This window comes from Citrobacter braakii (genome assembly GCF_002075345.1).
GTDB classification, from domain to species: Bacteria; Pseudomonadota; Gammaproteobacteria; order Enterobacterales; family Enterobacteriaceae; genus Citrobacter; species Citrobacter braakii.
Genome location: NZ_NAEW01000021.1, coordinates 1 through 48,207, shown reverse-complemented (window position 1 = coordinate 48,207; position 48,207 = coordinate 1). Strand labels below are relative to the sequence as shown.

At 50.9% G+C, this 48,207-nt stretch carries 42 protein-coding genes; 24 read left to right on the top strand and 18 right to left on the bottom strand.

What is annotated here, in order from left to right:
- Positions 1 to 132: 132 nt before the first annotated feature.
- On the top strand, positions 133 to 1,038 hold the full coding sequence (locus BZK42_RS24465; RefSeq protein WP_046274545.1) for an OmpG family monomeric porin: 906 nt from the start codon (positions 133 to 135) through the stop codon (positions 1,036 to 1,038).
- Between the two features lie 29 nt (positions 1,039 to 1,067).
- Here BZK42_RS24465 and BZK42_RS24460 read toward each other — a convergent pair whose 3' ends face one another.
- On the bottom strand, positions 1,068 to 2,078 hold the full coding sequence (locus BZK42_RS24460) for a LacI family DNA-binding transcriptional regulator (protein WP_016153217.1): 1,011 nt from the start codon (positions 2,076 to 2,078) through the stop codon (positions 1,068 to 1,070).
- A gap of 228 nt (positions 2,079 to 2,306) precedes the next feature.
- On the opposite strand from BZK42_RS24460, the gene pspE reads away from it, so the two are divergent.
- The 4 genes from pspE to tyrR all read left to right on the top strand — a co-directional run bounded on the left by pspE (position 2,307) and on the right by tyrR (position 6,914).
- Entirely contained in the window at positions 2,307 to 2,624 is a 318-nt protein-coding gene (pspE, locus tag BZK42_RS24455; protein WP_016153216.1) for a thiosulfate sulfurtransferase PspE, read from the top strand.
- A 142-nt stretch (positions 2,625 to 2,766) separates the two neighbouring features.
- Complete coding sequence (locus tag BZK42_RS24450; protein ID WP_080860675.1) at positions 2,767 to 4,164, top strand: YcjX family GTP-binding protein; 1,398 nt, start codon at positions 2,767 to 2,769, stop codon at positions 4,162 to 4,164.
- On the top strand, positions 4,161 to 5,222 hold the full coding sequence (locus BZK42_RS24445; RefSeq protein WP_080860672.1) for a YcjF family protein: 1,062 nt from the start codon (positions 4,161 to 4,163) through the stop codon (positions 5,220 to 5,222). The genes BZK42_RS24450 and BZK42_RS24445 overlap by 4 nt, the downstream gene beginning before the upstream one ends.
- Positions 5,223 to 5,369: 147 nt before the next feature.
- Positions 5,370 to 6,914, top strand: a complete 1,545-nt coding sequence (tyrR, locus tag BZK42_RS24440) for a transcriptional regulator TyrR (RefSeq protein WP_016153213.1) — start codon at positions 5,370 to 5,372, stop codon at positions 6,912 to 6,914.
- A gap of 715 nt (positions 6,915 to 7,629) precedes the next feature.
- Here the strand turns inward: tyrR and tpx are convergent.
- Positions 7,630 to 8,136 carry a thiol peroxidase gene (tpx, locus tag BZK42_RS24425; protein WP_016153212.1) on the bottom strand — a complete coding sequence of 169 codons (507 nt, stop codon included), beginning with the start codon at positions 8,134 to 8,136 and terminating at the stop codon, positions 7,630 to 7,632.
- Between the two features lie 115 nt (positions 8,137 to 8,251).
- Here tpx and ycjG point away from each other — a divergent pair, with 115 nt between their 5' ends.
- Positions 8,252 to 9,217: an L-Ala-D/L-Glu epimerase gene (gene ycjG, locus BZK42_RS24420; RefSeq protein WP_016153211.1), complete on the top strand. Its 966-nt coding sequence runs from the start codon at positions 8,252 to 8,254 to the stop codon at positions 9,215 to 9,217.
- Here the strand turns inward: ycjG and mpaA are convergent.
- Positions 9,192 to 9,920 (bottom strand): murein tripeptide amidase MpaA, encoded by a 729-nt coding sequence (mpaA, locus tag BZK42_RS24415; protein ID WP_080860670.1) that lies wholly within the window; start codon positions 9,918 to 9,920, stop codon positions 9,192 to 9,194. The genes ycjG and mpaA overlap by 26 nt on opposite strands.
- A gap of 184 nt (positions 9,921 to 10,104) precedes the next feature.
- Here mpaA and mppA point away from each other — a divergent pair, with 184 nt between their 5' ends.
- Entirely contained in the window at positions 10,105 to 11,718 is a 1,614-nt protein-coding gene (gene mppA / locus BZK42_RS24410) for a murein tripeptide ABC transporter substrate-binding protein MppA (protein ID WP_016153209.1), read from the top strand.
- A 107-nt stretch (positions 11,719 to 11,825) separates the two neighbouring features.
- Here mppA and BZK42_RS24405 read toward each other — a convergent pair whose 3' ends face one another.
- A complete protein-coding gene (locus BZK42_RS24405) occupies positions 11,826 to 12,596 on the bottom strand; it encodes a DeoR/GlpR family DNA-binding transcription regulator (RefSeq protein WP_049040728.1) in 771 nt (256 codons plus the stop codon).
- 117 nt (positions 12,597 to 12,713) lie between these two features.
- Between BZK42_RS24405 and BZK42_RS24400 the strand changes: the two genes are divergently transcribed.
- Both BZK42_RS24400 and BZK42_RS24395 read left to right on the top strand, forming a co-directional pair.
- A complete protein-coding gene (locus BZK42_RS24400) occupies positions 12,714 to 13,097 on the top strand; it encodes a VOC family protein (protein WP_080860668.1) in 384 nt (127 codons plus the stop codon).
- 215 nt (positions 13,098 to 13,312) lie between these two features.
- Positions 13,313 to 13,720, top strand: coding sequence for a cupin domain-containing protein (locus tag BZK42_RS24395; RefSeq protein WP_172864449.1), 408 nt, complete (start codon positions 13,313 to 13,315; stop codon positions 13,718 to 13,720).
- A gap of 202 nt (positions 13,721 to 13,922) precedes the next feature.
- Here BZK42_RS24395 and BZK42_RS24390 read toward each other — a convergent pair whose 3' ends face one another.
- Positions 13,923 to 14,954 (bottom strand): mechanosensitive ion channel family protein, encoded by a 1,032-nt coding sequence (locus tag BZK42_RS24390; protein WP_080860666.1) that lies wholly within the window; start codon positions 14,952 to 14,954, stop codon positions 13,923 to 13,925.
- A 243-nt stretch (positions 14,955 to 15,197) separates the two neighbouring features.
- Here BZK42_RS24390 and BZK42_RS24385 point away from each other — a divergent pair, with 243 nt between their 5' ends.
- Positions 15,198 to 15,458: a DUF2534 family protein gene (locus tag BZK42_RS24385; RefSeq protein WP_003020403.1), complete on the top strand. Its 261-nt coding sequence runs from the start codon at positions 15,198 to 15,200 to the stop codon at positions 15,456 to 15,458.
- Between the two features lie 48 nt (positions 15,459 to 15,506).
- Here BZK42_RS24385 and uspE read toward each other — a convergent pair whose 3' ends face one another.
- The 3 genes from uspE to ogt all read right to left on the bottom strand — a co-directional run bounded on the left by uspE (position 15,507) and on the right by ogt (position 18,071).
- Positions 15,507 to 16,457, bottom strand: coding sequence for a universal stress protein UspE (gene uspE / locus BZK42_RS24380; protein ID WP_016153204.1), 951 nt, complete (start codon positions 16,455 to 16,457; stop codon positions 15,507 to 15,509).
- A 151-nt stretch (positions 16,458 to 16,608) separates the two neighbouring features.
- Positions 16,609 to 17,361, bottom strand: a complete 753-nt coding sequence (fnr, locus tag BZK42_RS24375; RefSeq protein WP_003020397.1) for a fumarate/nitrate reduction transcriptional regulator Fnr — start codon at positions 17,359 to 17,361, stop codon at positions 16,609 to 16,611.
- A gap of 194 nt (positions 17,362 to 17,555) precedes the next feature.
- Positions 17,556 to 18,071, bottom strand: a complete 516-nt coding sequence (ogt, locus tag BZK42_RS24370; protein ID WP_016153203.1) for a methylated-DNA--[protein]-cysteine S-methyltransferase — start codon at positions 18,069 to 18,071, stop codon at positions 17,556 to 17,558.
- Positions 18,072 to 18,284: 213 nt separating this feature from the next.
- Here ogt and smrA point away from each other — a divergent pair, with 213 nt between their 5' ends.
- On the top strand, positions 18,285 to 18,848 hold the full coding sequence (smrA, locus tag BZK42_RS24365; protein ID WP_016153202.1) for a DNA endonuclease SmrA: 564 nt from the start codon (positions 18,285 to 18,287) through the stop codon (positions 18,846 to 18,848).
- A 12-nt stretch (positions 18,849 to 18,860) separates the two neighbouring features.
- Here smrA and BZK42_RS24360 read toward each other — a convergent pair whose 3' ends face one another.
- Positions 18,861 to 20,093: a GGDEF domain-containing protein gene (locus BZK42_RS24360; protein WP_016156622.1), complete on the bottom strand. Its 1,233-nt coding sequence runs from the start codon at positions 20,091 to 20,093 to the stop codon at positions 18,861 to 18,863.
- A 67-nt stretch (positions 20,094 to 20,160) separates the two neighbouring features.
- Complete coding sequence (locus tag BZK42_RS24355; RefSeq protein WP_080860663.1) at positions 20,161 to 22,275, bottom strand: putative bifunctional diguanylate cyclase/phosphodiesterase; 2,115 nt, start codon at positions 22,273 to 22,275, stop codon at positions 20,161 to 20,163.
- A 410-nt stretch (positions 22,276 to 22,685) separates the two neighbouring features.
- Here BZK42_RS24355 and BZK42_RS24350 point away from each other — a divergent pair, with 410 nt between their 5' ends.
- From BZK42_RS24350 to dbpA, 4 genes are all read left to right on the top strand, one after another.
- Positions 22,686 to 23,795 (top strand): methyl-accepting chemotaxis protein, encoded by a 1,110-nt coding sequence (locus BZK42_RS24350; RefSeq protein ID WP_046274554.1) that lies wholly within the window; start codon positions 22,686 to 22,688, stop codon positions 23,793 to 23,795.
- A 156-nt stretch (positions 23,796 to 23,951) separates the two neighbouring features.
- The gene (zntB, locus tag BZK42_RS24345; protein ID WP_080860661.1) at positions 23,952 to 24,935 is read left to right on the top strand and encodes a zinc transporter ZntB; all 984 of its coding nucleotides are present in this window, start codon (positions 23,952 to 23,954) and stop codon (positions 24,933 to 24,935) included.
- Positions 24,936 to 25,210: 275 nt separating this feature from the next.
- The gene (gene ynaL, locus BZK42_RS28785; RefSeq protein ID WP_016153197.1) at positions 25,211 to 25,378 is read left to right on the top strand and encodes a proline-rich small protein YnaL; all 168 of its coding nucleotides are present in this window, start codon (positions 25,211 to 25,213) and stop codon (positions 25,376 to 25,378) included.
- Between the two features lie 28 nt (positions 25,379 to 25,406).
- The gene (gene dbpA / locus BZK42_RS24340; RefSeq protein WP_080860657.1) at positions 25,407 to 26,780 is read left to right on the top strand and encodes an ATP-dependent RNA helicase DbpA; all 1,374 of its coding nucleotides are present in this window, start codon (positions 25,407 to 25,409) and stop codon (positions 26,778 to 26,780) included.
- Between the two features lie 49 nt (positions 26,781 to 26,829).
- Here the strand turns inward: dbpA and ttcA are convergent, their stop codons facing one another.
- From ttcA to nifJ, 5 genes are all read right to left on the bottom strand, one after another.
- Positions 26,830 to 27,765 (bottom strand): tRNA 2-thiocytidine(32) synthetase TtcA, encoded by a 936-nt coding sequence (gene ttcA, locus BZK42_RS24335; RefSeq protein ID WP_016156617.1) that lies wholly within the window; start codon positions 27,763 to 27,765, stop codon positions 26,830 to 26,832.
- A gap of 197 nt (positions 27,766 to 27,962) precedes the next feature.
- Positions 27,963 to 28,397, bottom strand: a complete 435-nt coding sequence (uspF, locus tag BZK42_RS24330; RefSeq protein ID WP_016153190.1) for a universal stress protein UspF — start codon at positions 28,395 to 28,397, stop codon at positions 27,963 to 27,965.
- 81 nt (positions 28,398 to 28,478) lie between these two features.
- Positions 28,479 to 28,691, bottom strand: a complete 213-nt coding sequence (locus BZK42_RS24325; protein WP_016153189.1) for a KTSC domain-containing protein — start codon at positions 28,689 to 28,691, stop codon at positions 28,479 to 28,481.
- Between the two features lie 145 nt (positions 28,692 to 28,836).
- Positions 28,837 to 29,970: a porin OmpC gene (gene ompC, locus BZK42_RS24320; RefSeq protein WP_065554417.1), complete on the bottom strand. Its 1,134-nt coding sequence runs from the start codon at positions 29,968 to 29,970 to the stop codon at positions 28,837 to 28,839.
- Between the two features lie 368 nt (positions 29,971 to 30,338).
- Positions 30,339 to 33,863, bottom strand: a complete 3,525-nt coding sequence (gene nifJ / locus BZK42_RS24315) for a pyruvate:ferredoxin (flavodoxin) oxidoreductase (protein WP_080860655.1) — start codon at positions 33,861 to 33,863, stop codon at positions 30,339 to 30,341.
- A 274-nt stretch (positions 33,864 to 34,137) separates the two neighbouring features.
- Here nifJ and BZK42_RS24305 point away from each other — a divergent pair, with 274 nt between their 5' ends.
- A complete protein-coding gene (locus tag BZK42_RS24305; RefSeq protein WP_065554419.1) occupies positions 34,138 to 34,404 on the top strand; it encodes a putative hemolysin in 267 nt (88 codons plus the stop codon).
- 13 nt (positions 34,405 to 34,417) lie between these two features.
- Here BZK42_RS24305 and hslJ read toward each other — a convergent pair whose 3' ends face one another.
- Both hslJ and BZK42_RS24295 read right to left on the bottom strand, forming a co-directional pair.
- Positions 34,418 to 34,837: a heat shock protein HslJ gene (gene hslJ / locus BZK42_RS24300; protein ID WP_016153186.1), complete on the bottom strand. Its 420-nt coding sequence runs from the start codon at positions 34,835 to 34,837 to the stop codon at positions 34,418 to 34,420.
- A gap of 112 nt (positions 34,838 to 34,949) precedes the next feature.
- Positions 34,950 to 35,939, bottom strand: coding sequence for a 2-hydroxyacid dehydrogenase (locus BZK42_RS24295; RefSeq protein WP_003833196.1), 990 nt, complete (start codon positions 35,937 to 35,939; stop codon positions 34,950 to 34,952).
- 690 nt (positions 35,940 to 36,629) lie between these two features.
- Here BZK42_RS24295 and BZK42_RS24285 point away from each other — a divergent pair.
- The 4 genes from BZK42_RS24285 to BZK42_RS24270 all read left to right on the top strand — a co-directional run bounded on the left by BZK42_RS24285 (position 36,630) and on the right by BZK42_RS24270 (position 40,101).
- On the top strand, positions 36,630 to 39,269 hold the full coding sequence (locus BZK42_RS24285; RefSeq protein ID WP_080860653.1) for a YdbH family protein: 2,640 nt from the start codon (positions 36,630 to 36,632) through the stop codon (positions 39,267 to 39,269).
- The gene (locus BZK42_RS24280) at positions 39,266 to 39,457 is read left to right on the top strand and encodes a YnbE family lipoprotein (protein ID WP_016156612.1); all 192 of its coding nucleotides are present in this window, start codon (positions 39,266 to 39,268) and stop codon (positions 39,455 to 39,457) included. The genes BZK42_RS24285 and BZK42_RS24280 overlap by 4 nt, the downstream gene beginning before the upstream one ends.
- 7 nt (positions 39,458 to 39,464) lie before the next feature.
- On the top strand, positions 39,465 to 39,788 hold the full coding sequence (locus tag BZK42_RS24275; RefSeq protein WP_016156611.1) for a YdbL family probable chaperone protein: 324 nt from the start codon (positions 39,465 to 39,467) through the stop codon (positions 39,786 to 39,788).
- A gap of 127 nt (positions 39,789 to 39,915) precedes the next feature.
- The gene (locus BZK42_RS24270; protein WP_080860652.1) at positions 39,916 to 40,101 is read left to right on the top strand and encodes a hypothetical protein; all 186 of its coding nucleotides are present in this window, start codon (positions 39,916 to 39,918) and stop codon (positions 40,099 to 40,101) included.
- A gap of 43 nt (positions 40,102 to 40,144) precedes the next feature.
- Here BZK42_RS24270 and azoR read toward each other — a convergent pair whose 3' ends face one another.
- Complete coding sequence (gene azoR / locus BZK42_RS24265) at positions 40,145 to 40,750, bottom strand: FMN-dependent NADH-azoreductase (protein WP_006684422.1); 606 nt, start codon at positions 40,748 to 40,750, stop codon at positions 40,145 to 40,147.
- 201 nt (positions 40,751 to 40,951) lie between these two features.
- Here azoR and hrpA point away from each other — a divergent pair, with 201 nt between their 5' ends.
- From hrpA to cybB, 4 genes are all read left to right on the top strand, one after another.
- Positions 40,952 to 44,854, top strand: a complete 3,903-nt coding sequence (gene hrpA, locus BZK42_RS24260; protein ID WP_080860650.1) for an ATP-dependent RNA helicase HrpA — start codon at positions 40,952 to 40,954, stop codon at positions 44,852 to 44,854.
- 85 nt (positions 44,855 to 44,939) lie between these two features.
- On the top strand, positions 44,940 to 45,731 hold the full coding sequence (locus BZK42_RS24255; RefSeq protein ID WP_047417340.1) for a YdcF family protein: 792 nt from the start codon (positions 44,940 to 44,942) through the stop codon (positions 45,729 to 45,731).
- A 199-nt stretch (positions 45,732 to 45,930) separates the two neighbouring features.
- Positions 45,931 to 47,370, top strand: a complete 1,440-nt coding sequence (gene aldA, locus BZK42_RS24250; protein ID WP_080860648.1) for an aldehyde dehydrogenase — start codon at positions 45,931 to 45,933, stop codon at positions 47,368 to 47,370.
- A 149-nt stretch (positions 47,371 to 47,519) separates the two neighbouring features.
- Positions 47,520 to 48,050: a cytochrome b561 gene (cybB, locus tag BZK42_RS24245; RefSeq protein ID WP_019076843.1), complete on the top strand. Its 531-nt coding sequence runs from the start codon at positions 47,520 to 47,522 to the stop codon at positions 48,048 to 48,050.
- Positions 48,051 to 48,207: the final 157 nt, after the last annotated feature.

Sequence of the window (48,207 nt, the reverse complement as noted above, 5' to 3'; positions counted from 1 at the left end):
AGGTGCGGATACGCGGATCTTATCGAGGCCCGCAGCGCAGGCTGCAATAAGGTCGAATATAAAACTGCAACTGATCTCATTCGTTTTTTGTATTCCGGTACTTCGCAAACGGGAAGTGCTCATATAATAATAATGAAAACCCTACTGTCCGCTACTGCGCTGATTATGAGCGCAGGAATGGCCTGCGCGCAGGCTGCTGAAAATAATGACTGGCACTTTAATATTGGTGCTATGTACGAAATAGAAAACGTTGAAGGTCAGGGCGAGGATATGGATGGACTGGCTGAGCCGTCCGTCTATTTCAACGCCTCTAATGGGCCGTGGAAAATATCGCTGGCCTATTATCAGGAAGGACCGGTTGATTACAGCGATGGTAAGCGTGGTACCTGGTTTGATCGCCCAGAACTGGAAGTCCGCTATCAATTCCTGGAAAGTGAAGATGTTAATTTCGGTTTGACCGGTGGCTTCCGTAATTACGGTTATCACTATGTCAATGAACCAGGAAACGACACCGCCAATATGCAGCGCTGGAAAGTTCAGCCGGATTGGGATGTTAAACTGACCGACGACCTGCGCTTTAGCGGTTGGCTGTCGATGTATCAATTCGTTAATGATTTGAATACTACAGGCTACTCCGATAGTCGTGTCGAAAGCGAGACCGGTCTGAATTACAGGTTTAACGAAACGGTGGGCTTAACGGTCAACTATTACCTTGAGCGCGGCTTTAATCTGGCTGATTCGCGCAATAATGGTGAGTTCTCAACCCAGGAAATTCGTGCATATTTACCGTTGTCTTTAGGCAATACCACCCTGACGCCGTATACCCGTCTGGGGCTTGATCGCTGGTCAAACTGGGACTGGCGAGATGATCCGGAACGTGAAGGCCATAATTTCAATCGTCTCGGTTTACTGTATGCATATGATTTCCAGAATGGTTTATCAATGTCACTGGAGTATGCCTATGAGTGGGAAGATCACGACGAAGGCGAAAGCGACAGATTCCATTATGCTGGTATAGGCGTGAACTACGCATTCTAAAATATACTGGGGCATTTATGCCCCAGTTTTTACACCAGTGAGTCGGCCAGCGATATTTGTGTGCTCACCGTGATATTTTGTAATCCTTTCTCGCCCGCAATCAGGTTAAATAATAAATTACAGCTTTGTTCACCCAACTGCTGGGTAGGCACATCAATTCCCCCAGGAACGGGCGTGAGCATAAAAGACAACAGCTCATTACTGTAGCCCACAACGGCAAGTTGTTGTGGGATGGTTATATTTTTCTCAGCCGCCACGCGATATAAGCTCATTAATTTCAAGCTGTCGGTGGCAAATACGGCGTCGGGTAACGGCTGCTGACTCAGTAATTTTCGCGAAGCAAGCAGGGCTGTTTCATGGGTATAGCCCCCGTCAACAATCCATTCATCGCGCATTTTAATATTATGCGCCTGAAGGCTGGCTTTATATCCGTTAACGCGATCGATAGAAACATGAACATCAAGCGGCGCGTGCAAACAGGCTATATTACGGTGTCCACTCTCAATCAGCGCATCAGTTAGCGTAATGCTGTCGCGATAATTATCTGTGTCTACAGAATAGACATTGGCGTAGTCGCCTTCAACCTTTCCAATAACCACGACCGGTACGTTGTATTTATCCAGCCTCGCAAAAAAAGATTCATCGGCGGGAGAGCTCAGCATAATGATACCTTTGATCAATTTCTGCTTAATTTTGCTCTCACATTTTTGTAAATCATCTTCAGTGCTTCGCGACGTCTGTAATATGACATCAAAACCGACCTCTTCAGCCTTGGCAGTAATAGCATGCAGCACTTCAGAGAAAAACGGATTACCGGCGGTTGTTTTTGCTGAACGGGTAGATATCACCATTATTGCATCAAACCCGGAAGAGGTGAGGGCGCGAGCAAGTTTATTGGGCTGATACTGTAACTCATCAATAGCACGCAGCACTTTTTCAAGCGCTTCCGGCGAGATATTGGTTTGCTTATTAAGCACGCGCGACACCGTGGATTTTGATACGCCAGCGGCTCGTGCAATATCATAAATGGTAGGAGACATAGATCCCAAGCTCCGTCCGAGAGTCAATGGCGAACATATTATGGAGTTAATTGGCGAATGACAACAATATCGGAATGCGGGCAGAAAAATCAAAAAACTAACCGCAGTATGCGCAACCAGAGGAAGTCTCGTCCACGGGTGCAGAGGGTGATAATGCGATCGCAATATTTTCTTAAGAACTGGCGTATAGTGTGTTGGTTAAATCCAACTATCAGTCAGGAAGATATTATGTTGAAAAAAGGCGTATTAGCGTTGGCACTGGTCATCGGCATGCCGGTTTTTGCAGCCGAGCACTGGATTGATGTTCGCGTTCCTGAACAGTATCAACAGCAGCATATTCAGGGGGCGGTCAACATTCCATTAAAAGAGATGAAGGCGCGTATCGCTGCTGAAGTTCCTGATAAGACCGACACCGTGAAGCTGTACTGCAACTCCGGGCGTCAATCGGGGCAGGCGAAGGATATGTTGACGGAAATGGGCTACACGCAGGTGACCAACGAAGGTGGCATCAATCAGATAGCGCTTCCTAAAGTAGAGAATCAATAAACCGCCCGCATTCCTTCTGCTCCAGGCGGTAAGAATAATGCCGCCTGTTACAGCTCAGGTAGTTGATAAGTAAGAATTGACCCCTATCTTTACTTCCTGTTTGTTATAATTTCTTCAGTTCCTTCAGCAAAACGGGATGGCGATGAAGCGACTTAAAAATGAACTCAATTCGCTGGTTAATCGCGGCGTAGACCGTCATTTGCGCCTGGCTGTCACCGGACTTAGCCGTAGCGGTAAGACGGCGTTTATCACCGCGATGGTAAACCAGTTACTCAATATTCATGCCGGTGCGCGTCTGCCGTTGCTCAGTTGCGTGCGCGAAGAGCGTCTGCTCGGCGTTAAACGGGTTCCACAACGCGATTTTGGTATTCCGCGTTTTACCTATGATGAGGGACTGGCGCAGCTGTATGGCTCTCCGCCGACCTGGCCGACACCTACGCGCGGTGTGAGTGAAATACGGCTCGCGCTGCGCTACAAATCCAATGATTCTTTACTGCGCCACTTTAAAGACACCTCCACGCTGTACCTGGAAATCGTCGATTATCCGGGGGAGTGGCTGCTCGATTTACCGATGCTGGCCCAGGATTATCTCAGCTGGTCGCGGCAAATGACCGGATTATTACAGGGACAGCGGGGCGAATGGTCGGCAAGATGGCGGCAGTTATGCCAGGGGTTGGATCCGCTGGCGCCTGCTGATGAAAACCGTCTGGCGGAAATCGCTGCCGCCTGGACGGAGTATCTGCACCAGTGCAAGCAGCAGGGACTGCATTTTATTCAGCCGGGCCGTTTTGTTCTGCCCGGAGATATGGCGGGCGCGCCTGCGCTGCAGTTCTTCCCGTGGCCGGACGTTGATGCCTGGGGGGAATCGAAGCTGGCGCAGGCAGACAAACACACCAATGCGGGCATGTTACGCGACAGGTTTAATTATTACTGTGAAAAAGTCGTGAAGGGATTTTATAAGAATCACTTCCTGCGCTTTGACCGTCAGATTGTGCTGGTCGATTGTCTGCAACCGCTCAACAGCGGGCCACAGGCGTTTAATGACATGCGTCTGGCGCTCACCCAACTGATGCAAAGTTTCCATTATGGACAGCGCACGCTGTTTCGTCGGCTGTTTTCCCCGGTGATCGACAAACTGCTGTTTGCCGCCACCAAAGCCGACCACGTCACGGTCGATCAGCACGCCAATATGGTGTCGTTATTGCAGCAGTTGATCCAGGACGCCTGGCAAAACGCTGCGTTCGAAGGTATCAGCATGGATTGTCTGGGACTGGCATCAGTACAGGCAACCACCAGCGGCCTGATCGATGTGAAAGGCGAAAAGATCCCGGCGCTGCGTGGTCATCGTCTGAGCGATGGTGAACCGCTAACCGTTTATCCGGGGGAAGTGCCCGCGCGTTTACCTGGACAAGCATTCTGGGACAGCCAGGGCTTTCAGTTTGAATCGTTTCGCCCGCAGGTTATGGATGTTGAAAAACCCTTACCGCATATTCGTCTTGATGCCGCGATGGAGTTTTTAATAGGAGATAAATTGCGATGAGCGAGCCGTTAAAACCGCGTATCGATTTCTCAGGTCCGCTGGACGTGGAACAAAACGCGGCGTTTAAAGCGCAGCAGATGTTCAATGAAACAGAGGCGCAGACTTTTTCTCCGGCGACAGTGGAGGAACCTCTGCAAGACGAAGGTCAGGCTGAGGCCGTCATTGATGCGGCCCTACGCCCCAAACGCAGTTTGTGGCGCAAAATGGTGATGGGCGGGTTGGCGCTGTTTGGCGCGAGCGTTGTCGCTCAGGGCGTACAATGGACCATAAATGCCTGGCAAACTCAGGACTGGGTCGCGCTGGGAGGATGTGCCGCTGGCGCATTGATTATCGGCGCAGGTGTCGGATCGGTTGCGACCGAGTGGCGTCGGCTATGGCGTTTGCGCCAGCGTGCGCATGAGCGTGATGAAGCGCGAGATCTGCTCCACAGCCATGGAACCGGAAAAGGTCGTGCATTTTGTGAAAAGCTGGCGCAGCAGGCGGGTATCGATCAGTCCCATCCGGCGCTACAGCGCTGGTATGCCTCAATTCATGAAACGCAGAACGATCGCGAAGTCGTCAGCCTGTATGCCCATCTTGTGCAGCCGGTGCTGGACGCGCAGGCCCGACGTGAGATTAGCCGTTCAGCGGCGGAGTCCACGCTGATGATTGCCGTCAGTCCGCTGGCATTGGTGGATATGGCGTTTATTGCCTGGCGAAACCTGCGGCTGATTAATCGCATCGCATCGCTGTATGGCATTGAACTCGGTTATTACAGCCGCCTGCGTTTGTTCCGCCTGGTGCTGCTAAATATCGCTTTTGCCGGGGCCAGTGAGCTGGTGCGGGAAGTGGGAATGGACTGGATGTCGCAGGATTTAGCCGCCCGCTTATCGACGCGTGCCGCGCAGGGTATTGGCGCGGGGTTATTAACGGCGCGTCTGGGTATTAAAGCCATGGAACTTTGCCGACCGCTACCGTGGATCGATGACGATAAGCCACGATTGGGCGATTTTCGCCGTCAACTGATTGGTCAGGTGAAAGAAACCTTACAAAAGAACAAATCTCCGCGCGAAAGTTAGCTAAAAATTGGGCGCCAGTCGTTTAACTTTACGTCCCGGCGCCTGATTTTCCAGCGAGCTGTCAATATTTGTTGACAGAGTTCTTCCTGCAAACCCAATACTGTCTTATCATTTAATACATAATCCCTTGTCCAGGTGAAGGTTCCTATGCGTTTGGAAGTCTTTTGTGAAGACCGACTTGGTCTGACCCGCGAATTGCTCGATTTACTGGTGCTGAGAAGCATTGATTTACGCGGTATCGAGATTGACCCCATCGGGCGGATTTACCTCAATTTTGCGGAACTGGAGTTCACCAACTTCAGTAGCCTGATGGCTGAAATCCGCCGTATTTCAGGAGTTACGGATGTGCGTACCGTGCCCTGGATGCCTTCCGAACGAGAACATCTTGCGTTGAGTGCGCTGCTTGAGGCGTTACCAGAACCGGTCCTTTCTCTGGATATGAAAAGCAAAATCGAGATGGCGAACCCTGCGAGCTGTCAGCTTTTCGCGCACACTCAGGATCGGATGCGCAATCATACCGCCGCCCAGTTAATCAATGGGTTTAACTTCCAGCGCTGGCTCGAAAGCAATCCGCAGGATTCTCATAGCGAGCATGTCGTAATTAACGGACAGAACTTCCTGATGGAGATTACGCCTGTCCATTTGCAGGGTGAAAATCAGGAGCAGATGCTGACTGGTGCTGTTGTCATGCTGCGCTCCACCATCCGGATGGGGCGTCAGCTGCAAAATATGACTACGCAGGATCTGAGCGCGTTTAGCCAGATTATTGCCGTCAGCGCCAAAATGAAACACGTAGTGGAACAGGCGCGTAAGTTGGCGACACTGAGTGCGCCGCTGCTGATTACCGGTAATACCGGCACCGGCAAAGATCTCTTTGCCCATGCCTGCCACCTGGCAAGCCCGCGTGCGTCGAAGCCGTATCTGGCGCTGAACTGCGCGTCAATTCCTGAAGATGCAGTCGAAAGTGAGTTGTTTGGCCATGCCCCGGAAGGCAAAAAAGGCTTCTTTGAGCAGGCGAATGGCGGCTCGGTTCTGTTAGATGAAATTGGCGAAATGTCGCCGCGTATGCAGACCAAATTGCTGCGTTTTCTCAATGACGGCACGTTCCGCCGTGTGGGAGAAGATCACGAAGTTCATGTTGATGTCCGCGTGATTTGCGCGACGCAAAAGAACCTTGTGGAAATGGTGCAGAAAGGGCTTTTCCGTGAAGATCTCTATTATCGACTGAATGTACTGACGCTAAATCTGCCGCCGCTACGCGATTGCCCGCAGGATATTATGCCGCTTACCGAACTGTTTGTGGCGCGCTTCGCCGACGAGCAGGGCGTGCCGCGTCCGAAGTTGTCTGCCGATCTCAGCACGGTGTTAACCCGCTACGGTTGGCCGGGCAACGTGCGTCAGCTTAAAAATGCCATCTACCGGGCGCTGACCCAGCTTGAAGGCTATGAGCTGCGGCCGCAGGATATTTTACTGCCGGATTACGATGCGGCAACGGTTGCGGTCGGAGAAGAGGTGATGGAAGGATCGCTGGATGAAATTACCAGCCGCTTTGAACGCTCTGTGCTGACGCAGCTTTATATGAATTATCCCAGCACGCGCAAACTGGCCAAGCGCCTCGGCGTTTCGCACACCGCGATTGCCAACAAATTGCGTGAATACGGCCTGAGCCAGCAGAAAAAAAGCGAAGAGTAACGCGGTAAATGAAAATGCCTCCTGGCCGGAGTAATGCTTGTCAGTTAAGCATTATGGAGAACATGTGATTTCGGCTCAGGGTTCCGTTCACCTCAGTGGTATCACTTTTCTGAAGCGCAGATATCTGTGAACGTGCAAGGGAGGCTCACCGCCGCCTCCCTTGCAACCCAGGCTCCCGGCGGGAAAATCGTCGCTGTGCGATTCATTCGTCTTATGCCGTCTGCCTGTCGGGTCGGGGCCGAGCCTGCGTCCCTGCAGGCCGTCCCCTCTGCCCGCATCCCTGCGGGCAAACCCGGTCAGCCGTCAACGCCTCATCGATTTTCAGCCGGACGGGGTCATCGCTGCAACGCACTGACTTCCAGTTAACTCTGTTTTGCTATTCAGATAAAAAACGCAGGTAGTCAGGTGTGGGCTGGTCCGGCTGAAAATTGCCGACGTGTTTCCGTAAGGCCGGGAGAACCCGCAGGGATGCGGGTTCAGGGCGCGTTTTGCAGGGACGCTACCTCGCGCCCGGCCCGGTAGCCTGGAGGAATAAACGGAGGGGACCGCGGAGCGGCAATTTTCCAGCCGGGAGCCGGGATTGTTAAGGGTACGGCGATAGTACCCTTAACACGTTCACAGGTCGTATTGCCTCAGAGAAGTGACAAACATGAGGTGAACGTAGCAATACGCTGGAGGCAACAGATTCATTACCTCCGTATGTGCAAGACGTGGCTTAAGCTTTCAGTACGTCCAGCGCAGCAGTGTAGTCTGGCTCGTTGGTGATTTCATTGACCAGTTGGCTGAAAACGACGTTGTCATTTTCATCAATAACGACCACGGCACGTGCGGCCAGACCTTTCAGTGGGCCTTCAGCGATTTCTACGCCGTAGTTTTTCAGAAATTCTGCGTTGCGCAGGGTGGACAGCGTGATAACGTTGCTCAGACCTTCCGCGCCGCAAAAACGTGAATGGGCGAATGGCAGGTCGGCCGAAATGCACAGTACGACGGTATTGTCGATTTCTGTCGCCAGTTGGTTAAACTTACGTACCGATGCCGCACAAACGCCGGTATCAATGCTTGGGAAAATATTCAGCACTTTGCGCTTGCCTGCGAACTGGCCCAGCGTAACGTCAGACAGGTCTTTAGCCACAAGGGTAAAAGCCTGAGCTTTGCTTCCAGCCTGAGGAATTGAGCCGGCAACTGTAACCGGGTTGCCCTGGAAATGAACGGTTTGTGACATGGTTATCTTCCTGTTTACATATAGTTAACGTCGAGGCTAGTTTATGCCATCAGCAGTTAACACGGCAAACGCTATTTGCGGATATCCGCTTCAGGGACTGCATTAAGGAAAGCAAATGAGAACAGTTAAGGTGTATGAGGAAGCCTGGCCGCTGCACACTCCCTTTGTTATTGCCCGTGGGAGCAGAACCGAAGCGCATGTGGTGGTGGTTGAAGTGGCAGAAAACGGCGTCACGGGTATTGGCGAGTGCACACCGTATCCGCGCTATGGTGAAAGCGATGCCTCAGTGCTGGCGCAAATTATGAGCATTGCCCCACAACTGGAAAATGGACTGACGCGTGAAGAGCTGCAAAAGCTGCTGCCAGCGGGAGCCGCGCGTAATGCTGTGGACTGCGCGTTGTGGGATCTGAGTGCGCGTCAACAGCAACTGTCACTGGCAGAGTTGGTGGGAAGTGAACTGGCGGAAGTGGTGACGACGGCGCAAACCGTGGTAATTGGCACGCCGGAACAAATGGCGGTGAGTGCGGCTGCACTGTGGGAAAATGGCGCGAAACTGCTAAAAGTTAAACTGGATGCGCGCTTGATTAGCGAGCGGATGGTAGCTATTCGTGCTGCTGTGCCTGATGCCACGATTATTGTCGACGCCAATGAATCCTGGCGGGCAGAAGGTCTGGCGGCGCGCTGCCAGCTTCTGGCTGATTTAGGGGTGGCGATGCTGGAGCAGCCGCTGCCAGCGCAGGACGATGCCGCATTGGAAAATTTTGTGCATCCGCTGCCGATCTGCGCAGATGAAAGCTGCCACACCCGCAGCAGCCTGAAAGCGCTGCACGGGCGCTATGAAATGGTCAATATCAAACTGGATAAAACAGGCGGCTTGACGGAGGCGCTGGCGCTGGCAACCGAAGCCCGCGAGCAGGGATTTGCGCTAATGCTGGGCTGCATGCTGTGCACTTCCCGGGCGATTGGCGCGGCGTTACCCCTTACGCCGCAGGTTAACTTTGCCGATCTTGATGGCCCTACCTGGCTTGCCAGCGACGCCGAGCCGGCCCTGCATTTTACGACCGGGCAACTTCATCTCTAGGGTGCCAGCGCAGGAGATTGGACATGGCCAGCAGGTATTTCTCGCTCGCTTCATCTGAAGAGATGGGCGGAAATTCGGCGGTTATACAGTGTAAGTTCAGGTCTGCGCACCAGCTTCCAAATGAGCCGGGCGTTTCATAACCTACGCTGGTGACGAGAGGTAATTCAAACGACTGCGCCAGCCACGCGCCTAATTCGCTGCGCCTGGGATCTTCAATACAGGCCAGCGGATCGTGAAAAGAGACCACCCACGCAGGATGAATTCGGTGAATAAGCTGGCACAGCGCCTGGGTTTCTGGTTCTGAGCCCGGATTTTCGCCGGTCAACAACACCACATCGCGTTCTTCTGCGCTGCTGTTCCAGCGATACACCGTTTCACCCGCTTTCCAGTTGGCAGCGGGAAAGTTACGGTTTAGATCCACTCCGTTCGCATTTGCGCGCAGCCCGAGCTGGCAACCGTCAGGGTTAACCGCCAGCACCACATGGTGACGACGTAAGGAAGGATTAAGCGTACGCAATGCGCAGGAAAGGGTGACAACCGATGCGTTTTCGTCGCCGTGCGTTCCTGCCAGTATCAGACCGCTTTCACGATCGGCCGCCATTGCGGGAAACCAGATTAGCGGCGCGCCTAATAATGAACGTCCGTAATGTTCGGTTCCAGGTGGGAATGCGCCGCGCTCGGCACGGGGTCGGGTAACGGTCATAGTCATCTCTGAATGCGTGGATTGTTACTCGCAGTGTTGTGCAAAATGTATGGATAATCAAATCGTTTTCACACACTTATCTTTTCAGATGTAATATCATTTCCTTGTCGAAAGTTAATTGCATTTCCTGCTGGCGATACAAATAATTACACATTCACTTAGTAGCCGGAATTGAGGGTATTTTATGCAGCATTCTGTTTCAGTAACCTGTTGTGCGCTATTGGTAAGCAGCATTTCATTATCCTGGGCTGCTGATGTTCCCAGTGGAACGGTACTGGCAGAAAAACAAGAACTGGTGCGTCATATCAAAGACGAACCGGCGTCATTGGATCCGGCAAAGGCCGTCGGGCTTCCTGAAATTCAGGTTATTCGTGATTTGTTTGAAGGACTGGTCAACCAGAATGAGAAGGGCGAGATTGTGCCCGGTGTTGCCACTCAGTGGAAAAGCAACGATAACCGTATCTGGACGTTTACGCTGCGCGACAATGCGCAATGGGCAGATGGTACGCCGGTAACGGCGCAGGATTTTGTCTATAGCTGGCAGCGTCTGGTTGACCCGAAAACGCTGTCGCCGTTTGCCTGGTTTGCTGCGCTGGCGGGTATTAACAACGCACAGGCGATCATCGATGGAAAAGCCTCGCCAGATAAGCTCGGCGTTAGCGCGATCGATGCGCGTACATTGAAGGTCCAACTGGATAAACCGCTGCCCTGGTTTGCTAATCTGACGGCGAGTTTTGCTTTCTATCCGGTACAAAAAGCTAACGTTGAGAGCGGTAAAGATTGGACCAAACCAGGCAATCTAATTGGTAACGGCGCCTATGTGCTCAAAGATCGCGTGGTGAACGAAAAACTGGACGTTGTGCCGAACACGCATTATTGGGACAACGCCAAAACGGTGCTGCAAAAAGTCACCTTCCTGCCTATTAACCAGGAATCGGCAGCGACCAAGCGCTATCTTGCTGGTGATATCGATATTACCGAGTCGTTCCCGAAAAACATGTATCAGAAACTGTTGAAGGACATCCCGGGCCAGGTTTACACCCCGCCGCAGCTTGGCACTTACTACTATGCCTTTAATACCCAGAAGGGACCGACTGCCGACTCACGCGTGCGCCTGGCGCTCAGCATGACTATCGATCGTCGCCTGATGGCGGAGAAAGTTCTGGGTACCGGCGAAAAGCCCGCATGGCATTTTACGCCGGATGTAACGGCAGGGTTTGTGCCGGAACCTTCACCGTTTGAGCAAATGAGTCAGGAAGAGCTGAACGCTCAGGCGAAAACGCTGCTGCGTGCGGCGGGCTATGGTCCACAGAAACCACTTAAACTGACGCTGCTGTATAACACCTCTGAAAATCATCAGAAGATTGCTATTGCTGTCGCGTCTATGTGGAAGAAAAATCTCGGCGTTGACGTGAAACTGCAAAACCAGGAGTGGAAAACCTATATCGATAGCCGCAATACCGGTAATTTTGATGTGATCCGCGCCTCGTGGGTGGGCGATTACAATGAGCCATCTACGTTCCTGTCGCTATTAACATCAACCCATACGGGCAATATCTCCCGCTTTAATAATCCGGCGTACGATAAAGTGTTGACCCAGGCAACCCTGGAGAATACGCAGAAAGCACGCAATGCTGATTATAACGCTGCGGAGAACATTCTGATGGAACAGGCCCCCATTGCGCCGATTTATCAGTACACCAACGGGCGTTTAATTAAACCGTGGCTGAAAGGGTATCCGATTACTAACCCTGAAGATGTGGCTTATAGCCGCACAATGTATATTGTGAAGCACTGATATAGCTGGCCTGTTCGGGACGTTGCATTGGCGATTTCCCGAACAGACAAGGCTGTGGAGAAGGTGGGTCATAAAAGCAATGGAAAAGTATCACCCAATAGAATGGGTTACACTGTATAAATACGAATGTCGTGCGCCTGAAACGCCGTGGCATACTCTTTGCTGTTATTTTCTTCGACGACAATTACATTGATATTGCTGCTTTCGGTAACGACATAACGGGCGACGGCCGGGATCTTTTCAGCCGTCAGCGCGACAATGGTTTCATTACACTGTTTGATCACCGCTTTTTTGAACTCACAATCCGCGTAATCAAATCCGGTTAAGCCGGATTCAGGCGACATCGCGCAGCCGCCAATAAATCCCTGATCGAATAAAATGCCCTGCACCTGCGAGATAGCGGTGGCACCCACGCACCCTCCAGAAGATCGTTGCACCGCGCCGCCCAGCATAATGACATCAAAAAGTGGTTTTTTTAGTAAAACGGCGGCAATCTCCGGGGAATTTGTTACCACGGTTAACGCCAGCTCGGCGGGTAGGGCTTCAGCCATCGCCAGATTAGTACTGCCCGTGTCGATAAAAATGCAGCTTCCGGATTTGACCATCCGGGCGCATCTCTGCGCGATATTGCTCTTTTTCGCCACATTAATACTCTTGCGTACGGTGATGTCTTCGGATTCAGGGAGTGCAATGACCGCGCCGCCATAGACTTTTTTACACACGCCATCTTTACTCAGTTCATGCAGGTCGCGGCGGATTGTATGTTCCGAAACGCCTAACCTGCTGGCGAGTTCGGAACAGATGACTCTGCCGTTTTCCTGCAGGATCTGATAGATAAGCGCCTGGCGCTGTTCAGGGAATGCTGCGTAATCGAGCATAAATACTCCAGTGAAATAAACATCGAGCAATAACAAGCATAATTGTGCATTATGGTTCACGATGTCAACATCCCTTTAGGGAACCTATTGTTTGGATACAACAAGAAGAGGTTAGCTATGAAGGTTGCGCATGTGGCGTTATGGACACGGGATCTTGAGCAACAAGCTCAATTCTGGGTCACGTTTTTTGACGCAAGGATCAACGAAAAATACTGCAGTAAAACCAATCCTGGATTTGAATCCTATTTTGTCAAAATTGGTGAGGATATCGCGATTGAGTTAATGACTAAGCCTGGACTGACAAAACATGCTCCCGACAATAACACCTCAGGATGGGTGCATCTCGCCATTTCAGTTGGCGGCAGTGAAAACGTTGATGCCTTGGCGATGCGTGCAAAAGAACAGGGGATATTAGTTTCTGACCCGCGCACCACCGGTGATGGCTATTACGAAGCGGTGATACGCGATCCTGACGGCAATTTGATTGAAATTGTGGCCTAAGGCTTCACGCCATCTCCAGTAGAAATGTTGTACCTGTTACCGACTATTGATGAGCATGATTCATAAGGTTGTCCTTCTTTTCACCTCTAATCACCCGCCTGTCGAGTCTCTATAATTTTTATAGTTTTCAGCATCGGTGGCGCGTGCTGCCACCGTTTTGGAGAGTCTAAATGCAAAATCAACGGAATACCGTCTCCAGCGCCGGCGCGGAGATTATGAATCAACAATTTGATGGTAACAGCGTCTTTCCTCGCGGAGAGAAAAATGAAGCGTATGCGAAATATTTCACTGGCGACAGCTATCTGACCATGCTCTCCATGGAAGGCGTGGTCATTGGTAACGTAGCATTTGAGCCGGGCTGTCGTAACTTCTGGCATATCCATCATCAAGGGGGACAAATCTTGCTGGTGACCGGCGGCAGAGGCTGGTATCAGGCGTGGAATCAACCGGCGCGCGAACTGAAAACTGGTGATGTCGTACACATCCCGGCGGGAATGAAACACTGGCACGGTGCTGCGCGTGATAGCTGGTTTGCCCATATCGCTGTGGAAATCCCGGCAGCTGGCGCATCGAACGAGTGGCTTGAACCGGTAAGCGACACTGAGTACAACCTGCTCCCCTGAGCTATGCGGGGCACGCGTTCTGCAGGTAAAGAATCCGATGCCCGAAGTGAATCAGTTTGAGCTGATTATTGATACAGTCCTGTATCTACATGACCTGAATCCGTATATTCCAACGCTGGCGCAGGTACTGCTTTGTCATTGATATTGCCTCATTGAAATAAGTGCAGAAAAAAAGACGCGGATTTCCGCGCCTTTTCTTTTGTTAGTGTGTCGATGGCGATGCTTCAGGATTATCCATATACAGCGTCTGGCTGGGGAACGCAAAGTCGGCGTCGTGTGCCTTGACTATCGAAATAATCTTTAAATAAACGTCCTGCTGTACCGCAAGCCATTCCTGCCACACGGTGGTTTTCGTGAAGCAATACACCATGATATTCAGCGATGAATCGGCGAATTCATTAAAATAAACCAGCAGGGTTTGTTTCTGGTCTATTCCCGGATGGTTTTGCAGCATTTGTCTGACCGACTCGACAACGGCACTGACTTTATCAGCATCTTCATATCGTAACCCGATCACCGTTTTGATGCGGCGGTTCGTCATCCTTCCTGGGTTTTCTACGCTGATAGAGGAGAAAATCGAGTTTGGGACATATAACGGACGATGATCGAAGGTGTTTATTTTGGTCATTCGCCAGCCGATTTCCGTAACTGTACCTTCAATATTGCGGTCCGGGGAGCGGATCCAGTCGCCGATGCTAAAGGGTCTGTCGAAGTAGAGCATAATCCCTGAGAAAAAGTTGCTCAGAATGTCTTTGCCTGCCATACCTACAGCGATACCGCCGATGCCGCCGAAGGTTAACAGGCCGGATAAGCTCATACCGAAATGTTCGCCATACAGCAAAATGATGGCAACCACGATGGTAATTTTGATGATGCGCGACAGGATCCTCGCGCTGGTGATATCTCTGCCTTTATTAATCTGCGTCTTTTCAAACTGATTAATTACCAGAAAAAGTTTGATGGTAAGGATCAGCGCAATCAACGAGGTGCAGATAAAGTCGACCACGCTGGAGGAGATAAATTTCAGGCTGTAATTTTCGATAACGTTATTAGCAATACTGCCTAACGTCCCGATGATAATGGCATAGACAAAAAATTGCGCGGCATGAAATATGAATCCTTTGCAGCGACGCTCTCCACGATGATACCAGACGCTCATCAGAACCAGCGCGGCACAGCAGCTGAGAATTACCGTCAAATTAAACGCATTATTTATAAACAGTTCAGCGATCATGATTCTTCCAACAGCTCCGTGGTAGTGAAATATCTTCTGATATCCTAATCCTCGAATATTTTACTCAGTTCTGGCGGTCAGATCATTAATCCATAGGGGAGATATATAATGCAATTAGCGCTATTTTCGGCGAAATAGCGCTGGTATCCACCCTGAAAGCGGTTTATGTAGCAGACAGTCAGTTGATGTCATGGTATTGTTAGCGCAAAGTAACAAGGTTTTCATCTGCAAAAGGACAGTACTATGATCATGGCTAAGCTGAAGACAGCGAAGGGACGGAAGTTTCTGTTGTGCCTGCTTGGGGTGTTTATTATCGCAGCGTCGGTCGTGACGCGAGCGACGATCGGTGGTGTGATTGAACAGTATGACATTCCGCTATCCGACTGGACCGCTTCAATGTACGCCATTCAATCGGCAATGATTTGTGTCTACAGCATGGTGTTTACGATTCTGTTGGCTATCCCGCTGGGAATCTATTTCCTCGGCGGCGAAGAGCAACACTAAGCGTTTGTTATGCCGGATGAGATCGCCATCCGGCATTGAGTTGTGTGGTTAATCGTCTTCTTCATCATCCAGTTCAACTGGCGTCTGATATTCATCCGGCTTGATGACCAGCAGGTCGCAGCGTAGGTGATCGATAACCTGTTCAGCGGTGTTACCAAGAAACGCGGCAGAAATACCGGTACGACCGACGGTACCCAGTACTACAATACCCGCCTGCAAGTGCTCGGCTAAATCAGGAATGACCTCTTCAGGCAATCCTTTTTCTACGTGCGTCACTTTCTCATCGATACTGAATTTCTGGCGCAACGCCTTCATGGCCAGCAGATGCTGTCCACGGATCGCGTCGTTATAAACGCTGGGGTCAAACTCAGGTAGTTCAATTGCGATATTGATTGGCGTAACAGGGTAGGCGCCAACCAGATGCACTTCAGTATGGTTAACCTGTTCTGCCAGTTGCAGCGTCTCTTTGACCAGTTTTTCATTGAGCGCGTTGTGATAAGGCTCTTCACTGGCGAGGTTCACCGCAACCAGCGCTTTACCCTCTTCAGGCCATGGCTGGTCTTTAACCATCCATACCGGGCTTGGACATTTGCGCAATAAATGCCAGTCGGTAGGCGTGAAAATTACGGCTTCGAGGCGGTCGTGTTGGTGCGCCATTTTGAGGACCAGGTCATGCTGAGCGCTAATGACTTCCTGGATGATGGCTTCAAAGGGACGGTTGTGCCATACCACTTTTATTTCAAGAGGGATCCCTGCTTCGATGTAGTATTTTGCTTGTTCACGGATCCATGCTGTTCGCTGGCTGATGACCCCCTGACGCATTGCCGTACGCTCATCGGGCGACAGCAGGGTAGTCATCTCGTAGGAAAAGTCATAGATTGGCAAAAAGGCTTTAATTTTGCCACCAATCCGTTGATGCAAATAAACAGCTCGCCGTAATGCTGGTTGATCGTCCTGGTTTGGATCGATGACGACCAGCATATTTTTATACATAGCCATACAGGGTCTCCTTACAACTGTCATCGCAGTTTGTAATTAAAAGAGTAACCCAATAATGTGGATTGAAACAGGGGAGAACCTCCTGCCAGATCAATAAATCGGGAAAATTTAGCGATTTGACAGAAGGATAACAGAAATGCTTGCGGAAAGATTACGCTACGTTACGCGTGTGGCCAGCAAGAACTGCCAGCGCGTCGCTATTCTCAATAGTTATGTATTTGCCTTTCACTGCCAGCATACCGCTTTTCTGGAAACGACCCAACAGGCGGCTGATGGTTTCAACCGTCAGACCCAGGTAGTTACCGATGTCGCCGCGGGTCATGGTCAGGCGGAACTCACGAGGCGAGAACCCGCGCTGGGCAAAGCGGCGAGACAAGTTGTAGATAAAGGCCGCCAGGCGCTCTTCTGCATTTTTCTTCGACAACAGCAGGATCATATCCTGGTCGCCTTTGATTTCGCCACTCATCAGACGCATCATCTGCTGACGCAGATTCGGCATTTTTCCGGACAGGTCATCAAGGGTTTCGAAAGGAATTTCGCAAACCATTGAGGTTTCCAGCGCCTGGGCAAAGCTCGGGTGATGTCCGCTGCCAATCGCGTCAAAACCGACCAGATCACCCGCCAGATGGAAGCCGGTAATTTGCTCATCGCCTTGCTCGGTAATGGTATAGCTTTTAATCGTTCCGGAGCGGATAGCGTAGAGTGATTTAAGTTCATCACCTGCTTTAAAGAGCGTTTGCCCCTTTTGGATAGGCTTTTTGCGCTCGATGATGTTATCGAGCTGGTCAAGCTCATGCTCGTTAAGTGTGAACGGGATGCAAAGCTGGCTGATGCTGCAATCCTGGCAATGGATAGCACAACCGCCAGACTGAATGCGCCGTATAATTCGCTTTTCCGGGATCATAGGTCTGCTCAAGCCGTAATTGATATTTGTCAATTTTAACATCTTTTTGGTGAGCACGTAAGTCTGAGCTACTCCCAATAGAGAATAATTCAGGTATAACCGGAATGAATGTTTGTATCTCCTTGATTAACCGCATTTAATTTGTGGTCACATTATGCGAAAGTGTGACGAATAAGGCATTAATTGCCTGGATTCTAGAGTAGCAAATAGCCTTCGTGACGCAATAACCACTCTTTTCGCTGCACGCCGCCAGCATATCCAGTCATGGTGCCGTTACGCCCAATGACGCGATGGCAGGGGACCACAATGCTTACCGGGTTGGCGCCATTGGCCGCACCGACGGCTCTTGCAGCACCGGCGCGCCCTAACTGTTCGGCCAGTTGACCATAGTGCATGACCTGCCCACACGGGATAGTGCGTAATGCTTGCCAGACTTCACGCTGGAAAGGCGTGCCAGCCGTTGCCGTTTCCAGCGTGTCAATAATGCTGAGATTCCCGGCAAAATACTCCGACAGTTTATCGCTTAATCCGCCAGGGTTTTTGGCTGTAATACGCTGATAACCTTCTGTGCGGTAATGAATATCCAGCAATTGTTCCATGCGATCGCGGTGCTGATCCCATTCCACCGCGCGCAGGCGAAATTGCTCATCACAAATAACCCACAGCGGGCCTAGCGGTGTGTCGATGGTGTCTTCCAGTAAGTTCAGCATCCGTTTCTCTCATTACAGCGTTCAGGCGAGGTTACACATTATCACGCCAGCAACAGTTGCAGCTATACCCCTAAAAACGGATATCTGTATGTCGTGAGTAGATCTTTTCAGCGGAGCGAGCCGGGTGAATTATTGGAAATAATCGTAAACCGTTGTCGGTATAATAGTGCGCGGTTATGATAATGCTCGTCGTAATTCGCTGGAGGAAGAAACATGAACCTTGATGATGCTTCGCTGTTTCTGGATGCTATGGGAGATGTCCAACCGCTGAAGGGCTGCGCCGATGTACACTGGCAGCCAACGCGTAATATCCGCACTCCGGCGCGTATCGATACGCTTCAACTGGATAACTTTCTCACGACGGGGTTTCTCGATATTATCCCGTTGAACGAGCCGCTGGAGTTTCGTCGCGAAGGTTTACAGCACGGCGTGACTGACAAACTGCGAACCGGAAAATATCCGCAGCAGGCGAGCCTTAATCTCATCCGCCAGCCCGTAGAAACATGCCGCCAGATGCTATTCAGTTTTATTCTGCAGGCACAGCAAGATGGATTACGTAATGTGCTGGTGATACACGGTAAGGGGCGTGACGATAACGCTCATGCCAATATTGTTCGCAGCTATGTGGCGCGCTGGCTGACAGAATTTGATGACGTCCAGGCCTACTGCGCCGCTTTGCCGCATCACGGCGGCAGCGGGGCATGCTATGTGGCATTACGTAAAACCGCGCAGGCAAAACAGGAAAACTGGGAGCGTCACGCTAAGCGCAGCCGTTGAGCCACGTATTCATCAGGCGGCCAATACTCTGTTCCTGCCTTCGTGCTTGGCTTTGTACAACGCGTCGTCCACGCGTTTGAATAATTCATCAATACTTTCGTTCGTTTCGTGCCGCGCAACGCCAATGCTGACGGTAAAGCGGGGAAGACCAGGGAGAGTAACCTTGGCTACCGTTGCGCGGATCACTTCTGCAAGATTGAGGGCGACATCCAGCGAGGTTCGCGGCAGCAGCAGCACAAATTCTTCACCACCCCAGCGAAAAATAAGATCGTCTTTTCGTGCACAGGATTCCAGTGTGCGGGCCAGAGCACAAAGCACTTCATCGCCTTTTAAATGACCGAAGAGATCGTTAATGCTTTTAAAACGATCGGTGTCGATCAATAAAAGGCTGTAGTCCTGCGTCAATGATACCGCATGCGTCTGCTCCGGCTCGGTTACCTGATAAAAATGTCGGCGATTAAGTAATCCCGTTAAAGGGTCACGCAGAGCGGCATGCTCAAGCTCCTGTTCCAGCCGTTTTTGTTCGGTAATGTCATGAATAATGCACAACATGAGTTTATTACCGTAAATTTCAATCGGTCCGGCGTAGGTTTGTACATGACGTGAGGTGCCGTCTGCCAGTTTATGGACAAAGTGCAAAGGCTTATGGCCGCCGGGCAGATGGGCGATTTCATGCATTACCGGCAATATATGGCGGCCCAGCATGTTGATCTCCCAGGTATGTTTCTGGCACATCACATCAAGGTTGTAACCATAAAAATTCAGGGCACTGAGGTTTGCATCAACGATCAGGCCATCGCGGGACGGATCAATCAGTAACATTGGCGCGGAGTTGGTCTGGAAAAAACGCGCATAAAAGCCCTGTTTTTTTCGTTGATAAGTTGCTGAACGGCTGGCTTTCAGACCTTGCGCAGTTGGCGTTTCAATGCCTTCGAAAAGGATAACATCCCCCACGCCCGGCAGAGATTTAATGGACAGGCGGCTAGCCAACGCGATTTCCTCACCATCGCGGTAAACCGTGAGGATCTCAACAACGTGATGATGATTGCTCAAGTCACTGAGATACATGGTTAAATCATTTTGAGAATGCGTTGAGAATATGCCCTTGCGCAGTGGGGAAAAACAGAGATCCTGCATTAGCTCACGTGCAACGATATTAGCGAACACCAGTTCTTCGGTTTGTGGCGAAACAATCCACACCGGAAAGGTTAACAAATCCAGTGAATGCAGCTCGGTTGTGCTCATCGATAATCCCGTTATCTTTATCTGCTGTGTTGCCCGTTTAATGGCGAATATTTTAGATATTACAGTCTCACAAAGTTATTGATTGTCGGTGAGACAAGGGTTGTACGACTGGCTTTTGTTTGATGCTGTTTTCTGATTGGATCAGTTCATGAATCTTATGCGCTGGCAGCGGTTTTGCAAACAGGAAACCTTGCAGCATGCTACATCCCATCTGGGTAAGAAGTAATTCCTGCTCCTGGGTTTCTATTCCTTCAGCCACCACGCGCATATTCATGGAGTGAGCTATGTCAATAATGGTAGACACAATTTTTGTATTTTTACTGTTCTCGCTAATATCTTTGACAAATATCCTGTCGATTTTTAATTCCCGTGCCGGAAGTGACTTCAACATCAATATATTTGAATAACCAGTGCCGAAATCATCAATAGAAACGGTGATCCCCAAAGCCGAAAAAGCATTCAGGATTTCAATACTGCGTTTTAAATTTTTAAGTGCAGTGCTCTCCGTGAGCTCCAGCGTGAGACCGGCAGGTGAAAGTTGGTATTGCGCCAGGGCGTTGCAAACAACATCAATAATATCATGCTGTTCAAACTGGGCGGGGGAGAGGTTAACGGCGAGCGTCCATTCTGTATTCCCTTGTAATGTCCACTGATGCAACTGCAAACATGCCTGTTGGATAACCCATTTGCCGACGGGAATAATCAGGCCCGTTTCTTCCAGCGCAGGCAGAAATTCAGCCGGTAGCAGCATGCCGCGCTCCGGATGATGCCAGCGTAATAACGCTTCAAAACCAGTCAGGGAATGATCTCCGGCGGTATATTTAGGCTGATACCATAGCTCAAACTGGTTGCGTTCAAGCGCTTGTGAAAGTTCCTGTAGAAATGTCGGCGGCGTATCAGCGATAGCTTCCATCTGGGGACTATAAATAGCCCAGCCGTTTCTGCCCGCCTGTTTGACATGATACATCGCCATATCGGCCTTCACTTTTAGCTCATGCAGTGTCGAGCCATGTTCGGGATAAATACTGCTCCCCGCACTTAACGAAACCCGAATGGTATGACCGAATAAGGTAAAGGGGTCACCGATCGCATCTGAAATTTGCGCAAGCAAGGCGGAGATAGCCTGCTGGTTGCAGTCTGGAACCAGCAGGATAAATTCATCTCCCCCCAGTCTTGCCAGCGTCATTGAATCATCAAGGCAACTGTAGATACGCTGTGTACTGGCAATCAGCAGTTGATCGCCGATGTGATGCCCCCAGGTATCGTTAACGACTTTAAAACGATCGAGGTCGATAAATACCAACGCTAAATGCTGTTGATGCAATTTGGAATGCCGCAGGCAGGCCTGTAAGCGGGTATCTATTTGCGTTCGATTAGCTAGTCCGGTCAGCGCGTCGAAGTGGACCTGATGTTCAAGCTGGCAGTTCAACTGATGCAGGTTGTCAGCCAGTCGGGAAGTGCGCAGTTGTGAATCCACCATCGAGACGACCAGCATGATACCCAAAATAATCAGCGTGACGGCGCAGACCCAGACAGAGAGTTCCAGCGTACTGAGCCCATCGTGCGCAGTGTGTCCAAAATGGGTGAACGTTGCCGCTCCCATACCGGTGTAATGCATAGAAGCAATTGCCAGCGCCATAATAAGGGCAGCAATAAGTCGGTTAATCAGCACGCGACGGGTGTTTTGGCGTAAATGGAAGGCCAGCCATAAACCTACGCCAGACGCAACGACGGCAATAATTACAGAGAGAAAAATCAGCGAGCGATCCCATGAGATGGCCACATGTTCGATAATGGCATACATGCCAACGTAGTGCATCGTGACAACGCCGGCACTCAATATGCTGGTGGCAATGACCAGTCGTTTTGTTGATAACGTATTACCGGAAATAGCGATATTGATGGCGAGGGTTGCAGAAATGAGCGCAATAAAGAACGAAAACGCGGTGAGTGATAGGTGATAATTGATCGGCATAGTCATTTTCATGGCCAGCATACCGATAAAATGCATCGACCAGATCCCCATACCCAGCGTAGCGCCGCCAGATAGCCGCCAGAAGGTAGATTCACGTTTGCTGGAGATTGCTACCTTACCCGCACTGTCGAGGGCAATAAAGGAGGCAATAAACGCGACAACAAAGGAAATCCCAATCAATACAGGGTCCCACGACACGTGCAACATCTTACTACCTATCGAAAAAAAGCCGTGATGATAAATCTAGCAGGTTTTGTCCAGTTAACCTGATAAAACCAGGAATGTTCTTGTGTTTTTACAATGAGTATTAGAGCGAAGGGCAAGATATTGAAAATGACAAGCCATTACTTATATAAACATTCATAAAAATTATGTTTCTGTGTGTTTTATGCTCGTCACGTGCTCGCCATCACAATAATCTGATGGTGGGGAACATTACCGCCATTGGCGGGATAAAGTGCTGAGCTATTATGAATGGCTAGTGTAATTTATTGACTTAAGTAAAAGGTCTGCTGGCTCTCATTGAAAGTTCAGCTTTCGTCACAGAGCAATGGAAATCTGTATTGCAGATGCTATAAAAATAACATCCACGTTATTTCTTGGTGCACAGGGTTAAAATGTTAAATGATATTAGCGTCAGAACCTTTATTGTTTTATTTCTGCTCATTACAGCGGTTGCGCTCAATGTTGTTGAAATGATTTTTTCGGCTACCCCAGAAATTATTATTGGCACTAATGCGGTAAGCATTATTTCTATATTATGTTTGTGGTGGTACATGACGAAATATCTGGTCATGCCGATTAATACGGTTAAAAGAAGCATTGAAGAAGTAACATCCGGGAATCTGGCAATCAGTATTCCCGAATTTGGTAATAACTGTGCGGGTAGACTAATTCCTGGCATCAATAGCTTATCAAGTAATATTTCAGCACTCGTTAATGAGATCAGAACATCCTCGCAAACGGCGATGACGCTTTCTGAACAGCTGGCGGAACGCAGCGCCGAGCTTTCAGTGAAAACAGAACAGCAATCCGGAGCATTAATGCAGACGGCTGCCAACATGGATGAAATAGCGGTTAATACGCGAAATAATGCTGATAACACGCAAATAGCCAGCGCCCAGGCAACAATTGCCACGCAATGCGCCCGTCAGGGTGGCGAATTAATGGTGCAGGTTGCGACAAATATGCGTTCAATCACCGAATGCGCACAGCAAATGACAGAAATTATTACGCTGATAGATGGTATTGCATTCCAGACCAATATTCTGGCATTGAATGCTGCTGTGGAAGCTGCAAGGGCCGGTGAACATGGCAAAGGGTTTTCCGTGGTGGCCGGTGAGGTAAGAATGCTTGCACACCGTAGTGCAGATGCTGCTAAGAATATTAAGCAACTGATTGCCCAAACCCATCAAAATGTTCAGCAAGGCGCTGCTATTGTGCGTGAAGCTGAGAAAAACATGCATGATATTGTCGGGGGGGCCGGGCAATTAAACCAACTGATGGGCGAGATATTAACCACTACGCAGGAGCAGGAGAAAGGAATAATCAGAATTACCCATGCTCTGGCCGAACTGGAGAACGTCACCCAAAGTAATGCCATTATGGTTGATGAGCTTTCTGACTCCTCAGGTATCCTGAAAAATCAGGTGATTGACCTTCAATCGCGAACGCATAAATTTCGCTTAAGTCATGCGCTTGAATCAGAGAGACGCCAGCGGGCCTGAGAGGGGCATCTCGTAACCAGCGCCGCATTCGTCGGCGCTTTTCTTATTATCAGATACTTTTTATGAATCATTTCAGCACAATGGGACAATGAGATATTGCTTAACATATTCTGACAGCTAGACTAACGAAAAAAGCTGAATGTTTGTGGAGGCGCTGTGGAAGCCATTAAGGGAACGGATGTTAATGTGCCGGATGCCGTGTTTGCCTGGCTGTTGGATGGCCGTGGTGGGGTGAAGCCACTGGAAGATAACGATGTTATCGACAGTCAACATCCCTGCTGGCTGCATCTTAATTATACCCATCCTGAAAGCGCGCAATGGCTGGCGATAACGCCTTTACTTCCCAATAACGTGCGTGATGCGCTGGCGGGTGAAAGCACGCGCCCACGCGTAAGCCGGGTAGGGGAAGGTACGTTGATTACGCTGCGCTGTATTAACGGCAGCACCGACGAGCGACCTGACCAACTGGTTGCGATGCGCTTATATATGGATGAACGTCTGATTGTCTCAACGCGTCAGCGTAAAGTATTGGCGCTGGATGATGTGGTCAGCGATCTCCAGGAAGGCACGGGAGCGGCTGATTGTGGTAGTTGGCTGGTGGATGTTTGCGATGCACTAACCGATCATGCCAGTGAGTTTATCGAACAACTGCACGATAAGATTATCGATCTGGAAGATAACCTGCTTGATCAGCAGATTCCGCCGCGTGGTTTCCTGGCATTGCTGCGTAAGCAGTTAATTGTGATGCGCCGCTATATGGCGCCTCAACGCGATGTCTATTCCCGGCTGGCGAGCGAACGTTTTTCCTGGATGACCGACGACCATCGGCGGCGGATGCAGGATATCGCTGACAGGCTAGGGAGAGGGCTGGATGAAATAGATGCCTGTATTGCCAGGACCGGTATTATGGCGGATGAAATTGCGCAGGTTATGCAGGAGTCTCTGGCTCGCCGAACGTATACAATGTCATTGATGGCAATGGTTTTTCTTCCCAGCACATTTTTAACCGGGCTGTTTGGCGTTAACCTCGGCGGTATCCCTGGCGGCGGCTGGCAGTTTGGCTTCTCACTTTTTTGTATTCTGTTAGTGGTCCTGATTGGTGGTGTTACTTTATGGTTGCATCGTAGTAAATGGTTGTAACAACAACGTTTTTTAGTGACTTTTGCGCATGAAAACGTCCTGGTTTTTGAGCGAAGTCAATAAACCATCTACCTATTCGGGGCAATATCTCTCTCGCAGGTGAATGCAACGTCAAGCGATGGGCGTTGCGCTCCATATTGTCTTACTTCCTTTTTTGAATTACTGCATAGCACAATTGATTCGTACGACGCCGACTTAGATTAGTCGGCTTTTTTTTGCCTGCAGGAAATCAGCGTCTACCCTAAAAGAGCCAACCTGAATAACTGGAGGGGTATATGAACTGTCTGATTGCAACGCCGCACACTGATTCGCTACCGACCGACCCGGTTCCCATTCCCGATCCCATACCTCGTCCGCAGCCAATGCCGGATCCGCCACCGGATGAAGAGCCGATTAAATTGTCGCATCGCGGGCGCAGATCTGCGAGGATACGCGCCTGCTGATTGTGAGTTTTTACCGCGAGATTAAATTGTGACCGCTTTTTCAACCCTGAATGTTTTACCTGCTGCCCAACTCGAGAATCTTAACGAGCTGGGTTATCTTGAAATGACGCCTGTTCAGGCTGCTGCGTTACCGGCAATTCTGGCGGGGAAAGATGTTCGCGTGCAGGCTAAAACCGGCAGTGGCAAAACGGCGGCTTTTGGTCTTGGATTATTACAGCATGTTGATGTCGTGCTGTTTCAGACGCAGTCCCTGGTGCTGTGCCCAACGCGCGAGCTTGCTGACCAGGTAGCGGGGGAGCTGCGTCGTTTAGCGCGCTTTCTGCCTAACACCAAGATCTTAACGTTGTGCGGTGGGCAGCCCTTTGGCGCACAACGTGACTCCCTGCAGCATGCGCCACATATTATTGTCGCAACGCCAGGGCGTTTACTCGACCATCTGCAAAAAGGCACTGTTTCTCTGGATGCCCTGAATACGCTGGTGATGGATGAAGCCGATCGCATGCTGGATATGGGCTTTAGCGATGCGATTGATGATGTCATTCGCTTTGCACCAGCTTCGCGTCAGACCTTACTGTTTTCTGCGACCTGGCCGGAAGCCATTGCCTCCATTAGTGGCCGGGTGCAACAAAATCCATTAACGATCGAAATTGATACCGTTGACGCGCTGCCGGCGATTGAGCAGCAGTTTTTCGAAACTTCCAGCCACGGCAAAATTGCGCTGTTGCAGAAATTGCTCAGTCAGCATCAACCTGCATCATGCGTAGTTTTTTGTAATACCAAAAAAGATTGTCAGGCCGTGTGTGACGCACTGAATGCGGCGGGGCAAAGCGCTCTCTCACTGCATGGCGATCTTGAGCAGCGCGATCGCGATCAGACGCTGGTGCGTTTTGCCAACGGCAGCGCGCGCGTTCTGGTTGCTACCGATGTGGCCGCGCGTGGTCTGGATATTAAATCACTTGAGCTGGTGGTTAACTTCGAACTGGCGTGGGATCCGGAAGTCCACGTCCATCGTATCGGACGTACCGCGCGTGCCGGCAACAGTGGTCTGGCGATTAGCTTCTGTGCACCGGAAGAAGCGCAGCGGGCCAATATTCTTTCTGAAATGCTGCAACTGAAGCTGAACTGGCTGCCTGCTCCAGCTAACGGCCCAATCCTGCCGCTGGAAGCTGAGATGGCGACGTTATGCATTGATGGCGGTAAAAAGGCTAAAATGCGTCCCGGCGATGTTCTCGGTGCGCTGACCGGTGATATTGGTCTGGAAGGCGCCGATATCGGCAAAATTGCCGTTCATCCGGCGCATGTCTATGTCGCTGTTCGCCAGACTGTAGCGCATAAGGCATGGAAGCAATTGCAAAACGGTAAGATAAAAGGCAAGACTTGCCGGGTTCGGTTATTGAAATAACCACTCGTCGGAGCGCCTGATGGCGCTCCGCTTATCCGGTACTATCGACTTACTTCACTTCCACGACGTTCAGGCGCAGCTCATCCAGTTGAGCATCGTCTTCTTCTGGCTGCCAGCCCGCAGGCTGCAGCGGGATCTCTTCACGATCGAACGCTAAATCACCGCCGTCCACAACCTCTGAACCGTGCCTGATGCCTTTAAAATCGAACAGATTGATATCGCTCAGATGTGAAGGTACAACGTTCTGCATTGCGCTGAACATGGTTTCAATACGCCCTGGATAGCGTTTGTCCCAGTCGCGCAGCATATCGGCAATGACCTGACGCTGCAGGTTAGGCTGTGAGCCGCACAGATTACATGGAATAATCGGGAAACCTTTCGCTTCGGAGAAACGCTCGATATCTTTCTCACGGCAGTAAGCCAGCGGACGGATAACGATATGTTTACCGTCATCGCTCATCAGTTTCGGCGGCATACCTTTCATCTTCCCGCCGTAGAACATGTTTAAAAACAGTGTTTGCAGGATGTCGTCGCGATGGTGACCGAGCGCAATCTTGGTGGCGCCTAACTCAGTTGCCGTGCGGTACAGAATGCCGCGACGCAGGCGAGAACAGAGCGAGCAGGTCGTTTTGCCTTCAGGGATTTTATCTTTGACGATCCCGTAGGTGTTTTCTTCGACAATCTTATACTCCACGCCCAGTTGTTCCAGATATTCCGGCAGAATATGCTCCGGGAAGCCAGGTTGTTTCTGATCGAGGTTAACCGCAACTAAGGAAAAACTGATCGGGGCGCTTTGCTGCAAATTACGCAGGATCTCCAGCATGGTATAGCTGTCTTTCCCCCCGGAAAGGCACACCATAATGCGATCGCCGTCTTCGATCATATTGAAGTCGGCAATGGCTTCGCCCACGTTACGGCGCAGACGTTTTTGCAATTTGTTCAGGTTGTATTGTTCTTTCTTGCTAATATCTTGATTTTGCGACATTTAATAGAGGCTCAATTCATAGTGTGGCATCAGAAGAGTATGCATCACGCCGGATAGTCCGGCAAAAGAAGTCTGATATAAAAACTGTGGCGTGTATGGTACGGATAAGCGGGAAAAATGTCAGCACATTTAGGACAGGAATCGTGGGTATAAGAGGTAGAAACAAAAAGCCCGCAGCGATGTGCGGGCCAGACAGCTTAGCGGACTACCAGTACCGAACACTCCGCATGACGCACCACGGCTGCGGCGTTAGACCCCAGCAGGTAGGTGGTGATGTCAGGTCGATGTGAGGCAATAATGACCATATCAGCCGGTAATTTTTTGGCCATCTCCAGAATCTTATCTTTTGGCGCACCTTCTGTGACATGAACGTGCACTCTGTCCGTTGGGATATTGAACTTCTTGATAATCTCTTCCAGTTGAGATTTTGCTTCGGCTTTCAGATCTTCCATGGCCGGTAACTCTGCCGAGTAGGCCAATCCCAGGGAAGCATAATAGGGCAGTGACGGAATTACGGTCAAAAAATGAACCTGTGCATCGTCAATTTTTGCCTCTGCTTCAACATGGGCAATAACACGTTGAGTTAATTCTGAGTCTGAAATATCGATGGGTACAAGAATCGTTCTGTTCATAAAACCTCCTGTTTAAGTATCCACCCAAAGCTTACCGCGTAATGGCACTTTATGTACAATGACAAAGATCACATTTTGGCATCACTTTATTTTTATTTCAGGAAACTTCCCTTTTATTACTCCATCGTAAAATCGACCTTTAGAAACGACGCTCAGGAAATCACGAAAAATACGAGCAGGGACATGCTGATATTGCAGAGTAGACAACTGGTGAAAGCGAATTTCTAGCGTGCGGGAGGATTCGTCATAGCCGACGGATGCAATACGGGATGATTTTACAGGATGATGATTCATTGCAGGTATCCTCTACTACAGGTCTTAATGCAAGATATCATCTATCAAAGATGTGTTTTAGCGCAACAGATATAATGTTTTGATCTGGATAAAACAGAATTGTTAGAACATAAAGAGAGCCCGCTGTTGCCAGCGGGCTGACGGATTAGAACTGGTAAACCATACCCAGTGCTACTACGTCATCGGTAGAGATGTCGTTTTGGCTGTAGAAGTTTTTATCTTCATCCAGCAGGTTGATTTTGTAATCAACATAGGTGGAGAAGTTTTTGTTGAAGTAGTAAGTAGCGCCAACGGATGCATATTTCACCAGATCCTGGTCGCCATCAGATCCGTTTACACCCAGATCCTTACCTTTAGACATCAGGAAAGAAACTTCCGGACGCAGACCGAAGTCGAACTGGTATTGCGCAGTCACTTCAAAGTTCTGAGTTTTGTTGGCAATCGTATTATCACTACCGTTTGAGCCACCATAAGGGGTCATGTTGCGGGTTTCGGAGTACATGGTTGCCAGGTAGATGTTGTTCGCGTCGTATTTCAGACCGACTGTCCACGCGTCAGCTTTATCACCGCCCGCGGTAGAATTGTTAACCTGCTCGTTAGTACGGTCAGAAGAAGTGTATGCTGCACCGAAGCTTACACCCATACCCAAATCGTAGGTCGAGGAGATACCGAAGCCGTCACCGTTGGAGTTCTTCATGTTACGATCGTCGCCACCGTTATTGGTACCTTCCTGCTCTGGTGACTGATTTTCGTTCGCGCCCTGGTACTGCAACGCCACGTTCAGACCGTCAACCAGACCAAAGAAGTCGGTATTACGGTAGGTCGCCACGCCGTTCGCACGACCGGTCATGAAGTTGTCTGCTTTGGTGTAAGAGTCGCCACCGAATTCCGGCAGCATATCAGTCCAGCCTTCAACGTCGTACATTACGCCGTAGTTACGGCCGTAGTCGAATGAGCCGTAGTCGCCGACTTTAATACCTGCGAATGCCAGACGAGTCCAGGAGTCGCCTTTATCACCTTCGGTGCCGTTAGCTTGAACCTGATATTCCCACTGGCCATAACCGGTGATCATATCGTTAACCTGAGTTTCGCCTTTGAAGCCCATACGCATATAAGTCTGATCGCCATCACTGTTAGCGTCATCAGAGAAATAATGCAGGCCGTCTACTTTGCCATAGAGATCTAATTTGTTGCCGTCTTTATTATAAACTTCAGCCGCGTGAGCAGCGCCTGCAGCCAGCAGGGCAGGAATTACGAGAGCCAGTACTTTTCTGTTCATTGAAATAATCCTTTAGTTTTTTTATTAACCTGTGACTACCCATGTAGGGAGTAAAAGCATGCTAAAGGAGAAGTTCCGTAAAGGGATAACTATGAATTGTTACGCCTTAAGTAAAACCTTAAAGAAATAATTCTACGGAAATGATGATAATTATGGTGAATGTATTGGTGGTAAATATATAAAATAAAAATTATACAAGTGAATTGTGTTGGGCTATTCTGCGCGTGTTATATGCCTTTATTGTCACGTTTTATTTTTCGTTGACGTATTGATAGCTATTATTAATTAGCCAGCGAATAAATTGACAAGCCCGAACAACCGTTCGGGCTTTTTTTTTTGAGTTCCAGGTTAATACTGAGATAAACGCATTACTCGGTACCGCTCTTTTCCGCTTTTCCAGCCAACTGCGCAAGGAAGTCGTAGCGTTTTTGCAGATCGGCTGCGGCGTCTTTCCAGAGCTGTTCTGCGACTTCTGGCTGTTGGGTATTCAGGCGACGGAAGCGCTGCTCGTTAAGCAATGTTTCGGCCAGGGCGTCAGACGGTGGGCGAGAGTCCAGCGCCAGCGGCAGCTTACCTTCATCTGCTCGACGTGGATCAAAGCGGTACAGCGGCCAGAACCCGGTTGCCGTGAGCTGATGCATCTGATCATGGCTTAGTGCGAGATCGTAACCATGCTCTTCACATGGGCTATAGGCGATAATCAGCGACGGACCTGGATAGGCCTCCGCTTCCTGGATAGCTTTCACCGTCTGGTTCAACTGCGCGCCCAGAGAGATTTGTGCAACATACACGTGCCCGTACATCATCATACTGACGCCAAGATCTTTGCGAGCTTTGCGCTTGCCATGCTCACCAAATTTAGTGACGGCCCCGAGCGGCGTAGCTTTCGACGCTTGTCCGCCTGTATTGGAGTAACACTGGGTATCCAGAACCAGAATATTGACGTTCTCGGTCAGGCTCAGGACGTGATCCAGGCCACCAAAACCAATATCGTAAGCCCAGCCATCACCGCCAATCAGCCAGATAGATTTCTCGACCAGCGCATCGGCATCGGTTAACAACTGCTGTGCGCCGTCGACATCTTTCAGGTGCTGGCGCAGTGCTGCAACTTGCTCACGGCGCACCTCTGGCGTAGCTTCAGCGTGCAGGGCGTCATTCAGTTCAGCCGGAATGTTATCAGCAAACTGTTCCACTAAACGCATGACGCGTACACGGTGCTGATCCACCGTCAGGCGGAAGCCCAGCCCAAACTCGGCGTTATCCTCAAACAGGGAGTTTGCCCACGCAGGCCCGCGACCATTGGCGTCGGTGGTATAAGGCGTTGAGGGCAGGTTACCGCCATAAATTGATGAACAGCCGGTCGCATTGGCGATCAGCATGCGGTCGCCGTACAACTGCGTAAGCAATTTGATATACGGCGTTTCACCACAGCCAGAGCAGGCCCCAGAGTACTCAAACAGCGGTGTTATCAACTGCGAGGTACGAATATCAATGCGTTCCAGTTTAGTGCGATCGATTTCCGGCAGATTGAGGAAGTAGTCATAGTTAACTTTTTCTTCTTCCACGTGCTCAAGGCGCGACATCATATTGATGGCCTTGATCTCCGGGTTCTGGCGATCTTTCGCCGGGCATACTTCGACGCACAGATTACACCCGGTGCAATCCTCTGGCGCAACCTGCAGGACATATTTCTGACCGCGCATATCGCGTGATTTCACATCCAGAGAATGCAGACTGGCAGGGGCATTTTCCATCGCTTCTGGTGAAACCACTTTGGCGCGGATAGCCGAGTGCGGGCAGGCAGCTACGCAGTGGTTACACTGGGTACACAGCTCTTCTTTCCAGATGGGGATCTCTTCAGCGATATTGCGTTTTTCCCAACGCGTGGTGCCCATCGGCCAGGTGCCGTCTGGCGGCAGCGCTGAAACGGGGAGAGCATCGCCCAGACCGGCGAGCATTGCCGCGGTGACGGTTTTCACGAAATCAGGTGCGGCATCAGAAACCACCGGTGGGCGATTAGCGCTATGTGAGTCAACCGGCTGAAGCGCCACTTCGGCGACGGATTCACGCGCCAGGGCCAGCGCCTGCCAGTTACGTTCAACCAGATCCTGTCCTTTACTGCTATAGCTTTTCGCAATCGCACCCTGCAATTCAGCCAGAGCGCTGTCGCCTGGTAAGATTTGCGTCAGATGGAAGAACGCCATCTGCATAACGGTGTTAATACGTGCAGCCAGACCGCACTCGCGGGCGATTTTGGCCGCATTAATCACGTAGAAACGCGCTTTCTTCTGATTCAGAACAGCCTGAACTTCCTGCGGCAGACGTGTCCAGACTTCATCCACACTGTACGGGGTATTAAGCAGGAATATACCGCCAGGTTTCAGGCGCTCAGCCATCTGATACTTATCGATAAATTGCAACTGGTGACAACCAACAAAATCGGCTTGCGACACCAGATACGCTGAGCGAATAGGTTGTTCACTAACGCGCAGGTGAGAAACCGTCAGACCGCCTGCTTTTTTCGAGTCATAGACGAAATAACCCTGCGCATACCACGGCGTAGAGTTACCGATAATCTTGATGTTGTTTTTAGTGGCCGACACGCTACCGTCACTGCCCAGCCCGTAAAACAGCGCCTCGAGCTTCGCGGTACCGGGCAGGGTGTTTTCCGGTAACGGTAGCGACAAGTTGGTGACATCATCATAGATACCGACCGTAAAGCGAGATTTCGGCTTCGTGCTACTCAGCTCATTAAAGACCGCCATGACGCAGTCCGGGCCAAACTCTTTGGAAGAAAGGCCATAACGCCCGCCAATCACGCGCGGTAGCGTTTCTCGTTCGCCGCAGTTAAAGGCTTCCGCCAGCGCAGTCATTACATCCAGATACAACGGTTCAGCTTGCGCGCCGGGCTCTTTGGTGCGATCCAGGACGGCGATGCTCCGTACCGTTTCCGGCAGGGCGCGCAGTAAATGTCTGGCAGAGAATGGGCGGAACAGACGCACTTTCAGAACGCCTACTTTCTCGCCGCGTGCCAGCAGCTCTTCGACGACTTCTTCACTGGTTCCAATCGCCGAGCCCATCAAAATAATGACGCGTTCTGCCTGCGGGTGACCGTAGTATTCAAATGGCTGGTACTGACGGCCCGTCGCAGCAGCGAAATCGTTCATCGCCTGTTCTACGTGATCGTAAACCGCGTTGTACCACGGGTTTGTTGCTTCGCGTGACTGGAAGTAGGTGTCCGGGTTCGCAGACGTACCGCGAATAACCGGATGCTCCGGGTTGAGCGCGCGCGCGCGGTGAGCATCAATTTCTGCCTGTGGCATCAGCCCGAGGATTGTGTCATCGGCCAGCGGCACTATTTTATTAATTTCATGCGATGTGCGAAAACCATCAAAGAAATGAATAAACGGGACCCGGCTTTTCAGGGTGGCCATTTGCGAAATTAGCGCAAAGTCCTGAGCTTCCTGAACGCTGCTGGCGCATAGCATTGCGCATCCCGTCTGGCGCACCGCCATCACGTCGGAATGATCGCCAAAGATGGATAATGCGTGAGTGGCAATCGTACGCGCCGCAACGTGCAGCACAAACGGAGTCAACTGACCGGCCAGTTTGTACAGCGTCGGGATCATCAGCAACAGGCCCTGCGATGAAGTAAACGACGTAGAGAGCGCACCGGTCTGCAACGCGCCGTGAACGGTCGCTATCGCACCGCCTTCCGACTGCATTTCTACGACACGAGGGGTATCCCCCCACACGTTTTTAAGCCCGTTCCCGGCCCAGGCATCCGCCTGTTCCGCCATCGTCGAACTGGGCGTAATCGGGTAGATGGCGATAACCTCGCTGGTACGAAATGCGACCGAAGCAACCGCACCATTACCGTCAATTGTGATCATACTGACACCCTTACATTGCGCAAAAAAAGGGACACGCGTAACAGCGGCGAATCCTGTAGTTATCCTTTTAGTTTAGCAAAAGCGCTAAAGACAGATTTTCGCTTTTGTGTCCCTCGAATAAACAGAATGAATGGTTTGATCAAAGGAGCAGCCAAAAAATTGCCAGAAAATGTAAACAGTGCGCATAAATGCGCATATTGCCTCTCGACGGCGGTGTTTCCGCTGCCTATTATTTATGGCTGTGTCGTTTGGTTAATATTCAGAGGGGAGTAAGATGCGCGCAGCGTTTTGGGTAGGGTGTGCCGCGTTATTATTATCGGCTTGTAGTAGTGAACCTGTTCAGCAGGCAACCGCCGCGCATGTCGCACCGGGGATGAAGGCCGCAATGTCCAGTTTTGGAGAAGCTAATTGCGCCATGATTGGTGGTTCGCTCTCCGTTGCCCGTCAGCTGGATGGTTCAGCTATCGGAATGTGTGCGTTACCCAACGGCAAACGCTGTAGTGAGCAGTCGCTTGCCGCCGGAAGCTGTGGCAACTATTAAGCCACCGCGTTTCCTACATTAAATCCGCGAGTTTATACGTCAGCGTTTGTTCTGCTGTCGCCAGTGTTAACTGGTCAGCAGTCAGATCGACCTGTGCGCCTTGCTTAAACATGTCGCTGACGATCCCGTCGAGCGCGTTAAGCTGTGGATCGGCGCACATCATGCGGGTCATCGCCATATCTTTAACCTTCAACTCGCCGTCGGACAGTTTGCCCTGACCGTGGAATTGATTACACATCTTTCCCGATACCGTCATGTTTTCGCCAAAACTCAATTCGGGTGGGTTATTAGCGACGGTGACGGCTTTACCATTCACGCTCTGCAAAACGAAGCGGTGATGCTGCAACTGTTCGCGATTGACGGAAACTTTTCCATTGCTCACACAGCCAGCCATCAGCATGCTGAGCGCAATCAACGTGACAACTTTTTTCATTCAATTTCTCTACGTTTGTGACGGGAATACATTCAATATAATAATGATACTGAAGATTTTAGCATCGGTGATTATCTGAAAATGCCCCCCTGAATCCAGGGGAGCACAGGGATTAGAAGAGGGCGTTTGGACAGGTTTCGCCTTTGGAGATCTGTGCCAGATTCTGCAGCGTGGTCTCAGAAATGCTGGTCAATGCTTCGGCCGTCAGGAACGCCTGGTGACCGGTGAACAGCACGTTATGACAGGCCGACAGGCGGCGGAACACATCATCCTGAATCACGTCATTGGATTTATCTTCAAAGAACAGGTCGCGTTCGTTTTCATACACGTCCATACCCAGAGAACCAATTTTCTGGTTTTTCAGCGCATCGATAGCGGCTTGTGAATCGATCAATGCCCCGCGGCTGGTGTTAATAACCATCACGCCATTTTTCATTTGCTCAAAGGCTTCGTGATTGAGCAGGTGATAATTCTCCGGCGTTAACGGACAGTGCAGGGAGATGACATCTGACTCCGCGAACAGCGTTTTAAGATCGACATATTCAACGCCTAACTCTAGTGCGGCAGCGCTTGGGTAGGGATCAAACGCCAGCAGGCGCATCCCAAAACCTTTCAGGATCCGCAGTGCCGCAATCCCAATCTTACCGGTACCGATCACCCCAGCTGTTTTGCCATACATGGTAAAGCCGGTCAGCCCCTCAAGAGAGAAGTTGGCATCACGAGTACGCTGATAGGCGCGGTGAATACGGCGATTCAACGTCATCATCATGCCAATCGCATGTTCAGCGACGGCTTCCGGTGAATAGGCTGGCACACGGACGACCTGCAGGCCGAGCTCTTTTGCCGCGTCGAGATCGACGTTATTGAAGCCGGCGCAACGCAGCGCAATATATTTCACGCCATGTTTTTTCAGCTCTTCCAGAACAGGGCGGCTGCCATCGTCGTTGACGAAGATACAGACAGCTTCACAGCCATGGGCTGTTTTGGCTGTTTTCTCCGTCAGCAGAAAGTCAAAGAATTCAAGTTCAAAACCAAAAGCCTCGTTAACCTGCTGCAGATACTTCTTGTCGTACTGTTTTGTACTATAGATGGCGAGTTTCATAAGACTTTCTCCAGTGATTTTGACGTCACATTAATCCAATTCAAATTATTTTACAAAATCTAAAAAGTTATTGATAGTCATAGGCGTAATGAATAATTTCAGCGCATCTGTTGTTAGTGTGGGCAGGTTACTCAATTTCAACAACTGGATATTTTTCCGTCCAACTCAATACCCGTAATCGATGCAGGTAAAAAGCCAGCCGAATCACATCCAGACAGCTACGCTTATACAGGTAGCAAATATCGGGAGGGGTCATGTTAACTCACTCTGAAGCAAAGCGATGGGCCACCTTAATGCTTAAGGCGGCATTATGTGATGGTATGAAACCTGAGGAGATTTCCCGGCAGGTACATCTGGTCTGCGATCATCATGGTAGGGAGTGCCTCGAAGAGCTCATTGAGGAAATTCTGATAGAAGCAGGTCGTTTAGGACCTAAACATAGCGATGGAGAACTGAGGCCTCATTGAGTCTGAGTTCTTTATATTCCCGACGGCACGTGTAACAGCGTGCCATATAAAATCATGCGTTATCTAATTGAATTAACTATTATTTTATTAATTCTCGTTGATTGATAAATAGTGCATATACTTCATGGGAATTTATTCTTAATGTGGGCATATCCTGTTAAACATGCCACAATACTGGCCTAAACCGGCTTAAATTTTCGCTAAATCAGGATATTAACTACCCATGAAGGGTAAATATAAAGCCGCTCTGGCACTTCTCTTATTATTGATTCTCGTGCCGCTGACGTTGGTCATGACGCTTGGCCTGTGGGTTCCTACGCTGGTGGGCGTCTGGTTACCTGTTGGCACGCGCATCGCGCTGGATGAGAGCCCACGGCTGACACGGCATGGGCTGCATATCCCGGAACTCCGCTATCTGGTCGATGATTGCCCGCTAGCGCGCATTACTCAGGCCGATCTTTCCCATCCCAGCCGCTGGTTGCTCAATGTCGGGACAATTGAGCTGGATTCCGCTTGCCTGGCTAAATTACCGCAGACAGAAGCGTCTCCGGCAGCGCCCAAAACGCTGGCTGAATGGCAATCGATGCTGCCCAATACCTGGATTAACATCGACAAAGTTATTCTCTCCCCCTGGCAGGAGTGGCAGGGAAAACTGTCTCTCTCGCTAACGCCATCGACCCAGCAACTGCGCTACCAGGGGGAAAAAGTGAAATTCCAGGGGCGTCTGCACGGGCAAAATCTCACGGTAAATGAGCTGGATATAGCCGCGTTTGAAGGGCAACCGCCGGTAAAACTGGTCGGTGAATTTACCATGCCGCTGGTTCCTGATGGACTACCGGTGAGCGGTCATGCGGTTGCTACTCTGAGCTTGCCGCAGGAGCCCTCACTGGTGGACGCCGAACTGGAGTGGCAAGAAAACAGCGGACAACTGATCGTCATGGCGCGGGACAATGCCGATCCGTTGCTCGATCTTCCGTGGGAAATAACCCGCCAGCAATTAACCATCAGCGACGGTCGCTGGAACTGGCCTTATCAGGGATTCCCGCTCAGCGGGCGGTTGGGCATGAAAGTTGAAAACTGGCAGACCGGGCTGGAAAATGCGGTGGTGAGCGGGCGTCTGAACATACTGACCCAAGGCGATGCAGGTAAAGGAAACGCCGTATTAACGCTGGGGCCGGGTAAGCTGGGTGTGGATAGTAGCGACATGCCGTTACAGTTGATAGGCGAGGCGAAACAGGGGGACCTGATCTTCTACGCCAAATTACCCGCCAGACTCACCGGAAGCCTGAACGACCCGCAGCTGGCTTTCGAGCCAGGAGCGCTGCTGCGTTCGCGTGGACGGGTGATTGACTCGCTGGATATTGACGAAATTCGCTGGCCGCTGGCGGGCGTAAAAGTAACGCAGCGCGGCGTAGATGGCCGTCTGCAGGCTATATTGCGCGCGCATGAAAACCAGATGGGCGGTTTTGAATTGCATCTGGATGGTCTGGCAAATGATTTTCTCCCTGACGCGGGTCGCTGGCAGTGGCGGTACTGGGGCAAAGGCAGCTTTACGCCAATGCATGCGCGTTGGGACGTGGCGGGTAAGGGCGAATGGCATGACAACACCCTGAAGCTTTTTGATCTCTCCACCGGATTTGACCATCTGCAATACGGCACCATGAAGGTAGAAACCCCACGCCTGGTGATGGACGAGCCGATCGTCTGGGTACGGGATGCCAACAAACCGACTTTTAGCGGCGCGCTGTCGCTGGACGCAGGGAACACCACTTTTACCGGGGGGAGCGTGTTACCGCCGTCAACCCTGAAGTTCAGCGTGGAAGGCACCGACCCGACGATTTTCCAGTTTAAAGGCCAGCTTCACGCGGGCGCGATAGGTCCAGTACAGGTAAATGGACGTTGGGACGGGATCCGCCTGCGCGGACAGGCCTGGTGGCCAAAACAATCGCTCACCGTATTCCAACCTCTCATCCCACCAGACTGGAAAATGAAGCTACGTGAAGGTGAACTGTATGCGCAGGTTGCGTTTTCGGCTGCCCCGGAACAGGGCTTTGAAGCGGGCGGCCATGGGGTATTAAAAGGCGGTAGCGCCTGGATGCCCGATAACCAAATTAATGGCGTCGATTTTGTGTTGCCTTTCCGGTTTAGTGAAGGCGCATGGCAACTGGGTACGCGTGGACCTATTTCACTGCGTATTGCGGAAGTGGTGAATCAGGTGACGGTGAAAAATATCGCCGCCGATCTACAGGGGGCGTATCCCTGGAGTGAAGACAATCCGTTACTGTTAAGCGATGTCAGCGCCGAACTGCTGGGGGGCAAAGTCATCATGCAACAACTGCGGATGCCGCAGCACGATCCGGCATTATTACGGGTGCAAAATATCTCTTCCAGCGAGCTTATCAGCGCGGTTAATCCCAAGCAATTCGCCATGTCTGGCCCGGTCAGCGGTGCGTTGCCGTTATGGCTGGATAACGAAAAGTGGATCATTAAAGACGGCTGGCTGACCAACCCGGGGCCTATGACGCTGCGTATTGATAAAGACACGGCGGATGCCGTCGTCAAAGATAATATGGCAGCCGGTGCAGCCATTAACTGGCTGCGTTATATGGAAATAAGCCATTCCTGGACGAAAATAAATTTGGATAATCTCGGTGTCTTAACCATGCAGGCAACCGTAACTGGCAATAGCCGGGTGGATGGCAAAGTGGGGACGGTTAATTTGAATTACACCCATGAGGAAAACGTCTTTACGCTATGGCGTAGTTTGCGTTTTGGCGACAATTTACAGGCATGGCTTGAACAAAATGCAGCGCTGCCAGAATCCCATTGCCCGGAAGGCAAGGAATGTGAGGAACAACAATGAAAACGATAGCTGCCATGCTGGGTCTGCTGGCTTCATCTCTGCTGATCGGGTGCACACCCAGAATCGAAGTGGCTGCGCCTAAAGAGCCGATCACTATTAATATGAACGTCAAAATCGAGCATGAGATCCATATCAAAGTCGATAAAGACGTTGAGAGCTTATTAAAATCGCGCAGCGATTTGTTCTGAGGTCACGATGAAAAAACAGCTTGCAGTGATCCTGGTGGCATTGAGTTTATTCAGTGGCAATGGGTGGGCATTGACCTTGAATGAAGCCAGATCCCAGGGGCGGGTGGGCGAAACGCTTAATGGTTATCTGGTGGCATTGCAAACCGACGCCGAAACGCAGGCGCTGGTGAGTGAGATTAATAAAGCACGCAGCGCCAGCTATCAGCAACTGGCTGAGAGCAATAACATTCCTCCAGATGAAGTGGCGAAAATGGCCGGACAAAAGCTGGTCGCTCGGGCTAAACCGGGGGAGTACGTCCAGGGCATCAATGGTAAGTGGTTGAGAAAATAATAAATCTTCTCTGCACACAACCAGAGAGGCACGACGCTGACTTATTCATCGACATCGCAATAGTTGCCACACTGCATCAAACTGAGGCTGATATAGTTCAACACCGGTCGCGTTGCGGAGTGAAATCATGTGGCTTTTCAAGTGGTATGTCTGGAATCGTTGGATATTCAAGCTGTTAAGCTGGGATGTTGCCGAGCCAGAACAATTTTTGCTGCATTGCTGGGAAGAGAATCTGGCGAAGTGCAGAGATTATGCAACCATCTGGTGGGATATTAACCGCATTCACGGCAAACAGGTGCAGGTAAAGAAGTAAATGCTGGAGAAACCCTCTCACCGGATGGTGAGAGGGTGAATTATCAGGCAGCGACGACGCTGTCGATAGCGGCTTTCGCATCGGACTGCGCTTTGGACGCCACTTCCGGGCCGTACGCAATGCCTTCAGCAAAGACGACGTTCACGTCGGTGATGCCGATAAAGCCCAGGAATACGTTCAGATACGGCGTGATCAGGTCGGTCGGCGTATCTTTATGGATACCACCACGGCTGGTCAACACGACTGCGCGTTTACCCGTCACCAGACCTTCCGGACCTTTCTCGGTATAACGGAAAGTCACACCTGCACGGGCAATCAGATCGAAATAGTTTTTCAGCTGGGTTGGGATGTTGAAGTTATACATCGGCGCGGCGATAACAATCACATCATGCGCTTTCAGCTCAGCAATCAGCTCATCGGACAACGCCAGCGCTTCCTGCTGACGCGGTGTCAGCGGTGCATCGCTCGGGCGCAGCGCACCCACCAGTTCGCCATCCAGTACCGGAACAGGATTTGCAGCCAGGTCACGGACGGTGATTTCATCAGCGGAGTGCTTTTCACGCCACTGTTCAACAAAATAATCAGACAACTGACCAGACTGAGAGTACCCTGCCAGAATACTGGATTTAAGAACTAATACCTTGCTCATGGGTGTTTCCTTTTATGTGTTTGAAGGGGGAGTGCCCCGTTGCTTGTTGACACTTTATTCACAATCCTGTCGCAGTGATAGCGCAATATATCGAATCCTATGTTCGAAATTATTGAACAACACATGAAAAGCGCTGATGTGGTACTCTATACCTATCATCTAAAAGAGATTTAACCCGGCAGAGCACTGCCTTTTAACGCTATGACAGAACAACAAAAATTAACCTTCAACATGTTGCAGCAACAGCTGGATTCACTGATGCTGCGTGACAGACAGCGTTTTGCCCGCCGCCTGCAGGGCGTGAAGAAGGTTAAAAATCCTGATGCACAACAGGCCATTTACCAGGAGATGGCAAAAGAGATTGATCACGCTGCAGGTAAAGTTGTGCTGCGTGAAGCCGCGCGTCCGGTCATCAGATACCCGGAAAACCTGCCCGTCAGTCAGAAAAAACAGGATATTCTGGAAGCGATCCGCGATAACCAGGTGGTGATTGTCGCCGGGGAAACGGGGTCAGGGAAAACCACTCAGTTACCCAAAATCTGTATGGAGCTCGGGCGCGGGGTAAAAGGGCTGATCGGCCATACCCAGCCGCGTCGTCTGGCGGCGCGTACCGTGGCGAACCGTATTGCAGAAGAGCTGGAAACCGAGCCGGGCGGTTGTATCGGTTATAAAGTCCGTTTTAGCGATCATGTCAGCGACAACACCATGGTTAAGCTGATGACGGACGGTATCCTGCTGGCGGAAATCCAGCAGGATCGGCTGCTGATGCAGTACGACACTATCATCATCGATGAAGCGCATGAGCGCAGCCTGAATATCGATTTTCTGCTCGGCTATCTGAAAGAGCTTCTGCCGCGCCGTCCGGATCTAAAAATTATCATCACTTCGGCGACCATCGATCCGGAGCGTTTTTCAAAGCATTTCAATAATGCACCGATTATCGAAGTCTCTGGTCGAACCTATCCGGTGGAAGTTCGCTATCGTCCAATTGTTGAAGACGCAGATGACACCGAGCGTGACCAATTGCAGGCAATTTTTGATGCCGTAGATGAGTTAGGCCGTGAAAGTCAGGGCGACATTTTGATCTTCATGAGCGGCGAGCGCGAAATCCGCGATACCGCCGATGCGCTGAATAAGCTGGATTTGCGCCATACCGAAGTGCTACCGCTGTATGCGCGTCTTTCCAACAGCGAGCAGAACCGTGTGTTCCAGTCGCACAGCGGTCGCCGTATCGTGCTGGCGACCAACGTGGCGGAAACCTCGCTGACCGTTCCGGGGATCAAGTATGTGATTGATCCGGGTACTGCGCGTATCAGCCGTTACAGTTACCGCACCAAAGTTCAGCGCTTGCCGATTGAACCGGTGTCGCAGGCCTCTGCCAACCAGCGTAAAGGCCGTTGCGGTCGTGTTTCGGAGGGGATCTGTATTCGTCTGTATTCTGAAGACGATTTCCTGTCGCGCCCGGAGTTTACCGACCCGGAGATCCTGCGTACCAACCTGGCGTCCGTTATTTTGCAGATGACCGCCTTGGGGCTGGGCGATATCGCGGCGTTTCCGTTTGTTGAAGCGCCGGATAAACGTAACATTCAGGACGGTGTACGCCTGCTCGAAGAACTGGGGGCGATAACCACCGACGAACAGGCAACCGCTTACAAACTGACGCCATTGGGCCGTCAGCTCTCGCAATTGCCGGTGGATCCACGTCTGGCGCGCATGGTGCTGGAAGCGCAAAAACATGGCTGCGTACGTGAGGCGATGATTATCACCTCGGCGCTGTCTATTCAGGATCCGCGCGAGCGCCCGATGGACAAGCAGCAGGCCTCCGACGAGAAGCATCGCCGTTTCCACGACAAAGAGTCTGATTTCCTCGCATTTGTGAATCTGTGGAACTATCTCGGCGAGCAGCAGAAAGCGCTGTCGTCAAACCAGTTCCGTCGTCAGTGCAAACTTGATTTTCTGAACTACCTGCGCGTGCGTGAATGGCAGGATATCTACACGCAACTGCGTCAGGTGGTGAAAGAGTTAGGGATTCCTGTTAACAGCGAACCCGCTGAATACAGAGAGATCCACGTCGCGTTGCTGACCGGTTTACTGTCACATATCGGGATGAAAGATGCCGATAAACAGGAATTTACCGGGGCGCGTAACGCTCGCTTCTCGATCTTCCCAGGCTCTGGTCTATTTAAAAAACCGCCGAAGTGGACGATGGTAGCGGAGCTGGTGGAAACCAGCCGCCTGTGGGGACGTATTGCTGCACGCATCGATCCTGAGTGGGTCGAACCGGTTGCCCAGCATCTGATCAAACGTTCATACAGTGAACCGCACTGGGAACGTGCGCAGGGCGCAGTGATGGCAACAGAAAAGGTTACCGTCTACGGTTTACCGATTGTTGCAGCTCGTAAGGTGAACTACAGCCAGATCGATCCCGCGTTGTCGCGTGAACTGTTCATCCGCCATGCTCTGGTGGAAGGCGACTGGCAAACGCGCCATGCGTTTTTCCGTGACAATTTGAAGTTACGCGCAGAGGTGGAAGAGTTAGAGCACAAATCGCGCCGTCGCGACATTCTGGTTGATGATGAGACGCTATTTGAGTTTTACGACCAACGCATCAGCCATGATGTAGTCTCCGCGCGTCACTTTGACAGCTGGTGGAAAAAGATCAGCCGTGAAACGCCGGATCTGCTCAACTTTGAAAAGAGCATGCTCATCAAAGAGGGTGCGGAAAAAATCAGTAAGCTGGATTACCCGAACTTCTGGCATCAGGGCAATCTCAAACTACGGTTAAGTTACCAGTTCGAACCCGGAGCCGATGCGGACGGTGTGACCGTACATATTCCGCTCCCGCTGCTCAATCAGATCGAAGAGAGCGGTTTTGAATGGCAAATTCCGGGGCTGCGCCGTGAACTGGTTATCGCCCTGATTAAGTCTCTGCCGAAACCGGTACGACGCAACTTTGTGCCCGCGCCGAACTATGCGGAAGCGTTTTTAGGCCGCGTCACGCCGCTGGAACTGCCGCTGCTGGACTCGCTGGAGCGTGAACTGCGCCGCATGACCGGCGTGACCGTTGACCGTGAAGACTGGCATTGGGATCAGGTGCCCGATCACCTAAAAATCACCTTCCGGGTAGTGGATGATAAGAACAAAAAGCTGCAGGAAGGACGTTCGCTACAGGATCTGAAAGACGCACTGAAGGGTAAAGTGCAGGAAACATTGTCTGCGGTGGCGGATGACGGTATCGAACAGAGCGGGTTGCACATCTGGAGCTTCGGTCAGCTTCCGGAGAGTTACGAGCAAAAACGCGGTAACTATAAGGTAAAAGCCTGGCCAGCGCTGGTGGATGAGCGTGACAGCGTTGCCATCAAACTGTTTGATAACCCGCTGGAGCAACAGCAGGCGATGTGGTGCGGTTTACGCCGCCTGTTGTTGCTGAATATTCCTTCACCAATCAAATATTTGCATGAAAAACTGCCCAACAAAGCCAAGCTGGGGCTGTATTTTAACCCGTACGGTAAAGTGCTGGATTTGATTGACGACTGTATATCCTGTGGTGTGGATCAACTGATCGACGCCAACGGTGGTCCGGTGTGGACCGAAGAAGGCTTTGCGGCGCTGCATGAAAAAGTGCGGGCTGAACTGAACGATACGGTGGTGGATATTGCTAAGCAGGTCGAACAAATTCTGACCGCAGTGTTTAATATCAACAAACGTCTGAAAGGGCGCGTGGATATGACCATGGCGCTGGGGCTTGCGGATATCAAATCGCAGATGGGCGGGCTGGTGTACCGTGGATTTGTTACCGGCAATGGTTTCAAGCGTCTGGGCGATACGCTGCGTTATTTGCAGGCTATCGAAAAGCGTCTGGAAAAACTGGCCATCGACCCGCATCGTGACCGTGCGCAGATGCTGAAAGTGGATAGCGTGCAGCAAGCCTGGCAGCAGTGGTTCAATAAACTGCCTCCCGCTCGCCGTGAAGATGACGATGTCAAAGAGATCCGCTGGATGATAGAAGAGCTGCGCGTCAGCTATTTTGCCCAGCAGCTTGGTACGCCGTATCCGATTTCCGATAAACGTATTTTGCAGGCGATGGAGCAGATTTCGGGATAAATCGGTACCAGACAGCATACCGGGTAAGGTGACGTCACCGCCCGGTATGCAACCCGATAAAGTATTAAGATCAGGAGTCATGAGTATGAGCCAGTTTCCGACACTTTCCGCAACCACGCTTGCGGCGATCAATACCGTAGGGCGATGGTTGGCGCAGAATGATTTTACGGGGAATATCACCGTTCAGTCAGATTGCGTGATTCTGGCAGGGAACGCGGTTATTCCGACCATCGACGCCGCCTGCCGGATCGCGAAAGAGCAACAGGTTCCCTTGTTGATTAGCGGTGGCATCGGTCACTCCACACGATTTCTGTATGACGCGATTGCAGAGCATCCTCGTTACAACATCATTCGTACCACCGGGCGCGCGGAAGCGGCGATCCTTGCCGATATCGCACATCAGTTCTGGCAAATCCCAGGTGAGAAGATTTGGGTGGAAGACCAGTCAACAAACTGCGGTGAGAATGCCCGTTTTAGCTGTGCATTATTGAATCAGGCGACGGAAAGTATTCATACCGTCATTGTGGTACAGGATCCCACTATGCAACGTCGCACGATGGCAACCTTTCAGCGCGTAACCCGCGATGAGCCGCATGCGCCGCGCTGGTTGAGTTTCCCTGGATTCATCCCTGAGCTGGCCCAACAGCAAGACGGCGTGGATTTTGTGCCAGCAGCAGAAGGTTTGTGGTCAGTGGATCGCTATCTGTCTCTCATAACCGGTGAGCTTCCTCGCCTGCGTGATGATGCCACCGGTTATGGGCCGTGCGGCCGCGATTTTATCGCCCATGTTGATATTCCTCAGAACGTTGAGCAAGCCTGGCAGCAGTTGCAAAATGACATCGTGCTGACTGACTTACTGGAGAGCCGCTCTCTGTAATTCCTGTTGCCCGTTTGTCGGCGTTTTGCGGCAAACGGGCAAAAATCACATCTGTTTTTTCCCTTCATCATCACTTTGCCAGACGCTTTTATGAAGCCGCTCACAGAACAGCCACTCCAGCCATAATACGACCTGCATGATTGATATTAATTAACAATAGTTTTACTTGTTAAAAACAAATCAATCACAGGAGAGCCGCATGTCAGTACCCGTACAACATCCTATGTATATCGATGGGCAGTTTGTGACCTGGCACGATGATGCCTGGATTGATGTCGTCAATCCTGCCACGGAAGAGGTGATCTCACGTATTCCCGATGGACGTGCCGAGGATGCGTGTAAAGCGATCGATGCTGCACAGCGCGCTCAGCCGCAATGGGAAGTGCTGCCTGCCATTGAACGGGCGAACTGGTTACGCAAAATTTCTGCGGGTATCCGTCAGCGAGCCAGTGAAATCAGCGCCCTGATTGTGGCGGAGGGGGGAAAAATACAGCAACTGGCTGAGGTCGAAGTCTCGTTTACCGCCGACTATATCGATTATATGGCGGAGTGGGCGCGTCGCTATGAAGGCGAGATCCTGCAAAGCGATCGTCCGGGCGAGAATATTCTGCTGTTTAAGCGCGCTTTGGGCGTGACTACGGGCATTCTGCCGTGGAACTTTCCATTTTTCCTGATTGCCCGCAAACTGGCTCCCGCACTGTTGACGGGTAATACCATTGTCATTAAGCCGAGTGAATTTACACCGAATAACGCCATCGCCTTTGCCAAAATTGTTGATGATATTGGCTTGCCGCGCGGCGTATTTAATCTGGTACTGGGACGTGGTGAAACGGTCGGTCAGGCGCTAGCCGCAAACCCGAAGGTGGCCATGGTGAGCATGACCGGTAGCGTCGGGGCGGGTGAGAAAATTATGGCTGCGGCGGCTAAAAATATCACCAAAGTTTGTCTGGAGTTGGGCGGCAAGGCCCCGGCTATCGTGATGGATGATGCCGATCTTGAACTGGCCGTAAAGGCAATTGTTGACTCGCGGGTGATCAACACCGGACAGGTATGCAACTGTGCCGAGCGCGTGTACGTTCAGAAAGGTATTTATGACCAATTCGTCAATCGTCTGGGTGAGGCGATGAAAGCCGTGCAGTTTGGTAATCCGGCTGAGCGCAATGATATTGCGATGGGGCCGCTGATTAACGCCGCTGCGCTGGAGCGTGTAGAGCAGAAAGTTGCACGAGCGGTGCAGGAAGGCGCCAGAGTGGTGCTGGGCGGTAAGGCCGTTTCCGGCAAAGGGTATTACTATCCACCGACGTTACTGTTAGACGTGCGCCAGGAGATGGCGATTATGCACGAGGAGACGTTTGGTCCGGTGCTGCCGGTGGTAGCGTTTGATACGCTGGAACAGGCGCTGACAATGGCCAATGACAGCGATTACGGTCTGACCTCATCGATCTATACGCAGAATCTGAATACGGCGATGAAAGCGATTAAAGGGCTGAAGTTTGGCGAAACCTATATTAATCGTGAAAACTTCGAGGCGATGCAGGGCTTTCATGCTGGCTGGCGCAAGTCCGGGATTGGCGGAGCTGACGGTAAACACGGTCTGAACGAATATCTGCAAACGCAGGTGGTGTATCTGCAGTCCTAAGTTTTCGCCGGGTGAGCCTGTACGCCACCCGGCGCAATTCTCACACTTTGCTGGCGATCCATAAGAATAAGCCGGGTGAGCAAAAGTTAATGAATTTTTAACAAAAGCCCGTTATGGTGACGCATTATTGTTTTTATTCAGGAAGTGTTATGGGGAATAAGTATTCTGGCCTGCAAATTGGCATTCACTGGCTGGTCTTTTTGTTGGTCATTGTGGCCTACAGCGCTATGGAGTTTCGCGGATTTTTCCCGCGCAGCTATCGTCCCTTATTTAACATGGTGCACGTATCCTGTGGCATCACTATTTTAACGCTGATGGTGGCGCGTCTGCTGGTCAGGCTAAAATATCCGGCACCGCCGATTGTGCCAAAACCGAAGCCGATGATGACCGGAATGGCGCATCTGGGGCATCTGGTTATTTATCTGCTGTTTATTGTTCTGCCGATTATTGGACTGGTGATGATGTACAACCGGGGTAACCCGTGGATTGCATTCGGCATCGTTATGCCGCATGCGGCAGAGGCCAATTTTGATGTAGTGGATATGCTGAAGTCCTGGCACGTGACGCTGGCAAATCTGGGCTATTTTGTTATTGCTCTGCATGCCGCTGCGGCCCTGATGCACCACTATTTCTGGAAGGACAATACGCTGCTGCGCATGATGCCGCGAAAACGCTCCTGATGTAATGCCCCGCAAATGCGGGGTATTTTTTTGTGCACAGAAAACCCCCAGCTAGGCTGGGGGTTCCGGAAAGCTTTCAGCTTTGGGCCAGTTATTAAAACCCCTTTTGATTTGTTAAAACACATTGCGGTCTGGCAACTGCAAATGTTTAACAAGA

What these genes read in the sequence shown, in the direction of transcription:
- BZK42_RS24255 (WP_047417340.1), top strand. Translation starts at nt 44,940, where the DNA reads ATGAGCCAGTTTCCGACACTTTCCGCAACCACGCTTGCGGCGATCAAT.
- ynaL (WP_016153197.1), top strand. Translation starts at nt 25,211, where the DNA reads ATGAACTGTCTGATTGCAACGCCGCACACTGATTCGCTACCGACCGAC.
- aldA (WP_080860648.1), top strand. Translation starts at nt 45,931, where the DNA reads ATGTCAGTACCCGTACAACATCCTATGTATATCGATGGGCAGTTTGTG.
- BZK42_RS24360 (WP_016156622.1), bottom strand. Translation starts at nt 20,093, where the DNA reads ATGAGCACAACCGAGCTGCATTCACTGGATTTGTTAACCTTTCCGGTG.
- BZK42_RS24280 (WP_016156612.1), top strand. Translation starts at nt 39,266, where the DNA reads ATGAAAACGATAGCTGCCATGCTGGGTCTGCTGGCTTCATCTCTGCTG.
- BZK42_RS24465 (WP_046274545.1), top strand. Translation starts at nt 133, where the DNA reads ATGAAAACCCTACTGTCCGCTACTGCGCTGATTATGAGCGCAGGAATG.
- BZK42_RS24400 (WP_080860668.1), top strand. Translation starts at nt 12,714, where the DNA reads ATGAAGGTTGCGCATGTGGCGTTATGGACACGGGATCTTGAGCAACAA.
- pspE (WP_016153216.1), top strand. Translation starts at nt 2,307, where the DNA reads ATGTTGAAAAAAGGCGTATTAGCGTTGGCACTGGTCATCGGCATGCCG.
- BZK42_RS24285 (WP_080860653.1), top strand. Translation starts at nt 36,630, where the DNA reads ATGAAGGGTAAATATAAAGCCGCTCTGGCACTTCTCTTATTATTGATT.
- BZK42_RS24385 (WP_003020403.1), top strand. Translation starts at nt 15,198, where the DNA reads ATGATCATGGCTAAGCTGAAGACAGCGAAGGGACGGAAGTTTCTGTTG.
- BZK42_RS24390 (WP_080860666.1), bottom strand. Translation starts at nt 14,954, where the DNA reads ATGATCGCTGAACTGTTTATAAATAATGCGTTTAATTTGACGGTAATT.
- ttcA (WP_016156617.1), bottom strand. Translation starts at nt 27,765, where the DNA reads ATGTCGCAAAATCAAGATATTAGCAAGAAAGAACAATACAACCTGAAC.
- ogt (WP_016153203.1), bottom strand. Translation starts at nt 18,071, where the DNA reads ATGCTGAACTTACTGGAAGACACCATCGACACACCGCTAGGCCCGCTG.
- BZK42_RS24405 (WP_049040728.1), bottom strand. Translation starts at nt 12,596, where the DNA reads ATGCTCGATTACGCAGCATTCCCTGAACAGCGCCAGGCGCTTATCTAT.
- BZK42_RS24295 (WP_003833196.1), bottom strand. Translation starts at nt 35,939, where the DNA reads ATGAAACTCGCCATCTATAGTACAAAACAGTACGACAAGAAGTATCTG.
- BZK42_RS24450 (WP_080860675.1), top strand. Translation starts at nt 2,767, where the DNA reads ATGAAGCGACTTAAAAATGAACTCAATTCGCTGGTTAATCGCGGCGTA.
- nifJ (WP_080860655.1), bottom strand. Translation starts at nt 33,863, where the DNA reads ATGATCACAATTGACGGTAATGGTGCGGTTGCTTCGGTCGCATTTCGT.
- tyrR (WP_016153213.1), top strand. Translation starts at nt 5,370, where the DNA reads ATGCGTTTGGAAGTCTTTTGTGAAGACCGACTTGGTCTGACCCGCGAA.
- BZK42_RS24305 (WP_065554419.1), top strand. Translation starts at nt 34,138, where the DNA reads ATGCGCGCAGCGTTTTGGGTAGGGTGTGCCGCGTTATTATTATCGGCT.
- ycjG (WP_016153211.1), top strand. Translation starts at nt 8,252, where the DNA reads ATGAGAACAGTTAAGGTGTATGAGGAAGCCTGGCCGCTGCACACTCCC.
- BZK42_RS24445 (WP_080860672.1), top strand. Translation starts at nt 4,161, where the DNA reads ATGAGCGAGCCGTTAAAACCGCGTATCGATTTCTCAGGTCCGCTGGAC.
- mppA (WP_016153209.1), top strand. Translation starts at nt 10,105, where the DNA reads ATGCAGCATTCTGTTTCAGTAACCTGTTGTGCGCTATTGGTAAGCAGC.
- BZK42_RS24350 (WP_046274554.1), top strand. Translation starts at nt 22,686, where the DNA reads ATGTTAAATGATATTAGCGTCAGAACCTTTATTGTTTTATTTCTGCTC.
- BZK42_RS24460 (WP_016153217.1), bottom strand. Translation starts at nt 2,078, where the DNA reads ATGTCTCCTACCATTTATGATATTGCACGAGCCGCTGGCGTATCAAAA.
- hrpA (WP_080860650.1), top strand. Translation starts at nt 40,952, where the DNA reads ATGACAGAACAACAAAAATTAACCTTCAACATGTTGCAGCAACAGCTG.
- smrA (WP_016153202.1), top strand. Translation starts at nt 18,285, where the DNA reads ATGAACCTTGATGATGCTTCGCTGTTTCTGGATGCTATGGGAGATGTC.
- azoR (WP_006684422.1), bottom strand. Translation starts at nt 40,750, where the DNA reads ATGAGCAAGGTATTAGTTCTTAAATCCAGTATTCTGGCAGGGTACTCT.
- ompC (WP_065554417.1), bottom strand. Translation starts at nt 29,970, where the DNA reads ATGAACAGAAAAGTACTGGCTCTCGTAATTCCTGCCCTGCTGGCTGCA.
- BZK42_RS24395 (WP_172864449.1), top strand. Translation starts at nt 13,313, where the DNA reads ATGAATCAACAATTTGATGGTAACAGCGTCTTTCCTCGCGGAGAGAAA.
- uspE (WP_016153204.1), bottom strand. Translation starts at nt 16,457, where the DNA reads ATGGCTATGTATAAAAATATGCTGGTCGTCATCGATCCAAACCAGGAC.
- mpaA (WP_080860670.1), bottom strand. Translation starts at nt 9,920, where the DNA reads ATGACCGTTACCCGACCCCGTGCCGAGCGCGGCGCATTCCCACCTGGA.
- tpx (WP_016153212.1), bottom strand. Translation starts at nt 8,136, where the DNA reads ATGTCACAAACCGTTCATTTCCAGGGCAACCCGGTTACAGTTGCCGGC.
- BZK42_RS24325 (WP_016153189.1), bottom strand. Translation starts at nt 28,691, where the DNA reads ATGAATCATCATCCTGTAAAATCATCCCGTATTGCATCCGTCGGCTAT.
- BZK42_RS24270 (WP_080860652.1), top strand. Translation starts at nt 39,916, where the DNA reads ATGTGGCTTTTCAAGTGGTATGTCTGGAATCGTTGGATATTCAAGCTG.
- fnr (WP_003020397.1), bottom strand. Translation starts at nt 17,361, where the DNA reads ATGATCCCGGAAAAGCGAATTATACGGCGCATTCAGTCTGGCGGTTGT.
- cybB (WP_019076843.1), top strand. Translation starts at nt 47,520, where the DNA reads ATGGGGAATAAGTATTCTGGCCTGCAAATTGGCATTCACTGGCTGGTC.
- uspF (WP_016153190.1), bottom strand. Translation starts at nt 28,397, where the DNA reads ATGAACAGAACGATTCTTGTACCCATCGATATTTCAGACTCAGAATTA.
- BZK42_RS24275 (WP_016156611.1), top strand. Translation starts at nt 39,465, where the DNA reads ATGAAAAAACAGCTTGCAGTGATCCTGGTGGCATTGAGTTTATTCAGT.
- hslJ (WP_016153186.1), bottom strand. Translation starts at nt 34,837, where the DNA reads ATGAAAAAAGTTGTCACGTTGATTGCGCTCAGCATGCTGATGGCTGGC.
- BZK42_RS24355 (WP_080860663.1), bottom strand. Translation starts at nt 22,275, where the DNA reads ATGTTGCACGTGTCGTGGGACCCTGTATTGATTGGGATTTCCTTTGTT.